The sequence below is a fragment of the Collimonas fungivorans Ter331 genome (assembly GCF_000221045.1).
Lineage (GTDB): Bacteria > Pseudomonadota > Gammaproteobacteria > Burkholderiales > Burkholderiaceae_D > Collimonas > Collimonas fungivorans_A.
On record NC_015856.1, the window covers coordinates 4526251 to 4583553 of the forward strand.

General features: G+C 59.2%; 55 protein-coding genes and 1 pseudogene (1 of these 56 only partly in view). 26 read left to right on the forward strand and 30 right to left on the reverse strand.

Features of this window, described 5'->3' with window-relative positions:
- From CFU_RS20050 to CFU_RS20080, 7 genes are all read right to left on the reverse strand, one after another.
- On the reverse strand, window positions 1-42 hold the beginning of the coding sequence (locus tag CFU_RS20050) for a chalcone isomerase family protein (RefSeq protein WP_050808668.1). 558 nt of this gene lie to the left of the window's left edge; only the first 42 of its 600 coding nucleotides appear in the window; the start codon lies at window positions 40-42; the stop codon falls past the left edge of the window.
- 221 nt (window positions 43-263) lie between these two features.
- On the reverse strand, window positions 264-1388 hold the full coding sequence (gene dnaJ / locus CFU_RS20055) for a molecular chaperone DnaJ (RefSeq protein WP_014007822.1): 1125 nt from the start codon (window positions 1386-1388) through the stop codon (window positions 264-266).
- A 125-nt stretch (window positions 1389-1513) separates the two neighbouring features.
- Window positions 1514-3448 carry a molecular chaperone DnaK gene (gene dnaK / locus CFU_RS20060; protein ID WP_014007823.1) on the reverse strand — a complete coding sequence of 645 codons (1935 nt, stop codon included), beginning with the start codon at window positions 3446-3448 and terminating at the stop codon, window positions 1514-1516.
- A gap of 105 nt (window positions 3449-3553) precedes the next feature.
- The gene (gene grpE / locus CFU_RS20065; RefSeq protein WP_014007824.1) at window positions 3554-4093 is read right to left on the reverse strand and encodes a nucleotide exchange factor GrpE; all 540 of its coding nucleotides are present in this window, start codon (window positions 4091-4093) and stop codon (window positions 3554-3556) included.
- Window positions 4094-4610: 517 nt separating this feature from the next.
- Complete coding sequence (hemH, locus tag CFU_RS20070; RefSeq protein WP_014007825.1) at window positions 4611-5711, reverse strand: ferrochelatase; 1101 nt, start codon at window positions 5709-5711, stop codon at window positions 4611-4613.
- Window positions 5712-5734: 23 nt separating this feature from the next.
- Window positions 5735-7405, reverse strand: a complete 1671-nt coding sequence (gene recN, locus CFU_RS20075) for a DNA repair protein RecN (RefSeq protein WP_041742530.1) — start codon at window positions 7403-7405, stop codon at window positions 5735-5737.
- Between the two features lie 98 nt (window positions 7406-7503).
- A complete protein-coding gene (locus CFU_RS20080) occupies window positions 7504-8442 on the reverse strand; it encodes an NAD kinase (RefSeq protein ID WP_041742531.1) in 939 nt (312 codons plus the stop codon).
- Window positions 8443-8488: 46 nt separating this feature from the next.
- Between CFU_RS20080 and CFU_RS20085 the strand changes: the two genes are divergently transcribed.
- From CFU_RS20085 to CFU_RS20095, 3 genes are all read left to right on the forward strand, one after another.
- Entirely contained in the window at window positions 8489-9238 is a 750-nt protein-coding gene (locus tag CFU_RS20085; RefSeq protein ID WP_041743722.1) for an HAD family hydrolase, read from the forward strand.
- A 67-nt stretch (window positions 9239-9305) separates the two neighbouring features.
- On the forward strand, window positions 9306-10328 hold the full coding sequence (gene hrcA, locus CFU_RS20090; protein ID WP_014007828.1) for a heat-inducible transcriptional repressor HrcA: 1023 nt from the start codon (window positions 9306-9308) through the stop codon (window positions 10326-10328).
- Between the two features lie 2 nt (window positions 10329-10330).
- A complete protein-coding gene (locus CFU_RS20095) occupies window positions 10331-10702 on the forward strand; it encodes a TfoX/Sxy family protein (protein WP_014007829.1) in 372 nt (123 codons plus the stop codon).
- 9 nt (window positions 10703-10711) lie between these two features.
- On the opposite strand, the gene fur is transcribed toward CFU_RS20095, so the two are convergent.
- Window positions 10712-11137: a ferric iron uptake transcriptional regulator gene (fur, locus tag CFU_RS20100; RefSeq protein ID WP_014007830.1), complete on the reverse strand. Its 426-nt coding sequence runs from the start codon at window positions 11135-11137 to the stop codon at window positions 10712-10714.
- Between the two features lie 74 nt (window positions 11138-11211).
- Here fur and CFU_RS20105 point away from each other — a divergent pair, with 74 nt between their 5' ends.
- From CFU_RS20105 to bfr, 17 genes are all read left to right on the forward strand, one after another.
- Window positions 11212-11790, forward strand: coding sequence for an outer membrane protein assembly factor BamE (locus tag CFU_RS20105; RefSeq protein WP_014007831.1), 579 nt, complete (start codon window positions 11212-11214; stop codon window positions 11788-11790).
- A gap of 53 nt (window positions 11791-11843) precedes the next feature.
- Window positions 11844-12650, forward strand: coding sequence for a 4-hydroxy-tetrahydrodipicolinate reductase (gene dapB / locus CFU_RS20110; protein ID WP_014007832.1), 807 nt, complete (start codon window positions 11844-11846; stop codon window positions 12648-12650).
- 308 nt (window positions 12651-12958) lie between these two features.
- Window positions 12959-14485, forward strand: a complete 1527-nt coding sequence (locus tag CFU_RS20115) for a DUF535 family protein (protein WP_014007833.1) — start codon at window positions 12959-12961, stop codon at window positions 14483-14485.
- Between the two features lie 280 nt (window positions 14486-14765).
- Window positions 14766-17411 (forward strand): leucine--tRNA ligase, encoded by a 2646-nt coding sequence (gene leuS / locus CFU_RS20120; protein ID WP_014007834.1) that lies wholly within the window; start codon window positions 14766-14768, stop codon window positions 17409-17411.
- Between the two features lie 91 nt (window positions 17412-17502).
- Window positions 17503-18063 carry an LPS assembly lipoprotein LptE gene (gene lptE, locus CFU_RS20125; protein WP_148264905.1) on the forward strand — a complete coding sequence of 187 codons (561 nt, stop codon included), beginning with the start codon at window positions 17503-17505 and terminating at the stop codon, window positions 18061-18063.
- A gap of 14 nt (window positions 18064-18077) precedes the next feature.
- Window positions 18078-19094, forward strand: coding sequence for a DNA polymerase III subunit delta (gene holA / locus CFU_RS20130; protein WP_014007836.1), 1017 nt, complete (start codon window positions 18078-18080; stop codon window positions 19092-19094).
- A gap of 8 nt (window positions 19095-19102) precedes the next feature.
- Window positions 19103-20368 carry a glutamate-5-semialdehyde dehydrogenase gene (locus CFU_RS20135; protein ID WP_041742533.1) on the forward strand — a complete coding sequence of 422 codons (1266 nt, stop codon included), beginning with the start codon at window positions 19103-19105 and terminating at the stop codon, window positions 20366-20368.
- Between the two features lie 68 nt (window positions 20369-20436).
- A complete protein-coding gene (locus CFU_RS20140) occupies window positions 20437-20859 on the forward strand; it encodes a CopD family protein (RefSeq protein WP_014007838.1) in 423 nt (140 codons plus the stop codon).
- A gap of 19 nt (window positions 20860-20878) precedes the next feature.
- The gene (locus CFU_RS20145) at window positions 20879-21481 is read left to right on the forward strand and encodes a 2-hydroxychromene-2-carboxylate isomerase (RefSeq protein WP_041742534.1); all 603 of its coding nucleotides are present in this window, start codon (window positions 20879-20881) and stop codon (window positions 21479-21481) included.
- A gap of 77 nt (window positions 21482-21558) precedes the next feature.
- A complete protein-coding gene (locus CFU_RS20150; protein ID WP_014007840.1) occupies window positions 21559-22794 on the forward strand; it encodes a THUMP domain-containing class I SAM-dependent RNA methyltransferase in 1236 nt (411 codons plus the stop codon).
- 286 nt (window positions 22795-23080) lie between these two features.
- Window positions 23081-23278 (forward strand): hemin uptake protein HemP, encoded by a 198-nt coding sequence (gene hemP, locus CFU_RS20155; RefSeq protein WP_041742536.1) that lies wholly within the window; start codon window positions 23081-23083, stop codon window positions 23276-23278.
- A gap of 79 nt (window positions 23279-23357) precedes the next feature.
- Window positions 23358-23678, forward strand: a complete 321-nt coding sequence (locus tag CFU_RS20160; RefSeq protein WP_041742538.1) for a hypothetical protein — start codon at window positions 23358-23360, stop codon at window positions 23676-23678.
- Window positions 23679-23807: 129 nt separating this feature from the next.
- Window positions 23808-24038 carry a (2Fe-2S)-binding protein gene (locus tag CFU_RS24100; protein ID WP_081466524.1) on the forward strand — a complete coding sequence of 77 codons (231 nt, stop codon included), beginning with the start codon at window positions 23808-23810 and terminating at the stop codon, window positions 24036-24038.
- A gap of 23 nt (window positions 24039-24061) precedes the next feature.
- Window positions 24062-24742, forward strand: a complete 681-nt coding sequence (locus tag CFU_RS20165) for an energy transducer TonB (RefSeq protein WP_014007844.1) — start codon at window positions 24062-24064, stop codon at window positions 24740-24742.
- Between the two features lie 79 nt (window positions 24743-24821).
- Window positions 24822-25562 carry a MotA/TolQ/ExbB proton channel family protein gene (locus tag CFU_RS20170; protein WP_014007845.1) on the forward strand — a complete coding sequence of 247 codons (741 nt, stop codon included), beginning with the start codon at window positions 24822-24824 and terminating at the stop codon, window positions 25560-25562.
- Window positions 25562-25978 (forward strand): ExbD/TolR family protein, encoded by a 417-nt coding sequence (locus CFU_RS20175; protein WP_041742540.1) that lies wholly within the window; start codon window positions 25562-25564, stop codon window positions 25976-25978. The genes CFU_RS20170 and CFU_RS20175 overlap by 1 nt, the downstream gene beginning before the upstream one ends.
- 297 nt (window positions 25979-26275) lie before the next feature.
- A complete protein-coding gene (bfr, locus tag CFU_RS20180) occupies window positions 26276-26746 on the forward strand; it encodes a bacterioferritin (protein WP_014007847.1) in 471 nt (156 codons plus the stop codon).
- Between the two features lie 77 nt (window positions 26747-26823).
- On the opposite strand, the gene CFU_RS20185 is transcribed toward bfr, so the two are convergent.
- The 11 genes and pseudogenes from CFU_RS20185 to CFU_RS20235 form a co-directional block, all read right to left on the reverse strand.
- The gene (locus tag CFU_RS20185; RefSeq protein WP_014007848.1) at window positions 26824-27144 is read right to left on the reverse strand and encodes a DUF167 domain-containing protein; all 321 of its coding nucleotides are present in this window, start codon (window positions 27142-27144) and stop codon (window positions 26824-26826) included.
- Complete coding sequence (locus CFU_RS20190; protein WP_041742541.1) at window positions 27141-27683, reverse strand: YggT family protein; 543 nt, start codon at window positions 27681-27683, stop codon at window positions 27141-27143. Before CFU_RS20190 ends, CFU_RS20185 begins: the two co-directional genes overlap by 4 nt.
- A 334-nt stretch (window positions 27684-28017) precedes the next feature.
- Window positions 28018-28719: a histone H1-like DNA-binding protein gene (locus CFU_RS24105; protein WP_014007850.1), complete on the reverse strand. Its 702-nt coding sequence runs from the start codon at window positions 28717-28719 to the stop codon at window positions 28018-28020.
- 501 nt (window positions 28720-29220) lie between these two features.
- On the reverse strand, window positions 29221-30390 hold the full coding sequence (locus CFU_RS20200) for a ribonucleotide-diphosphate reductase subunit beta (RefSeq protein ID WP_014007853.1): 1170 nt from the start codon (window positions 30388-30390) through the stop codon (window positions 29221-29223).
- Window positions 30391-30533: 143 nt separating this feature from the next.
- The gene (locus CFU_RS20205) at window positions 30534-33458 is read right to left on the reverse strand and encodes a ribonucleoside-diphosphate reductase subunit alpha (RefSeq protein ID WP_014007854.1); all 2925 of its coding nucleotides are present in this window, start codon (window positions 33456-33458) and stop codon (window positions 30534-30536) included.
- A 464-nt stretch (window positions 33459-33922) separates the two neighbouring features.
- Complete coding sequence (gene ampD / locus CFU_RS20210) at window positions 33923-34564, reverse strand: 1,6-anhydro-N-acetylmuramyl-L-alanine amidase AmpD (RefSeq protein WP_014007855.1); 642 nt, start codon at window positions 34562-34564, stop codon at window positions 33923-33925.
- A gap of 12 nt (window positions 34565-34576) precedes the next feature.
- Window positions 34577-36056: pseudogene (locus CFU_RS20215) on the reverse strand (sigma-54-dependent transcriptional regulator).
- Window positions 36057-36080: 24 nt separating this feature from the next.
- On the reverse strand, window positions 36081-37817 hold the full coding sequence (locus CFU_RS20220; protein WP_014007858.1) for a sensor histidine kinase: 1737 nt from the start codon (window positions 37815-37817) through the stop codon (window positions 36081-36083).
- 130 nt (window positions 37818-37947) lie between these two features.
- The gene (locus CFU_RS20225; protein WP_014007859.1) at window positions 37948-38217 is read right to left on the reverse strand and encodes a PP0621 family protein; all 270 of its coding nucleotides are present in this window, start codon (window positions 38215-38217) and stop codon (window positions 37948-37950) included.
- Window positions 38214-39023: a cytochrome C assembly family protein gene (locus CFU_RS20230; RefSeq protein WP_014007860.1), complete on the reverse strand. Its 810-nt coding sequence runs from the start codon at window positions 39021-39023 to the stop codon at window positions 38214-38216. Before CFU_RS20230 ends, CFU_RS20225 begins: the two co-directional genes overlap by 4 nt.
- Window positions 39024-39142: 119 nt before the next feature.
- Complete coding sequence (locus CFU_RS20235) at window positions 39143-39898, reverse strand: NYN domain-containing protein (RefSeq protein WP_014007861.1); 756 nt, start codon at window positions 39896-39898, stop codon at window positions 39143-39145.
- Between the two features lie 377 nt (window positions 39899-40275).
- On the opposite strand from CFU_RS20235, the gene ffh reads away from it, so the two are divergent.
- Together ffh and CFU_RS20245 are read left to right on the forward strand one after the other, a co-directional pair.
- Window positions 40276-41643 (forward strand): signal recognition particle protein, encoded by a 1368-nt coding sequence (ffh, locus tag CFU_RS20240; protein WP_041742543.1) that lies wholly within the window; start codon window positions 40276-40278, stop codon window positions 41641-41643.
- A gap of 313 nt (window positions 41644-41956) precedes the next feature.
- Window positions 41957-42331: an SWIB/MDM2 domain-containing protein gene (locus CFU_RS20245; RefSeq protein WP_041743727.1), complete on the forward strand. Its 375-nt coding sequence runs from the start codon at window positions 41957-41959 to the stop codon at window positions 42329-42331.
- 101 nt (window positions 42332-42432) lie between these two features.
- Here the strand turns inward: CFU_RS20245 and CFU_RS20250 are convergent, their stop codons facing one another.
- The 5 genes from CFU_RS20250 to CFU_RS20270 all read right to left on the reverse strand — a co-directional run bounded on the left by CFU_RS20250 (window position 42433) and on the right by CFU_RS20270 (window position 48814).
- Window positions 42433-43137 (reverse strand): hypothetical protein, encoded by a 705-nt coding sequence (locus CFU_RS20250; RefSeq protein WP_148264906.1) that lies wholly within the window; start codon window positions 43135-43137, stop codon window positions 42433-42435.
- Window positions 43138-43209: 72 nt separating this feature from the next.
- Entirely contained in the window at window positions 43210-44640 is a 1431-nt protein-coding gene (locus CFU_RS20255) for an alkaline phosphatase (protein WP_014007865.1), read from the reverse strand.
- 54 nt (window positions 44641-44694) lie between these two features.
- On the reverse strand, window positions 44695-46137 hold the full coding sequence (locus tag CFU_RS20260; protein WP_014007866.1) for an alkaline phosphatase: 1443 nt from the start codon (window positions 46135-46137) through the stop codon (window positions 44695-44697).
- Between the two features lie 210 nt (window positions 46138-46347).
- Window positions 46348-46953 carry a lytic transglycosylase domain-containing protein gene (locus CFU_RS20265; RefSeq protein WP_050808669.1) on the reverse strand — a complete coding sequence of 202 codons (606 nt, stop codon included), beginning with the start codon at window positions 46951-46953 and terminating at the stop codon, window positions 46348-46350.
- A 118-nt stretch (window positions 46954-47071) separates the two neighbouring features.
- On the reverse strand, window positions 47072-48814 hold the full coding sequence (locus CFU_RS20270; RefSeq protein ID WP_014007868.1) for a proline--tRNA ligase: 1743 nt from the start codon (window positions 48812-48814) through the stop codon (window positions 47072-47074).
- 285 nt (window positions 48815-49099) lie between these two features.
- Between CFU_RS20270 and CFU_RS20275 the strand changes: the two genes are divergently transcribed.
- Both CFU_RS20275 and CFU_RS20280 read left to right on the forward strand, forming a co-directional pair.
- Window positions 49100-49675: an RNA pyrophosphohydrolase gene (locus tag CFU_RS20275; RefSeq protein WP_014007869.1), complete on the forward strand. Its 576-nt coding sequence runs from the start codon at window positions 49100-49102 to the stop codon at window positions 49673-49675.
- The gene (locus CFU_RS20280; RefSeq protein ID WP_014007870.1) at window positions 49672-50295 is read left to right on the forward strand and encodes a CNP1-like family protein; all 624 of its coding nucleotides are present in this window, start codon (window positions 49672-49674) and stop codon (window positions 50293-50295) included. The genes CFU_RS20275 and CFU_RS20280 overlap by 4 nt, the downstream gene beginning before the upstream one ends.
- Window positions 50296-50375: 80 nt before the next feature.
- Here CFU_RS20280 and proB read toward each other — a convergent pair whose 3' ends face one another.
- From proB to rplU, 4 genes are all read right to left on the reverse strand, one after another.
- Window positions 50376-51494, reverse strand: a complete 1119-nt coding sequence (gene proB / locus CFU_RS20285; protein WP_014007871.1) for a glutamate 5-kinase — start codon at window positions 51492-51494, stop codon at window positions 50376-50378.
- Between the two features lie 105 nt (window positions 51495-51599).
- The gene (gene obgE, locus CFU_RS20290) at window positions 51600-52709 is read right to left on the reverse strand and encodes a GTPase ObgE (RefSeq protein WP_014007872.1); all 1110 of its coding nucleotides are present in this window, start codon (window positions 52707-52709) and stop codon (window positions 51600-51602) included.
- A 271-nt stretch (window positions 52710-52980) separates the two neighbouring features.
- Window positions 52981-53238 carry a 50S ribosomal protein L27 gene (rpmA, locus tag CFU_RS20295; protein ID WP_014007873.1) on the reverse strand — a complete coding sequence of 86 codons (258 nt, stop codon included), beginning with the start codon at window positions 53236-53238 and terminating at the stop codon, window positions 52981-52983.
- 38 nt (window positions 53239-53276) lie between these two features.
- Window positions 53277-53588 (reverse strand): 50S ribosomal protein L21, encoded by a 312-nt coding sequence (gene rplU / locus CFU_RS20300; protein ID WP_038493216.1) that lies wholly within the window; start codon window positions 53586-53588, stop codon window positions 53277-53279.
- Window positions 53589-53887: 299 nt separating this feature from the next.
- Between rplU and grxD the strand changes: the two genes are divergently transcribed.
- Complete coding sequence (gene grxD / locus CFU_RS20305) at window positions 53888-54199, forward strand: Grx4 family monothiol glutaredoxin (RefSeq protein WP_014007875.1); 312 nt, start codon at window positions 53888-53890, stop codon at window positions 54197-54199.
- Window positions 54200-54207: 8 nt separating this feature from the next.
- Window positions 54208-54819 (forward strand): UbiX family flavin prenyltransferase, encoded by a 612-nt coding sequence (locus CFU_RS20310; protein ID WP_014007876.1) that lies wholly within the window; start codon window positions 54208-54210, stop codon window positions 54817-54819.
- Between the two features lie 43 nt (window positions 54820-54862).
- Here the strand turns inward: CFU_RS20310 and CFU_RS20315 are convergent, their stop codons facing one another.
- Both CFU_RS20315 and CFU_RS20320 read right to left on the reverse strand, forming a co-directional pair.
- Window positions 54863-56710 carry a M61 family metallopeptidase gene (locus tag CFU_RS20315; RefSeq protein ID WP_014007877.1) on the reverse strand — a complete coding sequence of 616 codons (1848 nt, stop codon included), beginning with the start codon at window positions 56708-56710 and terminating at the stop codon, window positions 54863-54865.
- Window positions 56711-56712: 2 nt separating this feature from the next.
- Window positions 56713-57171, reverse strand: coding sequence for a DUF3429 domain-containing protein (locus tag CFU_RS20320; protein WP_014007878.1), 459 nt, complete (start codon window positions 57169-57171; stop codon window positions 56713-56715).
- Between the last annotated feature and the right edge of the window lie 132 nt (window positions 57172-57303).

Sequence of the window (57303 nt, forward strand, 5' to 3'; positions counted from 1 at the left end):
GGCGCAAGCCCCTGCACGCTTCAAACGAGCAACTACTTTCATGTCTCCCCCTATGTTTGTATATGGAGTTTGTATTGATCGCAAATAAAAGAACGATCGTTTTATTATTACCCTATACAGAATAGTGAGGTGGACAAAATTATGCAATAAAGAATTTGTTAACGATGATCAGGCAGTCGGCCCGCACCTGAGGCAGCCCATCATGAAAAAAGCCGCCAACCTTGTACGGTCGACGGCTTTCATGAGGCCAGGAGCAAACGGGCTTACTCGAAGAACTCTTTTACCTTGTCTTTCCACGACTTGCTCTGCGGGCTGTGCTTGGCGCCGCCTTCGCTGGTCAGCTGCTCGAACTCCTGCAGCAGTTCCTTTTGCCGATCGTTCAGCTTGACCGGAGTCTCTACCACGACATGGCAGAACAGGTCGCCGGCATAACCCGAGCGCACGCCCTTGATACCCTTGCTGCGCAGGCGGAAAGTCTTGCCGGACTGGGTGCCGTCGGGAATCGTGAAGGAAGCTTTGCCGTTCAATGTCGGCACTTCGATTTCACCGCCCAGCGCCGCTTTGGCGAACGAGATCGGCATTTCGCAATGGAGATCGTCGCCTTCGCGCTGGAACACCGCATGCGGCTTGATGTGGATTTCCACATACAGGTCGCCGGTAGGGCCGCCGTTCATGCCTGGCTCGCCGTTGCCGGAAGAGCGGATGCGCATGCCGTCGTCGATGCCGGACGGGATTTTCACTTCCAGCGTCTTGTTGCGCTTGATGCGGCCGGCGCCGGCGCAAGACGGACAAGGTTCAGGAATGATCTTGCCGCTGCCGTGGCATTTCGGGCAAGTCTGCTGGATGCTGAAGAAACCTTGCTGCATCCTGACCTGGCCGTGGCCGCCGCAGGTCGGGCAGGTAACCGGCTCGGTGCCGGGCTTGGCGCCGCTGCCGTGGCAGGGTTCGCACTCGTCCCAGCTTGGCACCCGGATCGTGGTGTCGAAACCGTGCGCGGCTTGTTCCAGCGTGATTTCGAGGTTGTAGCGCAGGTCGGCGCCGCGGTACACCTGAGGTCCGCCGCCACGGCCGCCGCGGCCACCGCCGCCGCCGAAAATATCGCCGAAGATGTCGCCGAAGGCATCGGCAAAACCGCCGCCGCCACCGCCGCCGCCCATGTTGGGATCGACGCCGGCATGGCCGTAGCGGTCATAGGCCTCGCGCTTTTGCGGATCGGCCAGCATTTCGTAGGCTTCTTTCGCCTCTTTGAATTTTTCTTCCGCACCTTTGCTGTCCGGATTGCGGTCCGGATGGTGCTTCATTGCGAGCTTGCGGTACGCCTTCTTGATTTCGTCATCAGTAGCGTTTTTCGCAACACCCAGTATTTCGTAAAAATCACGCTTCGCCATCTTTTTGCACCCTGTTGTTTAAGCGAAAACGCCGAACAGTGCTGCAATAGCATCTGCCCGGCGCATCTTCGCGCCGGTTTGCGGTTATGCATCGCATAAATCGCAAACCGGCGCTGACGAAGATCTTACTTGTCCTTCACTTCCTTGAAGTCGGCGTCGACCACGTCGTCTTCTTTCGGCTTGGCTTCCGCACCTGCAGCACCGGCTTCAGCGCCGCCGGCGGCAGCTTGCTGCGCCTGCATGTCAGCGTACATCTTTTCGCCCAGCTTTTGCGCGGCAGTGGTCAAGGCGGCGGTCTTGTTGTCGATGGCTGCCTTGTCGTTGCCCTTCAATACTTCTTCCAGTTCCTTGATGGCGGTTTCGATGCTGGCCTTTTCGCCGGCTTCCAGCTTGTCGCCGTATTCAGCCAGCGATTTCTTGGTCGAATGCACCAGCGCATCGCCCTGGTTATGGGCTTCGGCGGCTTCCTTCAGGCGTTTGTCGTCCTCGGCATTGGCTTCGGCGTCGCGCACCATCTTCTGGATCTCTTCTTCGGTCAAGCCGGAGTTGGCCTTGATGGTGATCTTGTTTTCCTTGCCGGTCGCCTTGTCCTTGGCGCCCACGTGCAGGATGCCGTTGGCGTCGATGTCGAAGGTGACTTCGATCTGCGGCGTGCCGCGCGATGCCGGCGGGATGCCTTCCAGATTGAATTCGCCCAGGCCCTTGTTGCCTGCCGCCATCTCGCGCTCGCCCTGGAATACCTTGATGGTCACGGCCGGCTGGTTGTCGTCGGCTGTCGAGAACACCTGGCTGAACTTGGTCGGGATGGTGGTGTTCTTCTGAATCATCTTGGTCATCACGCCGCCCATGGTTTCGATACCCAGCGACAGCGGGGTCACGTCCAGCAGCAGCAAGTCCTTGCGGTCGCCCGACAAGACCGAACCCTGGATCGCGGCGCCAACGGCGACAGCCTCATCCGGATTGACGTCCTTGCGTGGTTCCTTGCCGAAGAATTCCTTCACCTTTTCCTGCACCTTAGGCATGCGGGTCATGCCGCCGACCAGAATGATGTCGTCGATGTCGGAAACCTTGACGCCGGCGTCCTTGATGGCGATGCGGCACGGCTCGATGGTCTTGGCGATCAGCTCTTCCACCAGCGATTCCAGCTTGGCGCGGGTCATCTTCAGGTTCAGGTGGATCGGCGCGCCGTTCGCCATGGCGATGTACGGTTCGTTGATTTCGGTCTGTTGCGACGACGACAATTCGATCTTGGCGCGCTCGGCCGAGGCCTTGATGCGTTGCAAGGCGATCGCATCCTTCTTCAGGTCGATGCCGTTGATCTTCTTGAACTCGTCCAGGATGTAATCGATGATGCGCTGGTCGAAGTCTTCGCCGCCGAGGAAAGTATCGCCGTTGGTGGACAGCACTTCAAACTGCTTTTCGCCATCGACATCGGCGATTTCGATGATGGAGACGTCGAAAGTACCGCCGCCCAGGTCATACACGGCAATCTTGCGATCGCCCTTTTCTGCCTTGTCCAGGCCGAAAGCCAGCGCAGCCGCGGTCGGCTCGTTGATGATGCGCTTGACGTCCAGACCGGCGATGCGGCCGGCGTCCTTGGTGGCTTGACGCTGCGCGTCGTTGAAGTAAGCCGGCACCGTGATCACGGCTTCGGTAACTTCTTCGCCGAGGTAGTCTTCAGCGGTCTTCTTCATCTTGCGCAATACTTCTGCGGAAATTTGCGGCGGCGCCAGTTTCTGGTCGCGTACGCCTACCCATGCATCGCCGTTGTCGGCCTTGATGATCTGGTAAGGCATCAACGCGATGTCTTTCTGCACTTCTTTTTCGTCGAACTTGCGGCCGATCAGACGCTTGGTGGCGTACAGCGTGTTGGTCGGATTGGTCACAGCCTGGCGCTTGGCAGGTGCGCCGACCAGGATTTCGCCGTCTTCTTGATAAGCGATGATGGAAGGCGTGGTGCGCGCGCCTTCCGAGTTTTCGATCACTTTTGGCTGACCGTTTTCAATCACTGAAACGCAAGAATTGGTGGTACCCAAGTCAATGCCGATAATTTTACCCATGGTGTATGTCCTTTACTGAATAACTGATGAATGTTTGGATGGTCTGAATATAGGGAGCGAAAGCGCGCTTTCAAGCGCTAAACTGCTCGCTCCTGGCGTTTTTTTCTATTTTCCTTGCGCCACGACGACCAGGGCCGGCCGCAACAGACGATCGGCAATGGTGTAGCCTTTTTGCAACACAGTCACCACGGTATTGGCGTCCTGCTCGGCAGGCACAGTCGAGATTGCCTGGTGCTTCATCGGGTCCAGCTTCTCGCCAACTTCAGGCGAGATTTCCAGCAAACGATTTCTTTCGAAGGCCGACGACAGCTGCTTGAGCGTCATTTCCACGCCTTCCTTGAGCGATTCCAGCGAAGGCGTTTCGATCTTCAGCGCCATTTCAAGATTGTCCTTGACCGGCACCAGCGCTTCGGCAAAGCCTTCAATCGCAAACTTGTGGGCACGTGCAATGTCTTCCTGGGCCCGGCGGCGGATGTTTTCCGACTCGGCCTTGGCGCGCAGGAAAGCGTCCTGCATTTCCGCGATCTTGGCTTGTGCTTCCGACAACTGGACTTCCAGCGTCGTTTCGGGAATTACCGCTGCATCTTCGGCAACCTGGCTCTTTTCCGTTTGCGCCTGTTCGTTCTGATTTTCCATGTGTTCCATTCAAAAATCTCCAACAATCAATAACTTACTAAGTATAGGAAGCCAAATGAGGCTATGCCCTTACTTTTTCAAGGGTTAAAAAATGAGCGCCCTGATTTGGCCGCGGGCCGTGGTCCGGTTGCCGGGGGAATGCATCAAACGCGCATCAATCCCATCCATCCTGGCAACAATTTGAAACAACATTTACCAGCCAGGGTTTGCTGCAACGCGACATAGGAACTAAGCTGTAGGCGTGGACTCAAACAATTGAAAGTTGCCACATCGCAACAAACAAAAAAGGGAAATATCGTGAAACTACCGTTAATTTCCGCATTTCTGGTCGTTTATATTTTGCTTGCAGCAAGCTGGATCAGCTATTCGCAACTGATCGCATTATATTGACTTTGGCTGATCGCCTTTGCAACTTGCAAAACAAGCAATAATCGTCCATATGCACCCGGCATCGGGCGCTCATTATAGTTGCGCCTTGCCGGAGCGGCGCACCGTCACTCAAAATTTCTACACCAGATAGGCTGTTCTATTGGCTGGCGCCAAGGCGCACAGCCTGTTGCCGCGACACCTCAGCCTGCTGCTGCAACTCTTCTCGCTCGCTCTCGGTGGTAGGCCAGCCGATCATGTGCTCTTCTACCAGCGAAGCCATGCCAGCTATCCAGGCCGGCGCCTGGTTCAGGCAAGCAATGAAATGGAATTCCTTGCCGCCTGCCCTGAGGAAATCCTGTTTCGCCTCTATCGCAATTTCTTCCAAAGTCTCCAGGCAATCGCTGGTGAAACCCGGACACATCACATCGACCCGGCCGACGCCCTGCTTCGCCAGTTTTTGCAAGGTCGGCGCGGTGTACGGCTGCAGCCATTCGGCCTTGCCGAAGCGCGACTGGAAAGTCAGCTGATACTGCTCCGGCCCCAGCCCCAGCTGCTGCGCCAGCAGGCGCGCGGTTTTCTGGCACTCGCAATGATAAGGATCGCCCAGCAGCAAGGTACGCTTCGGCACCCCGTGGAAACTCATGATCAGCTTGTCCGGCGTGCCGTGCATCGCCCAGTAAGCCAGCACCGACTCCTTCAGCGCCTGGATATAGGCTTCGTGATCGTGGTAGTGCTTGATGAAACGCAGTTCCGGCACGTTGCGCACCCGCGCGTAGTGTGCAAACACCGCGTCGTAGATCGAGGCCGTGGTGGTCGCCGAATATTGCGGATACGCAGGCAAGACCAGGATCCGCTCGCAGCCGTCGGCCTTCAGCTGATCCAGTACTTCCGGTATCGAAGGCGAGCCGTAGCGCATCGCGTAAGCCACCTGCACCTGATGGCCGCGCTGTCCGAGGTAGCCGCGCAACAGGATCGCCTGCTTGCTGGTATGGACTTTCAGCGGCGAACCTTCGTTGCTCCAGATGGAAGCATATTTGTGCGCCGACTTGCTGGAGCGGAACGGCAGGATCACGCAATGCAAGATCAGCCACCAGATCGCCCGCGGTATTTCCACTACCCGCGGATCGGACAGAAATTGCTTCAGGTAGCTGCGCACCGCCTTGGTGGTCGGCGCATCCGGCGTGCCCAGGTTGACGAGCAATACCGCGCTCTTGCCGGCCTTGCCATGGGTGAACGGGGGTTCTTTACGGAATGCCATGCGGGGAGCTCCGGGAAATAAAGTTAGAGCGCCAGCAGTTCACGCGCATGCTTGCGCGTAGTTGCCGTAATCTCCAGGCCGCCCAGCATGCGAGCGATTTCTTCGATGCGGTTCTTGGCGTCCAGGCCGTCGATCGCCGATACGGTCTTGTTGCCCTGGCTCTGCTTGCTGACCTGGAAATGCTGGTTGGCCTGGCTCGCTACCTGCGGCAAATGGGTCACGCACAGTACCTGGCGATCCTGGCCCAGGCGCTTCAGCAAGCGCCCGACCACTTCCGCCACGCCGCCGCCGATGCCGCTGTCGACTTCATCGAAAATCAGGGTCGGGGTCGCGGTAGAACTGGAGGTAATCACTGAAATCGCCAGCGCTATCCGCGCCAGTTCGCCGCCGGAAGCGACTTTGGCCAAAGGCCGCGGCGCCACGCCGGCGTGCCCCGCCACCAGGAACTCCACCTGTTCGACGCCATAGCTGGCCGCTTCGCAGGGATTCAGCGCAACCGCGAAACGGCCGCCGCTCATGCTCAGGTCCTGCATCGCCGCGGTCACCGCCGCGCCCAGCGCCTGGGCGGCCTTGGTCCGTGCTTTCGACAGTTTTTGCGCCAGTCCCAGGTAAGTTGTTTTCAGCTTTTCTTCCTGCGCCTTCATGGCGTCGAGATCGCTGGCGTCCGCCAGTTGCCGCAGCTGCTGCGACAGCGTTTCCAGTTCCTGCGGCAATTCGTCCGGCGCCAGCCGGAATTTGCGGCCGGCGGAATGGATCGCTTCCATCCGGTCTTCCACCTGGTGCAGGCGCGCCGGGTCGAGCTCGACCCGGCTCAGGTAATCGTTGAGCGCGTAGACTGCTTCCTGCAGCTGGATGCGCGCCGGCTCCAGCGCTTCCAGCACCGGCTTGAGGCTGCTGTCGACATCGACCAGCTTGCCGATCTTCTGATTCAGCGCCGACAGCTGGGACAGCATCGGCGGCGTATCGTCTGCATCGTTTTCGGAAATCACGTTGAGCGCTTCCTGCGCCCCTTCGATCAGGCTGGCGGCATGCGACAGGCGGCTGTGCTCATTGGTGATCTCATCCCATTCGCCGGGCTTGACCGCCAGCTTTTCCAGTTCGCCGACCTGCCATTCCAGGCGCTCCCGTTCCAGCAATACATTCTTGGCGTTGGTTTCGAATTCCTCGCGCTGGCGCGCCAGCGAACGCCAGCTTTTGAAGGCGGCCGCCACGGCCAGCAAGTCGTCCTGCAAGCCGGCTTGCCCATCCAGCAACAATCGCTGTGCGTCGCTTTTCAGCAAAGACTGGTGCGCATGCTGGCCGTGGATATCGACCAGCATTTCGCCCAGCTCGCGCAACTGCCCGGCGGTTGCCGCCACGCCGTTGATGAACGCCTTGGAGCGGCCGGCATTGTCGATCACGCGCCGCATCAGGATCACGCCTTCCTCGCTGGCGAACTCGTTCCGTTCCAGCCAGCTGCCGACTTCACCATCGGCTGCGCCGGCCAATGCGAATTCCGCCGTCACATCCGCCTTGGCCGCGCCTTCGCGCACCACGCTGGCGTCGCCGCGGCCGCCCAGCGCCAGCGCCAAGGCGTCGATCAGGATGGATTTGCCGGCGCCGGTTTCACCGGTGAATACGGTGAAACCGGCGGCGAATTCAAGCTCGATGGCGTCGACAATGACAAAATCGCGTATGGAAAGTGTGCGCAGCATGGGAGGGCTCAAAATAGGGATAAATGCAGAGGTCTAAATACAGCACCGGCCAGGCGGCGCCAGATAATCGCAATCAGCATAGCAAAATCGGAGACGTCTTACTTCAGTTGCCCTTCCGCCGACGGATATTCGTTCCAGTGCAGCTTTTGCCGCAAGGTGTCGTAATAACTCCAGCCGGCCGGGTGCAAAAAGGTGATGGCATGTTCGGAGCGCCGTATCAGGATGCGGTCGCCGTGCTGCAGGCTGGCCAGCGACTGCATGTCGAAATTGGCGCTCATGTCGCGGCCGTTGACGATTTCAATCACGATTTCACTGCTGTCCGGAATCACGATAGGCCGGTTCGACAGCGCATGCGGCGCAATCGGCACCAGCACGATGCCGCCCAGCGACGGATGCAGCAAAGGGCCGCCGGCGGACAAGGAATAGGCGGTGGAACCGGTCGGCGTGGCCACGATCAGGCCATCGGAACGCTGGTTGTACATGAAGCGGCCGTCGACCTCGACCATCAGTTCCGCCATGCCGGAGCCGGCGCCGCGCGCCACCACTACATCGTTGAACGCCAGCGCGCTGAAAATCTGCTGGCCGTCGCGCATGACCGAACCTTGCAGCAGGCTGCGCCGCTCCGATTCGACTTTACCGTCCAGCATTTCGCCCAGCACCGGCAACATGCGTTCCAGCGAGATGTCGGTGATGAATCCGAGGCGGCCCTGGTTGATGCCGATCAGCGGCACGTCGTAAGGCGCCAGCTGGCGCGCGATGCCCAGCATGGTGCCGTCGCCCCCGACAACGATCGCGGCGTCGGCCTGCTGGCCGATCTGCGCCGGCGTCATCGCGGCGATCGGCAGCGCGACGTTCTGCGCGGTCTCGGTCTCCAGAACCACATGATGGCCGCGGCCTTGCAGGAAATCGGCGATTTCGGTCAGCGACTCGGAAATGCCGGCGGCGAAATACTTGCCGACGATGGCAATGGTTTTCGGCATGGATTCGGGCAAATTCGCTGGCAAAATCGTTTGGGAAGGTAATTTTATAGGCCACATGCTGGCGATTAGACCATAATTTAAGCTTGCAATGAAGGATACGCATATGGCTCCGACGAATAATTCAGCTATCTCCCCTGGTTTCCGGCCCGGCAAACCGCTTGCCGTCAAAGCGCTGCTGTTCGACCTCGACGATACCCTGTGGCCGATCGTGCCGGTAATCACGCGCGCCGAACAGCTGCTGTTCGACTGGCTAGGCGAAAATGCCCCGGCGGTCAGCCGCCGGTTCACGATCGAGAGCCTACGCCGGCAGCGCATGGACCTGGTTGCGAGCAACCCGGTGTTCAAGTTCGATCTGTGGAAGCTGCGCCATGCGGCGCTGACCATCGCTTTCAACAGCGTCGGCGAAGACGCCGGCAAAGTGGATGCGGCGATGGCGGTATTTTCCGAAGCGCGCCACGCCGTGACGCCGTTCGCAGATGTCCAGCCGGCGTTGGCGCGGCTCAGCCAGCGCCTGCCGCTGGGCACGGTCTCGAACGGTTTCGCCGATCTCGGCAAGATCGGCCTGGCCGGGCATTTCCAGGCATCGATCGCGGCCCACAGCTTCGGCTGCGCCAAACCCGATCCCAGCATTTTCCATGCAGCTTGCGCAGCGCTGGGTGTCGCGCCGGAACACACCGTGTACGTCGGCGACGATCCCTTGCTGGACGTGGTCGGCGCCCAGCAGGCCGGCTTGCAGGCGGTCTGGATCAACCGGTTTGACCGCTTGCTGCCGGCCGGCATCAGCGCCCAGGCCAGCTGCACCAGCCTGCATGAGCTGGAGGCCTGGCTGGAACAAACCGCGGTTCGCGGGTAAAAACAGTGTATAAGTGCATGCATAAGCTGCTGGTAAGCCAGTCCAGTGCTCGCTAAAATAGACCCATATGCAACTAGATACTCGCGCTCAAACCCTGCTCAAGGCCCTGGTCGAACGGTATATCGCCGACGGCCAGCCGGTTGGCTCGCGCGCCCTTTCCAAGATCTCCGGCCTGGAACTGTCGCCGGCGACGATACGCAACATCATGGCCGACCTCGAAGAAATGGGGTTTGTCGCCAGTCCCCACACTTCCGCCGGCCGGGTGCCGACGCCGCGCGGCTACCGCATGTTTGTCGATACCCTGCTGACGGTCGAGCCGATTGACGAGACCGCGCTGGAATCCAAGATGCAGGCGCGCCTGCAGCCGAATTCGCAACAGAAAATCATCGCCAATGCGGCCCAGGTGCTGTCATCCCTGTCGCATTTCGCCGGCGTGGTGCTGACGCCGCGGCGCGAGTCGATCTTCCAGCAGATCGAATTCCTGCGGCTTTCGGAAAAACGCATCCTGCTGGTGATCGTCAGCCCCAACGGCGACGTCCAGAACCGGCTGCTGCTGACCGATGTCGACTACAGCCCGGCCAAGCTAGTGCAGGCCGCCAACTATATCAACCAGCATTACGGCGGCCTCAGCCTGGACGATGTCCGCCTGCGCTTGCAAGGCGAACTGCGCAAGCTACGCGACGACATGACCTGGCTGATGCAGGCCGCGGTCGAAGCCGGCAGCGACGCCATGACCGACAATAGCGACGAAGTGGTGATTTCGGGCGAACGCAACCTGCTCAGCGTCACCGACCTGTCGTCGAACATGGATTCCCTGCGCAAGCTGTTCGACATGTTCGAACAGAAAACCAGCCTGATGCAATTGCTCGACATCTCCGGCAAGGCCACAGGCGTCCAGATCTTCATCGGCGGCGAATCGCAGCTGGTGCCGATGGAAGAAATGAGCGTGGTGACCGCCCCCTACGAGGTCAACGGCAAGATTGTCGGCACGCTGGGCGTGATCGGTCCGACCCGGATGGCGTATGAACGCGTGATCCCGATCGTGAATATCACCGCCAAGCTGCTGTCGAACGCCCTGAGCCACAGCTGAACGTGTCCCGCAACGACGCCATCATCGACTATATCCGCGAGCTGCTGGCGCCGCTGGGCGCAATCAGCGCGCGCAAGATGTTCGGCGGCTACGGCGTCTACCACGACAGCGTAATGATCGCCCTGGTGGCCGAAGGCATCCTCTACCTCAAGACTGACGAAGAAACCCGGCCGCAGTTCGCCGCCGCCGGATGCACGCCTTGCATCTTCGAAAGCAAAGGAAAAACCATTGAGATGAGCTACTGGTCGGCGCCCGAAGACGCGATGGATTCAGCCGCGGCGATGACGCCCTGGGCGCGCCTGGCCTATGCCGCGGCGGTGCGCAAGGCTAACGCCAAGCCGGCGCCGAAGGCGCGCAAGCGCAAGGCCGCATAAGGCCGGCTATCAGCCCTTTTTCTTGCGGCAGTCGCGGCAATGCCCGTACAGGGCCAGCGCATGGTCGGCGATTTCAAAACCGTGTTCCTTGGCGACGATTTTCTGGCGCTTTTCAATTTCTTCGTCGTAAAACTCTTCTACCAGGCCGCAATCCAGGCAAACCAGATGGTCGTGATGCGAGCCTTCGTTGAGTTCGAACACGGCCTTGCCGGTTTCAAAATGGTTGCGCTGCAACAGCCCGGCCTGCTCGAATTGGGTCAGTACGCGGTACACGGTCGCCAGGCCGACGTCGAGATTGTCGCTCAGCAGGATTTTATAAACGTCCTCGGCGCTCAGGTGGCGCACCTCGCTGTTCTGGAAGATTTCCAGGATTTTGAGGCGTGGCAAGGTGGCTTTGAGGCCGCTGGCTTTCAGTTCGGATGGATTGTTCGGCATGTTTTGGTCACAAATGGATGATCTGCTTTATCATATAGCGTTTTAGCACAGTTGCTCAATCAATTGAGATCCTTATGCGAATGTTGCTCTCCCCTGTCCGTACCTCCGCCCGCATCGTCCCTTTAGCCGCTGCAGTTCTCTTCATGGCCTCCCTGGCCGGCTGCGCGTCAAAAAATCCCCCGGCCGGCCAGTCGGTCGCCGGCGCAGATCCGGCGGCGGCTCCTGTCGCCACGGATACCAGCGGCGTGCAAACCATCAAGCACCGCCGCTTCCTGGGCATTTTTTCCCCCTACCGGATAGATATCCAGCAGGGAAATTTTGTCTCGAAAGAAATGTTGGCACAAGTTAAAGAAGGCATGACTCGCGAACAAGTGCGTTTTGCACTCGGCACGCCGCTGCTGACCGACTTGTTCCATGACGATCGCTGGGACTACGTGTTCCGCCTGCAAAAGGGCAATGGCGAAGTCACCACCAGCCGGGTCAGCGTTTTCTTCAACGGCAACCTGCTGGCGCGCGTCGACGGCGGCAACCTGCCTACCGAGAACGATTACCTGGACCGGATTTCAGGCGGCGCTTCGGAAGCCAAGAAGAGCGTCAAGAATGTGGAAATCGCACCGTCTGTGCCTAGCGCGCCTGGCCCTTCCAAGAATTGATTGATAAATTGTCCAGATTGCCGTCTGGACGACCCCGCAGAGATAAATAGATAATGACTCAGATGAAAATAGCCGTCGCCGGCGCTTCCGGGCGCATGGGGCGCATGCTGGTCGAGGCGATTCAAAATGCCGACGACGCCCTGCTGGCCGGTGCGCTGGACGTGCCGAGCGCGCCCGAACTGGGAACCGACGCTGCGGCGTTCCTGGGCAAGCCTGCCGGCGTCCTGATTGAAGCCGACCTGGCCAAGGGCTTGGCGCAGGCCGCTTACCTGATCGATTTCACTCGTCCGGAAGGCACGCTGAAACACCTCGATTATTGCGCTGCCCACGGCATCAAGATGATCATCGGCACCACCGGTTTCGACGAAGCCGGCAAGGCTGCGATCGCGGCGGCGGCAAAAAAGACCGCCATCGTGTTCGCCTCGAACATGAGCGTCGGCGTCAATGTCACGCTGAAACTGCTGGAAATGGCGGCCAAGAGCTTTTCCCACGGCTACGACATCGAAATCATCGAAGCCCATCATCGCCACAAGGTCGATGCCCCTTCCGGCACCGCGCTGATGATGGGTGAAGCCGTGGCCGGCGCGCTCGGACGCAAGCTGGACGACGTTGCGGTCTATGGCCGCGAAGGCATCACGGGAGAACGCGATCCATCCTCGATCGGTTTTGCGGCCATCCGCGGCGGCGATATCGTCGGCGACCATACGGTGCTGTTTGCCGGCATCGGCGAACGTGTCGAGATCACGCACAAGTCATCCAGCCGCGTCACTTACGCGCAGGGCAGCCTGCGCGCTGCGCGTTTCCTGCGCGACAAGAGCAGCGGCCTGTTTGACATGCAGGATGTGCTCGGCCTGCGCTGAAGCGTTGGTAAAAACCTCGCAACAAAATAATTTCCCCTGTCCGGCGGCCTCCCCGCCTTGCCGGGCCTGTCTTTTTCCTGCCATTTATCCCTCTGCCATCTCCCGCCGCTAGTCCGGCGCGCAGCTCAGGCGCCATCAATTTCCACTTGGCAATTCAATAATTTCATCAAACTGCGTCGGCTTGCAAGTTTGCATGTAACATTCTATTTTTATTTGTATCTCTATATTTCTTAAAGTAACAAAATAGATACAAACCCTGTTTACATGCATTTTTATCATTTTTTGCAAGACCTCTAATCGCCAAGCCTATGACGCTGACTTCTTACAATCACCTGTTGTGGTCGGCGGGCCCTCCTGGCTTTATCGGGATCCCATTCCTGCTGGCGCTGGCGATCGCCGAATGGGGCGTCTACCTGGTGCCGACCAGCCTGGTCGGCCTGTGGATCAGCGGCAGCAAGGCTAGCCGCCTGCTTTCCCTGAAGGCTGTCGTTACGGCTGCCGCCGCGGTACTGGCCAGCAAACTTATCCCCCTGCTGTGGGAAACCCTGGCGCCAGTCGCATTGAACGATCATCTGCACCGGGCCAAAAGCGCGCATTGCATCTCGCCCAGCGTCACGATTGCCGTCATCCTGGGCACCGGCCTGACGCTGTGGACGGCCAAGACCATCAAGATCAAATGGCTGGGCGTACTGCTGGTGGTGCTGTCGCTGGCCGTCAGCTGGGCCAAGATATTCCTGGGCGTGCATTATCCGCTGGATATTTTTGTCGCCGGCCTGGTCTCCCTGGCGATGATGCTGGCCATGAACACCAGGTACGGCAAGGTCGTCAGCCGCGGCGCCGTCCGCCTGCTCCACGGCCGCCTGCAAAATCTGTCCCTGCTATCGGAAATATCCCATCTTTTTTACCCGCGGCCAGTCCCGGCCCGGACCGGTAGCAGCAGTTCGCGCATTACCCTGCACACCTGCCTGCTGCACTCGCCGCGCGGCCTGTCGTATGTCGCCAAGCAGTTCAAGCTGAGCGTGCGCACCGTACTGCATTACCGCCAGACGCAGCGCTGGCTGGCCTACTGGAATGCAACTCCGATGCACGCCAGGCTGGCGCAAGCCACGCCCAGGCTGCTGCAAAAAATCTACCGTCCCTACCAGTCGCTGCGTTTGCATAGCCAGGACCGGATGAATATCCTGGTCAGCCACTACGATTTCATCTTGCGGCAAGGCCTCGGCCCCCTGGTTCTGCGGGCAGCGCAAGCACCGCTGCTGCTGGGCAGCTTCAGCGGCAAATCCGGAGCCGCCTATGAAATCCGGCTGTCGTCGATCGCCACCCTGGACCGCGAGGGCGAGCTGGCGCTGGAGCTGTGCAGCGACCAGCAGCGCCTGTTCTCGGTGGCTTTCACTTTTTACGGCAACGAAATGGTCCCCTGCATCGGCGTCGGCTGCCTGCAAGGCCCGCGCGGCAGCGACGCCCAGGAACGGGTGCGTAACGCTACCCGCGACATGTTCGGCCTGCGGCCGAAGAGCTTGATGCTGCGGCTGGTGCGGGAAATCGGCCGCGCCTACGGCTGCAAGAAGCTGATCCTGGTGGGCAACCGGAATCGGGTCCTGTTCCACCAGATCCGCACCGGCAAGGTGCTTGCCGATTATGATGATTTTTGGGAAGAAATAGGCGCAATCCGCCGTCCCGACGGCGAATACCAGCTCTGCTGCGAGGTCATCCCCGCCCCCAACCTCCAGGAAATCCCCTCGCACAAGCGCTCGGAAGCGCGCAAACGCATTGAACTGACCGAACGCGCGGTCCAAGCCGCGCTGGACGGCTTTGTCAGCTTCCACGGCGCCTGAAGCAACGCGGCTTTACGGCCTGCCGGCCGGTATTGCTCGACTCAACGCGCGACTCCGCGCTCCCTGACGGCCCCTTTGCGCTAAAGCGGCATCCGAACCAGTATAATCACTGGTTCGGATGCCATGAATATTGGCTCAGCACGTTCCCATTTCGATTCGCAACGACAAGATTATCGAATCCGTCCGGCCGACGCATGATTTGCTGCCGACGATTCGGCGCCTTGTCTTTTTGCAAAGCGGAATAACATTCACCTTTTAGCGCTAGTCTTTAGCTCCAGCCATGCAAGAAAAATACAGCCCTACCGACGTCGAAAAATCAGCACAAGACCACTGGCATGCTATCGACGCCTACAAGACCGTCGAACACGCCAAGGACCGGCACGGCCAAGAGAAGAAGAAATTCTATGCCTGCTCGATGCTGCCTTATCCTTCGGGCAAGCTGCACATGGGCCACGTGCGCAACTACACCATCAACGACGTGATGTACCGTTACCTGCGCATGAACGGCTACAACGTGCTGATGCCGATGGGCTGGGATGCCTTCGGCATGCCGGCGGAAAACGCTGCAATGGCCAATAACGTGCCGCCGGCGCAATGGACCTATGCCAACATCGCGCACATGAAGAAGCAGATGGAAGCGATGGGGCTGGCGATCGACTGGTCGCGCGAAATGACCGCCTGCACGCCGGAATACTACAAGTGGAACCAGTGGATGTTCCTGAAGATGCTGGAGCAAGGCATCATCTACAAAAAGACCGGCACCGTGAACTGGGACCCGGTCGACCAAACCGTGCTGGCCAACGAGCAAGTAGTCGACGGCCGCGGCTGGCGTTCGGGCGCGCTGATCGAAAAGCGCGAAATCCCGATGTACTACGCCAAGATCACCGACTACGCCGAAGAATTGCTGGAGCATGTCGAAACCAAGCTGCCGGGCTGGCCGGAACGGGTGCGCCTGATGCAGGCCAACTGGATCGGCAAGTCGACCGGCGTGCGCTTTGCCTTCCCGCACAAGATCGAAGAAGACGGCAAGCTGATCCAGGACGGCAAGCTGTGGGTCTTCACCACCCGCGCCGACACCATCAAGGGCGTGACCTTCTGCGCGGTGGCGCCGGAACATGCGCTGGCCACCTTCGCCGCCAAAAGCAATCCGGAACTGGCTGAATTCATCGCCGAATGCAAAAAGGGCAGCGTCATCGAAGCCGACATGGCGACCATGGAAAAGAAAGGCATGCCGACCGGCCTGTACGTGTCGCATCCATTGACCGGCCAGTTGATCGAAGTCTGGGTCGGCAACTATGTCCTGATCACCTACGGCGACGGCGCCGTGATGGGCGTGCCGGCGCACGACGAGCGCGACTTCGCGTTCGCCCAGAAATACGTACTGCCGATCCGTCCGGTGATTGCGCTGGCAGGCAAGACCTATTCCGAGGAAAGCTGGCACGACTGGTACGCCGACAAGGAAAACGGCGTCTGCGTCGATTCCGGCAAATACGACGGCCTGCACTACCAGGAAGCGGTCGATGCGGTCGCCGCTGACCTGGCCGCGCACGGCCTCGGCGAAAAGAAAATCACCTATCGCCTGCGCGACTGGGGCATCTCGCGCCAGCGCTACTGGGGCACGCCTATCCCCATCATCCACTGCGCCGACTGCGGCGACGTGCCGGTGCCCGAAAAAGACTTGCCGGTGATCTTGCCGGAAGACTGCGTGCCGGACGGCAGCGGCAATCCGCTCAACAAGCATGAAAAATTCCTGCACGTCGACTGCCCGCAGTGCGGCAAGCCGGCGCGGCGCGAAACCGACACCATGGACACCTTCGTCGACTCGTCCTGGTATTACATGCGCTATTGCTCGCCAAACAGCAACGACGCCATGGTCGATTCGCGCAACGATTACTGGATGCCGATGGACCAGTATATCGGCGGCATCGAACACGCCGTGCTGCATCTGCTGTACGCCCGTTTCTGGACCAAGGTCATGCGCGACTTTGGCCTGGTCAAGTTCGACGAGCCGTTCGCCAACCTGCTGACGCAAGGCATGGTGCTCAATGAAACCTATTTCCGCGAAGACGCCAGCGGCAAGAAAACCTGGCTCAACCCGGAAGACGTCGAACTGACCTTCGACGACAAAGGCCGGCCGCTGACCGCCATCCTGAAGACCGACGGCAAGCCGGTGGAAATCGGCGGCACCGAAAAGATGTCGAAATCGAAGAACAACGGCATCGATCCGCAAGCCCAGATCGACCAGTACGGCGCCGACACCGCGCGCCTGTTCACCATGTTCGCCTCGCCGCCGGAGCAGACCCTGGAATGGTCGGGCACCGGGGTGGAAGGCGCCAACCGCTTCCTGCGCCGGGTCTGGGCCTTCAGCTACGCCCGCGCCGCCAGCATCGCGCCCGCCGCCGCTGCCGATTTTTCCGGCCTGAACGATGTGCAGAAAACCTTGCGCCGCGAAGTGCACAAGATCTTGCAGCAAGCCGACCACGACTTGAAGCGGATCCAGTACAACACCGTGGTGTCGGCCTGCATGAAAATGCTGAACACGCTGGAAGCCGCCAAGCTTGACCAGTCAGCGGCCAGCAATGCGGTCCTGACCGAAGGCTTGTCGATTTTCCTGCGCGTGCTCAATCCTGTGGCGCCGCACATCACCCATGCGCTGTGGCAGGAACTCGGCTTTGCCGCCGTGCATGGCGACATCCTCGACGCCAGCTGGCCGCAGGTGGACGGCAAGGCGTTGGAACAGAGCGAAATCGAAATGATGATCCAGGTCAACGGCAAGCTGCGCGGCAGCATCACCGTCGCCAAGGACGCCGACAAGGCCAGCATCGAAGCAGCCGCGCTGGCCAACGAGAGCGTCCAGAAATACCTGGAAGGCGCGCCGAAGAAGATCATCGTGGTGCCGGGAAAACTGGTCAATATCGTCGCCTGAATATCGTCGCCTAACTGAGGGCCGGACTACCAGGTCCGGCCTGAATCTTGAAACAAGGAATGCCCGAATGTTGCATAGAACGCCTCTTAGAATGCCCGCCGCTTCCCGCACCTGGCTGCTGATACTGGCCATGACGGCAGTGCTGTCCGCCTGCGGCTTCCATCTGCGCGGCTCGGCCAATTTGCCGTTCAAGTCGCTGTACATGACCTTCGGCGCCAACTCGCCGCTGGGCATCGAGCTCAAGCGCAATATCCTGGCCAGCGGCAATACCCAGGTGCTGACTTCCGCCGAAGGCGCCGAGGCAACCCTGGAAGTGCTGGCCGAGACGCGTGAAAAAGTGGTCCTGACTACCAACAGTTCGGGCCGCGCCAGCGAATACATGCTGTATTACCGGCTGACTTTCCGCGTCACCGACGCCCAAAAGAAAGAGTTGCTGCCAGCCACCCAGATCACGCTGAAACGCGACATCAGCTACAACTCGTCGCAAGAGCTGTCCAAGGCTGCGGAAGAAGTGCTGCTGTATCGCGACATGCAAAGCGACATGGTGCAGCAGATCCTGCGCCGCCTGACTGCCATCAAGACTGCCCAGCCGACCCAGCCGGAGGCAGCGCCGGCAACCGTTCCGGCGCCAGTTCCCGTTCCCGCCAAATAACCGGGGACCTGTACATGCAACTGCGGTTTGACGCGCTCGACGGCCATTTGGCGAAAACCCTGGCGCCCTTGTACGTGATCACCAGCGACGAGCATCTGCTGGCGCTGGAGGCATCCGACAAGATACGCAAGAGCGCGCGCAGCAACGGCTGCAGCGAGCGCGACGTGCTGGTAGTCGACCGCAGCTTCAAATGGGGGGAGCTACTGGCGGCCAACCAGTCGCAATCGCTGTTCGGCGATAAAAAGCTGATCGAGCTGCGCATCCCGACCGGCAAACCGGGCAAGGATGGCGGCCAGGCTTTGCAAAACTATACGGCGACGCTCAATCCGGACAACGTCACCATCATCAGCCTGCCCAAGCTTGACTGGGCCACCCAGAAAGCGGCCTGGGTCGCAACCCTGCAGCAGAGCGCGGTGTATATTGATATTCCGCTGGTGGAACGGGCGCACCTGCCGAACTGGATCGGCGTCCGCCTGGCGGCCCAGCAGCAGAGCGCGGACCGCCAGTCGCTCGATTTCATCGCCGACCGGGTCGAGGGCAACCTGCTGGCGGCGCATCAGGAAATCCAGAAGCTGGCGCTCTTGCATCCGCCCGGCAAACTGAGCTTCGAACAGTGCCACGATGCAGTGCTCAACGTCGCACGCTATGATGTATTCAAGCTGAATGAAGCAATGCTGGTGGGCGATACCGCGCGCCTGGTGCGCATGATGGACGGACTGAAGGGCGAAGGCGAAGCGCTGCCGCTGGTGCTGTGGGCGGTTTCCGAAGAAATCCGCACCTTGCTGAAACTGAAATCCGCAGCAGCCCAAGGCCGGCCGATACCGGCGCTGTTGAAGGAATACCGCATCTGGGGGCCGCGCGAAAGGCTGATGGAACCGGCGCTGCGGCGCCTGAGCCTGGCGACGCTGGAAGCGGCTTTGAAAGATGCGGCGCAAGTCGACAAGATGGTAAAAGGCTTGCGTGCAAAAGCCTTTTCCGGCGATGCATGGGACGCATTGCTGCAGCTGGGTTTGAAAGTCGCACATACTTGATAGAGCATATGGATATCCAACAATACATGACCGAAGTCGGACAACGCGCACGCGCCGCATCACGCGCCATGGCGCGTGCCGACACCGCCGTCAAGAACCGCGCGCTGAGCCTGATCGCCGTTGCCATCCGGCGCGACGCCGACCTGCTGCGCGCTGCCAACCAGGTCGATCTCGAAACTGCACGCGCCAACGGCCTGGCGCCGGCGATGCTGGACCGCCTGACACTGTCGGAGCAGGCCATCGCCACCATGATCGCCGGGCTCGAACAGATTGTCGCCCTGCCCGATCCGATCGGCGAAATCTCGAACATGAAGTACCGTCCTACCGGCATCCAGGTCGGCCAGATGCGGGTGCCGCTGGGCGTGATCGGCATCATTTACGAAGCCCGGCCCAACGTTACGGTGGACGCCGCCGGCCTGTGCATCAAGAGCGGCAACGCCACCATCCTGCGCGGCGGCTCGGAAGCGCATCATTGCAACCAGGCGTTGGCCAGGCTGGTGCAGGAAGGCCTGGCCGGCGCCGGCCTGCCGCAGGATGCGGTGCAAGTGGTCGACACCACCGACCGTGCCGCGGTGGGCGCCCTGATCACCATGCCGCAATACGTCGACGTCATCGTGCCGCGCGGCGGCAAGGGCCTGATCGAACGCCTGATCAAGGAGGCCACGGTGCCGATGATCAAGCATCTCGACGGCATCTGCCACGTCTACATCGACGACCAGGCCGATCTCGACAAGGCCGTGAAGATTGCCTTCAATGCCAAATGCCATCGTTACGGCACTTGCAACACCATGGAAACCTTGCTGGTGGCGCGCGCGGTTGCGCCGCAGGTGTTGCCGCAGCTGGCCAAGCTGTACCAGGGCAAGGAAGTCGAACTGCGCGCCGACGATGAAGCGCGCGCCATCCTGGCCGGTTATCCCCACCTGGCTGCCGCCAGCGAGGAAGACTGGCGCACCGAGTACTTGGCGGCGATCCTGGCGGTCAAGGTGGTTGCCGACGTGGATGAAGCAATCGCCCATATCAATACCTATTCCTCGCAGCACACCGACAGCATCGTCACCGAAAACCATTCGCGCGCCATGCGCTTCCTGCGCGAAGTCGATTCCGCATCGGTCATGATCAATGCCTCGACCCGCTTTGCCGACGGTTTCGAATTCGGCCTCGGCGCCGAGATCGGCATCTCCAACGACAAGCTGCATGCGCGCGGACCGGTCGGCCTGGAAGGGCTGACTTCGCTAAAATACGTAGTGTTCGGGCACGGCGAAGTACGCGAATAAAATCCGGCAGGCAGGCCGCTGCCGCCGTCCCCATGCTCCCCTTCCCGCAATAAAAAAAAGGAAACACCATGCTTTGGATCAAATCGCTGCATATTGTCTTCATCGCATCATGGTTTGCCGGTCTGTTTTATTTGCCGCGGATCCTGGTCAACCTGGCCCAGGAAACCGATACCGCCGCCACCACAAGGTTGCTGCTGATGGCGCGCAAGCTGTATCGCTTCACCACGATGCTGGCGCTGCCGGCGATTGTCTTCGGCGCCTGGCTGTGGCTGGGTTATGGCATAGGCAAAGGCCCGGGCAACGGCTGGCTGCATGCCAAGCTGTTCCTGGTGATTCTCGTGATCGGCTACCACCATGCCTGCGGCAGCCTGCTGAAGAAATTCGAAAACGGGGTGAATACCCGCAGCCATGTCTGGCTGCGCTGGTTCAATGAAGTGCCGGTGCTGCTGCTGCTGGCCATCGTCATCCTGGTGGTTGTCAAACCGTTTTAAGCCCGTCCTAGGACCAGCCATGAGCAAACTCTGTGAATATTATTTTGCGCCGCACTCGCCGTTCGCCTACCTGGGCCACGCGCGCCTGGTGGCGCTGTCCAAGCAATACGACGTCAAGGTCGCAATAAAACCCTGCGACTTGTCCAGGGTCTTCAACACCTCCGGCGGTTTGCCGCTGGCCAAGCGCGCTCCCCAGCGCCAGGCTTACCGGCTGGAAGAACTGCGGCGCTGGAGCGAATACCTGCAGGTGCCGCTCAACCTGCAGCCGACTTTCTTCCCGGTGCAGAGCGACGACGCCGCCAAGCTGATCATCGCCAGCCAGCTGGCGCACGGCACGGAAGCCGCTTTGGCGCTGACCGGGGCTATAATGCGCGCAGTCTGGGCTGAACAGCGCAATATCGCCGACGGCGCCACCTTGAGCGCAATCGCCTCGGAGCTTGGCCACGACGGCAAGACCTTGCTGAAATCAGCCGAAACCGCCAGCGTCCAGAGCGAATTCGACCGGTTTACCGAGGAAGCCATTTCCGCCAGCATCTTTGGCGCGCCATGGTATGTAGTCGACGGCGAAGCGTTCTGGGGCCAGGACCGGCTGGATTTTGTGGAACGTGCTTTCGCCAGATAAATGAATTGTTTGTTCAAACAAGTTAGCTGCCAAGGCAGCTAAGCAAACTGTAGTACCAACGGAAAAAAGGTCCTCCCATGTCACACCTAGCAACAGATTCGCATTCCTATTTTTGTCCTTGCCCGCGCGGGCTGGAAGCCGCACTGGCTGAAGAACTGAATGAAATAGCGCAGTTCAGCGCGCCCGCGGTCACGCTCAAGGTCCATACCCAGGTGCCGGGCGGCGTCCATTGTTCCGGCTTGCTGAGCGATGCCTGGCGCATCAACCTGCATTCGCGCATCGCCAGCCGGGTGCTGCTGCGCCTGACGCATGGCGCCTACAAGAATGAAAACGATATCTACGACATGACGCTGGAGCAGGAATGGGAAAGCTGGTTTCCGGTCAGCCATACCATCCGGGTCGACGTCACCGCGGTGAAATCGCCGCTGCGCAGCCTGCAGTTCACTACGCTCAAGATCAAGGACGGCATTTGCGACCGTTTCCGCGACCTGTGCAATGAACGGCCGTCGGTCGACACCGGCACGCCGGACATGCGCATCGTCGGCTTCCTCGACGCCCACAATTTCACGCTGTACCTCGACACTTCCGGCGAAGCGCTGTTCAAGCGCGGCTGGCGCGCCGAAACCGGCGATGCGCCGCTGCGCGAGAATCTCGCCGCCGGCCTGCTGCGCACCTCCGGCTGGAAACCGGGCACAGTCCTGTTCGATCCCATGTGCGGCTCCGGCACCATCCTGGTGGAAGCGGCCCAGATCCTGGCCGGCATCCCGGCCGGCGCCCGCCGTCACTTCGCCTTTGAAAAATTCAACGATTTCGAAAGCGCGAAATGGCTGGCGATCAAGGGCAGCTTCAAGCCGAATCCGCTGCCGGCCACGCCGACCATCTTCGGCAGCGACATCTCCGGCGACATGGTGCAGATCGCGGCCAACAACCTGCGCAACGCCGGCATCCTGTTTGAAGTACCGGTCAAGCAGATCGAAGCACAGGAAGTCAAACCGCCGGCCGACGCCGAGCACGGCATCATGCTGACCAATCCGCCGTATGGCGAACGGATCGGCGTGCGCGGCGACAGCACCCTGAGCAGCGACGACCTGCTGACCGCCTTCTTCAGCGCCTTCGGCACCACGCTGAAACAGCGCTTCGCCGGCTGGAGCATCTTCCTGTTTTCCGCCGACCTCGGCTTGCCCAAGCTGCTGCGCCTGAAAGAAGCGCGCAAGACGCCTTTCTTCAACGGCGCGCTGGAATGCCGCCTGTTCCGCTTCGACATGGTGGCCGGCTTCAACCGGCGCGAAGCAGCCAAGCCGAAGGCAGAATAACCGCCTGCCGGCTCTCCCTGACAAGGTTTCAATAAAACAAGCGCAATCTTTGCGCTTGTTTTACTTCTGGCTATCCAGATCCCCTGCATTACCCCGTTTCGCCCAAAATCAGCCTCTTTCGGAAGCAACCTTGCCCATGTGCATCGCGGGTAAGGTGCGGTCGGAATTTCCTGTTTGACATCTTTTCCAGATTACCCCCGCCAGAGGCGCTAAAAACGCTTGCATTCCCTGCTCAGGTGACGAATAATACAAATACGAATTGTTCGCATTTACAGAAAGGACTATAATGAGCCAGACGATACGACGCGAAACACAAGTTGAAAAAAACCCTGTGTCCAGCATCACGAAGTCAGTTGCATCAGCAGTCACGCGAATCAAGAGCCAGGATCTGTTCAAGCAAATGCGCGAACTGGAAATTGATCACGGCGGCAGGATTTACAAGCTGCGGCTGACGCAATTGAACAAGCTGATCCTGACTGCTTAAGCAGGCAGTTTTTAATTGATCCAACACCAGCCCGCCCGCAGCAAGCGCCAGCCAGCAAGTTACTAATACAGGAGTGCTGATGGTATCGGAGAAAATCAATCCGGCTTTTGTAGAGCCGAACGGTGCACCGGCGCAGCCGGAGCTGCTGGTTTCGGCGGTGCTGCACCTGATGTCGCAGTACACCGCGAACAGCCAGGAAATCAGCGGCTGCGTCAAGCTGGCCTCGGTGATCGAGCGGCACTTGAAGGCGCTGGCGGATTTGCCAAACCTGGCGCCGGTATTGCGCGCAACCTGCCTGCAGTTGTCGGAGCAGTGGGGCACGGTAGTAGAGAGCACGATGCCGCGGCCTGAGAAGTACAGCCTGTTCAGCAGGTTCGGGACCGCCAGCCGGGTATGTTGATGAAGCATGGCGCAGTAACGGCCAACCGCCGCAAGAACATCTTTGTCGGCGGACCAGTATTTAATAATTTTCGATTTCTTAATTTTCGATTTCTTAATCTGCCTTTAAACCATGGCAGTGAGGTACAAAATGATCGTTTGTGTTTGCAATAACGTGTCGGATCGCAAAATCCGGCAGGCAGTCGATTCGGGCATGTCTTCCATGTCCGAATTGCGCGAGAACCTGGGGATTGCCACCTGCTGCGGGAAATGCCATTCCTGCGCAAAAAGCGTATTGCGCGAATGCCTGGATAACCGGGCCCCGGCTGCCCTGCGCCATGTTCAAGCATTGGTATTTCAACAAAACATACAAACCGCTTAGTACCCAGCGGGATCAGCGCAACCATGTCGTCAGCAACAATCAGCTCCCCTGCGCTTGCGTGGAAAAAGATCAAACGCATCGGCCCTTTGGGCACGATCCTGCTGCTTCACGTCGCATTTTTCTGGGCATTGAAAAGCGGCTTGATCCACCAGGCCGCACAGGCCGTCCCAAAAGAAATCTTCGCCAGTTTCATCACGCCCGAAAAAGCGCCTGAACCGACGCCGCCCAAGCCGCAGCCGGCAACACCGAAAACCGTCGCGGTCGTAAAGAAGAACATTGCTCCGCCGCGCCCGACCCCGGTCATCAACACGACCCCGTCGGAAACCGCCATTTCCGTGCCGACGCCGGCGCCGCAGCCGCCCCAGCATGAAGAGCCGGCCGCAGCTGCACCACCGGCACCGCCCGCGGCTCCGCCCCAGCCACGCACCATCACCTCTGGCGTCGAGTACATCCAGCCGCCCGATGTGAAATACCCTGCCGTCTCCAAGCGCATGGGCGAGGAAGGCAAGTCGGTCATCCGCGTCCTGATTAACGAAAAAGGCCGCGCCGAGCGCGTCGAGGTGCAAAAGTCCTCCGGCTCCAGCCGTCTCGACGACGCCGCCAAGCAAGCTGTAATGCGGGCGTTGTTCAAACCCTATATGGAAGACGGCAAGCCGCTGCCGGTGTTTGCCATCGTGCCTATCAATTTCCAGTTATCCAATTAATCAACGGCGCTCTCGGCGCTCCGCCGAAGTTGCCGCACTAGCCGCCGCACTCAATTCACAGATACAAGAGGAGTTCATCATGGAAGTAAGTCCATACGGATTGGAAGCGCTCTGGAGCCAGGGCGATTTCGTCATTAAAAGCGTCGCCGTGCTGCTGGTGGCGATGTCGATTGCATCCTGGTATGTGATCCTGACCAAAGCCCTGCAGATCCTGCGCTTCCAGCGCGCCGCGCACGCCGCCGGCCACCAGTTCTGGGACACCACCAGCCTGCCGGAAGGCATCGCCACGCTGGGCACCGAGAATCCGTTTGCCGAAGTAGCCCAGGCCGGCGTTTCCTCGATGCGCCACCACGCTGCCCACAAGGGCCATTTGCACGATCAGCTGTCGGTCAGCGACTGGGTCACCCTGTCCCTGCGCCAGGCCATCGACGAGGTCTCAGGCAAGCTGCAGACCGGCATGGCGGTATTGGCTTCAGTCGGCTCCACCGCGCCTTTTGTCGGCCTGTTCGGCACGGTCTGGGGCATTTACCACGCGCTGGTGTCGATCGGCACTTCCGGCCAGGCCAGCATCGACAAGGTCGCCGGCCCGGTCGGCGAAGCGCTGATCATGACCGCCCTCGGCCTGGCCGTGGCGATCCCGGCCACCTTCGGTTATAACGCCCTGGTGCGCGGCAACAAGACCATCATCGCCAAACTGAATAAATTCGGCTTTGACCTGCACGCCCTGTTTGTTACCGGCTCCCGCTCCAGCAGCAACGAGGCGGACCATGCCAACGGCAGCAACAATGGCGCCAAGCTGGTCGCCGTGAAAGGCGCATGATGGGCATGGGTTCCCTGTCCGATTCGGACGACGATTTCAATCCGGAGATCAACACCACGCCGCTGGTCGACGTAATGCTGGTGCTACTGATCATCTTCATCATGACAATCCCGGTGATGAACCACGCGGTCAAGATCGATTTGCCGCGCGCTACCAACCAGCCTGACCAGACCAAGCCGGAAAACATCAACCTGTCCATCGACGCCGACGGCAAGCTGTTCTGGAATGACGAAGTGGTTGACCGCAACGAACTGAATGCGCGGATCGCCGTTGCAGCGCAAAAGCAGCCGCAGCCGGAGTTGCATTTGCGCGCTGCGCGCACGGTGCAGTATGAAAAAGTGGCCCAGGTGATGGCGGCGGCGCAGTCCGGCGGCCTTGGCAAGATAGGCTTTGTCACCGATCCGGACGCCAAGTAGGGACGGCACCAGACAAGCATTCGCGACGGCCAGCCGTCGCCTCTGCCGGAGCCTGCGCATGGCGCCATGCGCAGGCTTTTTTCTTGTCCGAGGCGATTGGATCGATGCACAAATCACAATGAAAATGATTCGCGCTATCTGATGATGAAAAAGCTTATCGCATGCGCTATCATGGCTGCGATTTCGGTTGAAAGTCGTTTAGACGACGCGCCGATCAAGCGAGCAGCCGGCATATAGTCCAGAAATCCCCCGACTTTATCGCTGCGCGCTCCGCATCCCCATCATAGCGAGGTTCCCATGCAAGGCGAAAAACAAATCATCACGCTGCTCAACGCGCAGCTGACCAACGAACTGACAGCAATCAACCAGTATTTTTTGCATGCCCGCATGTACAAGCACTGGGGCCTGGAGAAGCTCGGCAAGAAGGAATACGAAGAATCGATCGGCGAAATGAAGCATGCCGACAAGCTGATCGACCGCATCCTGATGCTGAACGGCTTGCCAAACCTGCAAGCGCTGCACAAGCTGATGATCGGCGAATCGACGCCAGAGATGCTGCAATGCGACCTGAAACTGGAGCAAGGCGCGCAAAAAACCGTCAAGGACGGCATCGCTGCCTGTGAAAAGGCTGGCGATTATGTGTCGCGTGAACTGTTCAAGGAAATCCTTGAAGATACCGAAGAACATATCGACTGGCTGGAAACCCAGCTCGACCTGATCGACAAAGTCGGCCTGCAAAACTACCTGCAAAGCCAGATGGACGCTTAAACCGGCGTCTGCCCGGAGTACCGGCTCGCGGCTTCCGATTCATCATCGGAAGCCGTTTTTCTTTTCTTGGCCGCAGTTTACTGCGCCAATGCCAGCAAACTGCGCATGACGGCTTCCGCCTTCAGTGACGGACCAAGCGCTTCGACAATTTTGCGCCTGTTGGCAAGGCCGTGGGTGATGACAACCTGGCTGCGCGGCACATCCAGCAGTTCCGCCAGGTAGCGCACCAGCGCTTCATTCGCCTTGCCCTCTATAGGCTGCGCCTGCAAGCGCAGCTTGAGTACATTCTCCAGGGGCCCGACGATCTGGCTTTTCTTGGCGTTAGGCGTCACTTGCAGCGCCAGCCTGACGCCGCCGGCAATATCGGAGCACCATGCAACGCCCGCGTTTTGGTTCATGCCACCGATGTGATCAGGTAAATCACCAGCTGGTGCACCACCCGCAATAGTATCAGCGCCGCCAGCGGCGACAGGTCGATATTGCCGATCAGCGGGATGATCCTGCGCAAAGGCCGCAGCAGCGGTTCATTGAGTGCCCGTACAAAGGGCGCCAGGGGTGCGTTCGGGTTCACCCAGCTAAAGATCGCCTCGATGATCAGCAGCGCAATCAGTCCGTAGAATACCCACTGGAAAAACAGCAGCGCCGACAGGCTGAAGATCAGCGAAGCGTTCAGCGCCGACCTGACGCCCAGCTCCAGCAGGATGCAGATGACGGCCACCAGGGCCGCGCCTATCAGGCTGGCCCAGTCATAGCCGCCAACCCCTGGCAGCAAGCGCCGCAGCGGACGCACAGCCCAGTCGGACAAGGTAAAAATGAATTGCGCCAGCTGTTGCGGAGGTCGCACCCGCACCGCCTGGATCCAGAATCGAAGCAACAGGACACCGCCCAGGACGCTGGCGATGGTTTCGATAATCAAGGTGAAAATGTTCTGCAGCACGGCGTGTTTCCCTTTCCAGATGAGGCAACGATGCAGGCGAGCCGTCGTCAATCCGCGACGACCCAGCCCATTTACTGATAACTTACCCGAATTCGGGTGGAAGATGTAGAGCCTGTGGGCGAACGCCACGTTTCAAGAAAAGAACGGACTTACCAGCTGGCTATCGTAGCAGTTATTTCAGGTTCGCTGACAGGTCTGCAGGGCGGGCGCCACACGCATCGCAGCAGTCTGCTGCGCCGATACCCGTAGCCGCAAATAAAAACCCGCTGAAGGGCGCTAGGCCATTCAGCGGGCGATATACCTGAACTGAATCAGGTAAGCCGACAAACGCTAATTACGGGCGTGTGCCAGTTGGGAAAGGCCAGGCTGCCGCCGGGTTCAGCACGGTTGTTGCTGCTGGCGCCGCTGGCTTGGCTGCTGGCTTCTTGGCTGCAGGTTTCGCTGCGGCCTTTTTGACAGCTGGCTTGGCTGCAGCAGGTTTCGCTGCAGCTTTAGCTACTGGCTTTTTTGCTGCTGGCTTAGCCGCGACTTTCTTAACTGCCGGCTTTTTGGCCGCTGGTTTCGCTGCTGCCTTAGCAACCGGCTTCTTGGCTGCTACCGCTTTTTTAGCTACTGGCTTTTTGGCCGCGACAGCTTTCTTGGCAACCGGCTTCTTGGCTGCTGGTTTTGCTGCTGCTTTCTTGGCTACTGGCTTTTTGGCCGCGACAGCTTTCTTGGCAACCGGCTTCTTGGCTGCTGGTTTTGCTGCTACTGCTTTCTTAGCTACTGGCTTTTTGGCCGCGACAGCTTTCTTGGCAACCGGTTTCTTGGCTGCTGGTTTTGCTGCTGCTTTCTTAGCTACTGGCTTTTTGGCCGCGACAGCTTTCTTGGCAACCGGTTTCTTGGCTGCTGGTTTTGCTGCTGCTTTCTTAGCTACTGGCTTTTTGGCCGCGACAGCTTTCTTAGCAACTGGTTTCTTAGCTGCTGGTTTTGCTTTAGCTGCCGGCTTCTTCGCAGCGGGTTTCTTCGCTGCGGGTTTCTTTGTTGCTGTTGCCATTTTGTTTCTCCTTCACGTGATGGAAAAAATCAAGCTCCAAGTTGGAAACCCGACGAACCCATCGCGATGGGAACGGCGGATTATTCATCGGCGCAATCAACTCTGCTTGCGCTAATGAATTCGGCACCAGCTGAACTGCTCCATCCCCTCATTGATGCAGCACTTCAGCCATTATTGGTCAAGGTTCTTGTCCCGGCTTCCGGGCCGGGAGGAAGAATTCGCATCACCTGTCGGCTGCGATCCTTGGCCAAAAAAACGCCAGCGGCTATGCCGGCGTCGGAATTCTGTTACAAAACGGTTGGTTTTTCCAAAGAAAACGCCGCCAAACCCGACTGAATCGGGGTAAGCGGCGACAACAGATAAGTACGTTTCTGTCTTTGGCTATTCATTAAATTTGGAAATCACCTTTTAGTTTGCAGACTTTTTTATAGTACTAAGCGCTGCAGGTTTCCATTTACCTCGTCCATCCACTTCAATATTCTTGTCCGAGATCTGAAGCCTTTATTCCCAGTTCAGGGCACCGCCTGTTTGATATTCGATTACGCGAGTCTCAAAAAAGTTGCGTTCTTTTTTCAGATCGATCATCTCGCTCATCCAGGGGAAGGGATTTTCTTCCTGAGGGAACATCGGGTCCAGTCCGATCTGTTGCGCGCGGCGATTTGCGATGAACCGCAAATAACCTTTGAACATTGGCGCATTCAAACCGAGCACTCCACGCGGCATTGTATCCTCTGCGTAGCGATATTCCAACTCTACTGCGCTTAAAAACAACGCTTTGATCTCGTCGCGGAATTCCGGCGTCCACAAATGCGGGTTTTCCATCTTGATTGTGTTGATCAGATCGATCCCGAAATTGCAGTGCATCGACTCGTCGCGCAGGATGTATTGATACTGTTCCGCCGCGCCCATCATCTTGTTCTGGCGGCCCAGGGCAAGGATCTGCGTGAAGCCGACGTAGAAGAAAAGACCTTCCATGATGCAGGCGAAGACGATCAGCGAGCGCAGCAATTTCTGGTCGTTTTCAGTAGTGCCGGTCTTGAATTCAGGATCGGTCAGCGTATTGATGAAGGGGATCAGGAACTCGTCTTTGTCGCGGATCGATTTGACTTCATGATAGGCATTGAAGATTTCCGCCTCGTCCAAGCCGAGCGATTCCACGATGTATTGGTAGGCGTGGGTATGGATCGCTTCCTCGAAAGCCTGGCGCAGCAGGTACTGGCGGCATTCCGGCGCGGTGATGTGGCGGTAGGTGCCGAGCACGATATTGTTGGCGGCGAGCGAGTCGGCGGTGACGAAGAATCCCAGGTTGCGCTTGACCAGGCGGCGTTCGTCTTCGGTCAGGCCGTTCGGGTTCTTCCACAGCTCGATATCGCGCTGCATGTTGATTTCCTGCGGCATCCAGTGGTTGGCGCAGCCGGCCAGGTACTTGTCCCAGGCCCATTTGTACTTGAACGGCACCAGCTGGTTGACGTCGGTATGGCCGTTGATGATGCGCTTGTCCGCAGCATTGACGCGGTGCGTGACATCGACTGCAGGTGCGGCAGCCGCCTGCCCCACCAATGCCGGGTTGAGAGCGGTATCGGACATCTGCGGACGCCCCGAAGGAGCAAATGCCGGTTGCGCCGGCACGGTACGAGGGGCCGAACTTTTTTCTTCATCCCAGGAGAGCATTCTTTATTCCTTTATCTTTCGTAGGGTGGGCAACCTTGCCCACGCGTGACTTCAAAACCGTCACCACGTTTGCTTCCGTAACGCGTGGGCAGAAAAACCGCCCACCCTACTTTCTTTGCAATTGTTTCGTTATCTGACAGCTGTTACTGGCAAGCTTCGCACTCTTCGAATCCTGGATCGCCGGGACGCATGGTGCACGCCGGGCCATCCAGTTCCTGTGGCGCGGCTGCAACAGCGGCAGTGCCATATGTCGCTGCCGCACCGCCGCTGGCGCCGCCATCTACCGACACGGCGTTCAGGGCGCCGGTCTTCGATGTCGACTTCTCGGTATGCGTCGCGCCGATGGTGCGCAGGTAATAAGTGGTCTTCAGGCCACGCAGCCATGCCAGCTTGTAGGTTTCATCCAGCTTCTTGCCGGATGCGCCCGCCATGTAGATATTCAGCGACTGTGCCTGGTCTATCCATTTCTGGCGACGCGACGCCGCTTCCACCAGCCAGGACGGCTCGACTTCGAATGCGGTGGCGTAGATGTCGCGCAGGTCTTGCGGAATGCGGTCGATCTTGGCCAGGCTGCCGTCGAAGTACTTGAGGTCGGAGATCATCACTTCGTCCCACAAGCCGCGCGCTTTCAGGTCGCGCACCAGGTATTCATTGATTTCGGTGAATTCGCCCGACAGGTTCGATTTCACGTACAGGTTCTGGTAGGTCGGCTCGATGCAAGCCGATACGCCAATAATGTTCGAGATAGTCGCAGTCGGCGCAATCGCCACGCAATTCGAATTGCGCATGCCGAATTCCTTGATGCGGCCGCGCAGTTCGGTCCAGTCCAGCGAAGCGGACATGTCCGCCTCGAGATAACCGCCGCGCTCTTCCGCCAGCAGTTTCAGGGAATCCTGCGGCAGGATGCCGCGGTCCCACAGGGAACCGCGATAGCTGCTGTAGCGGCCGCGCTCTTCCGCCAGTTCGGTCGACGCCCAGTAGGCGTGGTAGCAGACCGCTTCCATCGACTTGTCGGCAAATTCAACCGCTGCTTGCGAGGCGTAAGGCACGCGCATCATGTGCAGGCAATCCTGGAAACCCATGATGCCGAGGCCAACCGGACGGTGCCGCAGGTTGGAATCGCGCGCCTTCTTCACTGCATAATAGTTAATATCGATCACATTATCCAGCATGCGCATCGCAGTATTGATGGTTTTCTGCAACTTGGCGTGGTCCAGCTGGCCGTCTTTCATGTGGGCCGGCAGGTTGACCGAGCCCAGGTTGCACACGGCGATCTCGGATTCGTTGGTGTTGAGCGTGATCTCGGTGCACAGGTTGGAGCTGTGGACCATGCCGACGTGCTGCTGCGGCGAACGGATGTTGCATGGGTCCTTGAAGGTGATCCATGGATGGCCGGTTTCAAACAGCATCGACAGCATCTTGCGCCACAGGTCCAGCGCCTGGATCTTCTTGAACAGGCGCAGGTCGCCGCGGGCGGCCCGGGCTTCGTAGCCGGTATACGCTTCCTCGAAGGCCTTGCCGACCTTGTCGTGCAGGTCCGGCGCATCGCTTGGCGAGAACAGGGTCCACTCGCCCTTTTCCATGACGCGCTTCATGAACAGGTCCGGAATCCAGTTGGCGGTGTTCATGTCGTGGGTGCGGCGGCGGTCGTCGCCGGTATTTTTGCGCAGATCGAGGAATTCCTCGATGTCCATGTGCCAGGTTTCCAGGTAGGCGCAGACCGCGCCTTTGCGCTTGCCGCCCTGGTTGACCGCGACGGCGGTATCGTTGACCACTTTCAGGAACGGCACCACGCCTTGCGACTTGCCGTTGGTGCCCTTGATATGGGCGCCCAGCGAACGCACCGGCGTCCAGTCGTTGCCCAGGCCGCCTGCATATTTGGCCAGCAAGGCGTTTTCCTTGATCGCTTCGTAGATGCCGTCGAGATCGTCGGCCACGGTGGTCAGGTAGCAGGACGACAGCTGCGAGCGTTGCGTGCCCGAGTTGAACAGGGTCGGCGTCGAGCTCATGAAATCGAAGCTGGACAGCAGGTTGTAGAACTCGATGGCGCGCGCTTCGCGGTTCACTTCATTCAGCGCCAGGCCCATCGCTACCCGCATGTAGAACGCTTGCGGCATTTCGATGCGGATCTCGCGGACATGCAGGAAATAACGATCGTACAGGGTTTGCAGGCCGAGGTAACCGAATTGCAGGTCACGCTCCGGCTTCAATGCTTCGCCCAGTGCTTTCAGGTCGAATTGCGCCAGCTTGGCATCCAGCAAGTCGGCTTCAATACCCTTTTTAATAAATTTCGGGAAATATTCAAGGTATGCCTCCGGCGCATCGGCTTGCGCCACTTCCTTGCCGAACACTTCCTTGCGGATCGTGTGCATCAGCAGGCGCGCAGTAACCGTGCTGTAGGCAGGGTCTTTTTCCATCAGCGCACGCGCCGCCAGGATCGCCGACTTGTGCAGTTCTTCGACCGGCACGCCGTCGTACAGGTTCTTGACGGTCTCGGCCAGGATGGCTTCAGCGTCGACATGTTTTTCCAGGCCGATGCACGCGGCGGTAATCAGGCTGCGCACCTGTTCCATGTCGAGCACACGCCGCTGGCCGTCTTCGGTCACGAACAATTCGGTGCCGGCTACGGTCGGCTTGGCGCCGGTCTGCTGCTGTGAACGCTCTTCCATGCGCTTGGCGCGGTACAGCACGTAGGCACGCGCCACGTCGTGCTCGCCGGAGCGCATCAGGGACAGTTCGACCTGGTCCTGGATGTCTTCAATATGGAAAGTGCCGCCATTCGGCTGGCGGCGCACCAGCGCGGCGACGACGTTCGAAGTCAGCTGTTCGACCAGCTCTCGCACCCGTGCCGATGCCGCACCCTGGCCGCCGTTGACGGCGAGGAATGCCTTGGTGACGGCGATCGAGATCTTGGACGGTTCAAAACCGACTACGGCGCCATTGCGGCGGATGATTCGGTAGTCGCCGAAACTGCTGGATACCTTGACGGGAGAGCCGCTGCCGGTGGATGGCTGAACACCAGCGATGTCGGCTGATGATTTAACGGAAATTTCTTGAGTAGATTGCACTGAGCCTCCCGAGACTGTGAAAGCAGGCGAAACAATTACGCCTGCTGTTATTAATTAGAACCTTGGAACCGTTGATGGTTCATATACTGTTATTACTGCATCAGCCAATGCTGTATCAGCTGCTGACCCAGCGACTGCCTGTCGGCAGGCGTTCGCGACCGATGCCCAAATCAAGATAAAAAGAGAAAAACCAGCGTTAAAAGAATGGTTGGCGAAGACCGCCAACAAACCCGGAGGCCGCTGAGCAGCCTGTCCGACACCTGCATTTATACTGACATGAGTACAAAAACAAAACACCACATAGGTGGACAGACCATGCAAAGCAAACCAAGGACGAAATACGAGAAAAGACACTACAAACACTACATATAGTTCTCTGGATTTGATTTTTACTAATTGTAGTACCTAGAACTCGCCGATGCAATCCAAAAGTACGATCTTTTTTATATACAAAAAGAGACTATTCAATTGACTTTTTTATCTATGGCCGGAAAGCGCAGCGCAGGTGCGCCCGGCGATTTTGGTGCATGCCCGGCTAAGGCTTGCTGGTATTGGGTCCAGTCAAAAAACGGACCTGGATCGGTCTTTCTGCCGGGGGCAATATGCTCGTGTCCGGCGACCGCGGCGAGAGGGTAACGCAACTGCAGGGCATGGGTCAATGCCGCCAGCGCTCGATATTGCAGCGCGGAAAATTGTTCGAAATCGCTGCCTTCCAGCTCGATGCCGATTGAAAAATCATTGCAGCGCTCACGGCCTTCGAAACACGATGCGCCCGCATGCCAGGCCCTGTCGTTGGCGGAGACAAACTGGACGACCCCGCCGTCGCGCAGTATCAGGAAATGGGAAGAAACCCTGAGCGGGCGCAGCTGTTCGAAATAGGGATGGGCGTCGTAATCCAGGCGGTTGCCGAACAGGTCGGCAATATAAGGGCCGCCGAACTGCCCTGGCGGCAGGCTGATGTTATGGATCACCAGCAGATCGGCGGCGCAGCCTTCCGGCCTGGCGTCGCAATTGGGGGAAGACTGGCGCACGACTTCATCGGGACGGCACCAGCCGTCTGCGCCGATTTCAAAACTTGGGGGAAGCGGTTTTTGCTGCTCCGTCATTGTTACCTGGTCCTAATCTTGCTCGTGGATCGACAATCTCTGCATCCGGTAGCGCAGCTGGCGAAAACTGATGCCCAGCAGATCGGCGGCCTTGGTGCGGTTGAAATGCGTGCGCGCCAGCGCCTGCCGGATGACGTCGCGCTCGATATCGTCAAGATAGTCCGGCAGCGACGACGGCAGTTCGCCGCCAATCAATTGCACCGCCGCGCCGGGCGCAGCCGATTCCAGGTTCGCCGCCATGGGCACGCCGGCAACCGCTGCGGCCTCGCTGTAGTGATCGGCCAAGTCCGGCATTTCCGCTGGCCGCCCCTGGCCGCCCTTCAGACCCAGATCCGCCACTTCGATGACGCCGTCGTTGGCAAACGCCAGCGCCCGCTCCAGGATATTTTCCAGTTCGCGCACATTGCCCGGAAATGCATAGGCGCACAGCGCCGACAACGCCGCCGGCGCCAGCGTCACCTGTTCCGCCTGCGGCGTAAACGTCGACAAGCGCGCCAGGATCGCGGCGACCAGCAGGCCGATGTCGTCCAGCCGCTCGCGCAGCGGCGGCAATTTTAATTCGATGACATTCAAACGATAGTACAAATCCTGGCGAAATCTACCTGATTCGACACACTCGGCCAGATTCTGGTGGGTGGCGCTGACCAGGCGGACATCTACCGCCTCCTCCACCGTCGCCCCGACCTTGCGCACGCGGCGCTCCTGGATCGCGCGCAACAGCTTGACCTGCATCGCCAGCGGCAGATCGGCGACTTCATCCAGCAGCAAGGTGCCGCCGTTGGCAGCCTGGAAAAAACCGTCGCGGTCGTCGGCGGCGCCGGTAAACGCGCCTTTGCGGTAGCCGAAGAACTCCGCTTCCATCAAGGCTTCCGGGATGGCGCCGCAGTTGACGGCGACAAACGGCTTGTCGGCGCGCGGACTGAGCGCATGGATATCGCGCGCCGCCAGCTCCTTGCCGCTGCCGGACTCGCCGGTGATCGCCACCGGCGCCCATGCTGCGCGCCAGGCGTACGATCTGGGTGCGCAATTCCTGCATGGCGGCAGACTGGCCGATCAGGCGCAGCGCCGAGCCTGAGCCGGCGCGGAGCTTGGAGTCCGCCGCCGGACGCTGGTTTTCCACCGGCTTGCCAACGCGCAGCGCCGATTGCACCATCAGGCGCAGCTGGTCCAGCGCCACCGGTTTCGACAAATAATCGAAAGCGCCCGCCTTCAGCGCCATGACGGCATTGTCGGCGCTGCCGTAGGCGGTGATCACGGCAATCGGTATGACCTTTTCGCCGGCGCTGACTTCGCGCACCAGCTCGATCCCGAGCCCGTCCGGCAGGCGCATGTCGGTCAGGACCAGTGCATAGTCGTTTTGCGCCAGATGGCTGCGCGCGGCGGCCAGGCTGTCGGCGCTGTCGACATCCAGCCCCATCTTGACCAAGGCGATTTCCAGCAGTTCGCGCAGGTGCGCTTCGTCGTCAACAACCAGGATACGGGGTGAGCTCATGGCATTCGTCTTTTTCAGTCAGTTCTAATCAGGAGACACAGGGTCATGGGCAGCAAACGCAATAACAAAACGACCACTCACATGGCTGGAATTCTGTCCTTGGACATCATGCCGGTATTCATAATCGAGCAACGCGCCGTTATTCAAGCATAACTCGCGCGCCAAAAACAAGCCCAGCCCGGTGCCCTTGCTGGAGGTGGTATAAAACGGCTCGAACAGGTGCGCCCGCACCGCCGGCGAAATCGGCTCGCCGTCGTCCTGCACATGCAGCTCCAGCCGCCCGGCGACACTGGACATCACCTGCAAGCGCATTCCGCCCGGCTGGCCGCTGGCGTAACGCACCGCGTTCGACAGCAGGTTGGTCACGACTTCGCGCAGATGCAAAGGGTCAAACCAGACGCTCTGCCGGTCCGCAGCGTCGATCTGCAAATCGATCGCGGCCGGCGCCACCGCATGGGTCTGCCTGACATCCCTGACGATATCCTGCAGCAAGGGCGCCAGCAAAATCGGTTCCAGTTGCCGCTGCGCCTTGCGCGACAGCTTCAGGATATCCTCAATCATGCGGTTCAGGCGCGCTACGTTGTCTTCGATGATGGTCAGCAGGCGCGCCTCCGCCTCGTCGGTCGCCTCTTCCGCCAGCAAGGTGGCGGCATAGGAAATCGACGCCAGCGGGTTGCGCACCTCATGCGCGATGCTGGCGGTCAGGCGCCCCATGGCCGCCAGTTTCAGCTGCTGGGCCTGGTTCTCGATTTCACTGACATCCTGCAAAAAGATGACCGCGCGGTACTCGCTCAGCTCGCGCATCCGGACCGCGGCAAAGCGTACTTTCAAATGCGCCGCCAGTTCGCGCCGGCCGCTCCAGTCGATGGCGGCAGCGTCCTGGCCAAGGTCATCGGTATGCTTGATGGTGACGAATACAGCCTCGCCCACTGCCGGCGAAACCGCATGCGGCAGGTCGCCGACCCGCGATTCCCAGGCAAACAAGGCATCGGTTATCGGCGCCAGCACCGCATAATCGCTTAGCTTGTGCTGCTGTTCTTCATCCGACAAGGACAGGCCCAGCATGCGCTCCGCCGCCGGATTCGCCATGATCAGGGTGCCAAGCGGATCGACTACCAGCAAGCCGTCGCCCATGTCCTTGATCGCGATGCGATTGATATCCATTTGCACCCGCAGGTCCCTGCCGCGCTGCGTCGCCAGCTCCTCTTGCTTGATCAGCTTGTCGGCCAGCCGGTTGATCACCAGCACGGCAAAAAAGAAAGCGCCGCCATACAAACCGGCTTGCAGGGAGGAGGCATCCGGCGCCGACTGCAGTATCTGGTAGCCGCTTTCCGCCAGCAGCACCATGGTCGCAATCGAGACAAACAGCAGCGCCACCAGCAGCGGCGCCAGGATGGCCGCGCCGGCCAGAGGGAACAGATACAGGATCGCCAGCCCGCCCTTGGCGCCGCCGGCGCCTATGTACAGGATCGACACCGCGATCATGTCCACCGTGATCGGCAGCACTATCTGCGCCATGTAATGGCGGTGGTAATACGCGGTGACCAGCGTGAAGAGGGCCGCGCACAGCAGGTAGACGCTGCAGGTCTGCGGATTGGTAAACAGCTGCGAGAACCAGGTTTCGTTTTTGCTCTGGGTGCTGAGGTAGGCTAGCATCACCATCGCCACCACGATCCGGGTCACGTTGAATGTCTGCAGCGTGCGCCAGAACGTATCCGGCTTACCGTTCAGCGCAGTGTGGCTGGGGTTGGGGCTAACCATGCGCGCCTTGTCTCATTCTTGTCTCATTCTTGTCTCATTCTTGTCTCACAATGGAACGTGCAGCCGCAAGCCGCGCGCGCTCAAGCGCCGGCTTCGACGGGAATGTGCATAACGGTTCAAGTGGGCGCGTTCAGGTCGAATGCAGGCGACGGTGTTCCGCACTGCAAAAAACCGCGCCGGAAGCATCGGCCAGGGCCTCCGATGCCGGGAAATGCAGGCCGCAATGGGCGCAAGCCACTATCGCCTCGGCCTGCGGCGAATCGCTGGCGGCGGAAGCCGCGGCGCCACTGTTGAAGGTCGGCTCGCCTGGTGCGGGACGATGCTGGGTGAGGTTCTTTTTCAGGCGCTGCAGCCAGACGATGACGGCCAGGACGACGACAATTAAAATAATCAGTTTCATACTAATACCCGATGCAACACAACTTCAAGCACGAAGCGGCTCCCTACATACGCCAATAACAAAACGGCAAACCCGGTCAAGGTAAAGCTGAGCGCAGTGCGGCCGCGCCAGCCCTGCCACCTGCGGCCGGCCAGCAGCAGCCCGAACAAGGCCCATGACAACATGGTGAAAATGGTCTTGTGATCCCATTTGAAAGCCTTGTTGAACAGCTCCTCGGAAAACACCACACCCGATAACACCGTCAGCGTCAACAGGAAAAAGCCGAAGGCAATCAGGCGGAACAGCAGTTTTTCCATGGTCAGCAAGGCTGGCAAGCGATCCAGCGCAACCCCGAACCAGCCGGCTTTCGCCACGCCCGGCCGGGTATGCAGGCGCGACTCCTGCAATACCATCAGCACTGCATGGAACGCGGCGATGGTCAGGGTGCTGTAGGCCAGGATGGAAATCACGATATGCCACAGGAACACCGGCGACTTGCCGTTCAGCGGCACCATGTTGCCCGGGAATATGGCCGGCAGAATCGCCGCCAGCGCCGCCATCGGCAGCACCAGGACCCGCAGGCCGTCCAAGGTATAGTTGCGGTTCTCCAGCCAGTAGGCCGCGACCGACACCCACAAGGTGGCCGACAGCATCATCGAAAACCCGACCCGCAGCTGCTCCGGCCCGACCACGTCGGACCACAGCACGCCGCCGTGCAGCACCCAGGCGACGGCGACAACAATGGAAATGGTCTGGCGCCGGCTCGACGGCAAAAAGGTGCAGCCTATATATAGCAGCGCCACCAGAACGAAAAGATATGTTTGCATCGTGTAAGTTTACAACATGTGGCGTTCCAACGGCATGAAGGAAACGATCTATGATCCTGCAACCTTCAGCATCCGGGCCAAGTATGGCGCCGAAGGTCCACGGCTTGTCTTCTGCTCATTCATTTTTTACGCTTGTCACGAATATAGGTAGCCGATTTATTGTTCGCCAAGGTCCGCTGCGTCACATCAAATAGTTCGGTCGCGGAGACCAGGCCACTCAGCTTGGAAAACCCATATTCGCGCACGTCAAAATCGGGGGCTTGCTTAGCTATATGACTACCCACCGGGCCAAGTTGCGCCCAGCCATCTTCGTCGGAGACGGCCTCGACGCTACTACGCAACAACCGCAACAGCCGGGTATCTTGCCGTAGCTCATTGCCGGCTTTGCTCTTTCCCGGAATTTCGGCTACGCCTTCAGCTTCTGCCATAATCAGCAGCTCGGTATAAATGAATTTGTGACAGGCCACAACAAAGGGTTGCGGCGTCTTACGCTCGCCGAAGCCATAGACCTGCAAGCCATCCTCTCGAATCCGTGACGCCAACCGAGTAAAGTCGCTATCGCTGGAAACGATGCAGAAACCGTCGAAACGGCGGGTATACAACAAATCCATGGCGTCGATAATCATCGCGCTATCAGTGGCGTTTTTGCCCTTGGTATAACCAAATTGCTGAATTGGCTGGATCGAGTTGCGTAACAGACATTCTTTCCAGCTTCCCAGCCGGTTATCGGTCCAGTCGCCATAAATGCGCTTGACGCTGGCCACGCCATACTTAGCCACTTCAGCTAGCAGCCCATCGGCAATTGCCGCACTGGCATTGTCAGCATCAATCAATACCGCCAAACGATCAGCCTCGGAAGCTAAATTCCCTGACATTCGATTTCCCTGAGTTTGCGATGCTTAAATCATACCCCGCCATCTTTCTCGACTGTACGCTTTCGATGTCAGCGCTAAATAAAAGCGCCACTTCCCCTATACGATGCAGTCCATTTGGTGACAATCATCATTTTCTTGCATCTTTCACATCATTCATTTCTATTTGAATGGAACGCAACTTTGCAAGAATGAGTCCTGACTACAAGGAGCCTGCTGGCCAACGGCATCGATTTTGGTCTGCATCAGGTAAAATGGTCAGTTACAAGCGTCATCATGTTTCATTTTTAATGCGAATTAGTGTGTTTATTTAGACGATATTCACGCACAAACTGATTCGGATTGGCCTATTGCACCTATTCTGGAAACACTGCATACCCATGCTCGACAATCTGACCCAACGCCTCGCCAAAGTCGTCAAAACCATGCGCGGCGAAGCGCGCCTTACCGAAACCAATACCGCCGACATGCTGCGCGAAGTGCGCCTGGCCTTGCTGGAAGCCGACGTCGCCTTGCCGGCGGTGCGCGAGTTCATCGCCAACGTCAAGCAAAAAGCGCTGGGCGAAGAAGTGATTGCATCGCTGACCCCGGGCCAGGCCCTGGTCGGCGTGGTGCAGCGCGAACTGGCTTCGCTGATGGGGGCCGACCTCGGCCCTGAGGCCTCGCAGCTGAATTTCGCTACCCAGCCGCCGGCGATCATCCTGATGGCGGGCTTGCAGGGTGCGGGTAAAACCACCACCGTCGGCAAGCTGGCCAAATACCTGCGCGAACAAAAGAAGAAAAAAGTGCTGACTGTTTCGGCCGACGTCTACCGCCCGGCCGCCATCGGCCAGCTGCAGACCGTGACCGCCCAGGTCGGCGCCGACTTCTTCCCCACCGCCACCACCGACAAGCCGGTCGAGATCGCTTTGGCTGCGCTCGACTACGCGAAGCGCCATTATCACGATGTCCTGATCATCGACACTGCCGGCCGGCTCGGCATCGACGAAGCGATGATGAAGGAAATCAGCGCCATCCACGCCGCCGTCAAGCCGATCGAAACCTTGTTCGTGGTCGACGCCATGCTCGGCCAGGACGCCATCAATACCGCCAAGGCCTTCAGCGACGCCCTGCCGCTGACCGGCATCGTGCTGACCAAACTGGATGGCGATGCGCGCGGCGGCGCGGCGCTGTCGGTCAGGCATATCACAGGCAAGCCGATCAAGTTCGCCGGCACCGCGGAAAAGCTGGACGGCCTGGAAGCCTTCGATCCGACCCGCATGGCCAACCGCATCCTCGGCATGGGCGACATCCTGGCGCTGGTCGAAGAAGCCCAGAAAGGCGTCGACGTCGCCGCCGCCAAGGACCTGGCGCACAAGATCAAGGGCGGCGGCAAATTCGACCTGAACGATTTCAAGGCGCAGCTCGGCCAGATGAAAAAAATGGGCGGCTTGTCCAACCTGATGGACAAATTGCCGGCGCAGTTCCAGCAGGCTGCGGGCGGCGCCAATATGGACCAGGCAGAGAAACAGGTACGCCGGATGGAGGGCATCATCAACTCGATGACGGCTCAGGAACGGGCCAAGCCGGAGCTGATCAAGGCTTCGCGCAAACGCCGCATCGCCGTCGGTGCCGGCGTCCAGGTGCAGGAAGTCAACCGCATGCTGTCGCAATTTGACCAAATGCAGTCGATGATGAAAAAACTCAAAGGCGGCGGCATGATGAAAATGATGCGCGGCATGAAAGGCATGATGCCGGGCATGCGCTAAACACCGCGCCGCCACTCTCGTCGTACCCTGAAAAGCCTTGCAAGTCATTGACTTGCAAGGCTTTTCGTCAATTTACGACGATTGCGGGAAGCTGCCGGCCGGCGGCGCCAGGCATTTGTTACCTTCCCCGGATTCCGGCAACCCGCCGCAAAAGCCCGCCAACCGGGCGTTTCCCTGCCATGCGGGACGTTCCGCTTCCGTATCAAATCCCGCACAAACCCGTAAAAAACGCTTGCATCGCCAGGAAAAGCGCAACACTATTAGCGATGCGTGCTTGACGCATTTTTTCACTATCCCTGAAGGAGGCTCAAAGATGGCCACAGCCAAAAAACCAGCAGTTGCAGCAAAGAAGCCAGCAGCGACCAAAGCAAAAGCAGCTCCGGTCAAAGCGGCAGCCAAGCCTGCAGTAAAAAAAGCCGACGCTCCGAAAGTAGCGCGCAAGCCTAACGCAGCATTCATGAAAGCATTGACGCCGTCAGCTGTCCTGGCTGCTGTCGTTGGCGCGACACCGCTGCCACGCACTGAAGTCACCAAGAAGGTTTGGGAATACATCAAGAAGCACAAGCTGCAGAACCCGGAAAACAAACGCAATATCATTGCTGATGAAAAACTGAAAGCTGTCTTTGGCGGCAAAAAAGAAGTGTCGATGTTTGAAATGACCAAACTCATTTCCGACCACTTGAAATAATGCTTAGGGCCTAGCTGGATTTTGTCCAACCCGCCGCCCTGAGTGCCAAACAAAAACGCCCGCATCACGCGGGCGTTTTTGTATCCGCAGAATCCAGGATTTTAGTCGAGCAGATCCGAGTAGTCGATTTCCGCATAACCGGCCAGTGTCTTCCACGGCAACACCGGCGGCGCGGCGATCACGCTGACCGCGGTCTGGCGGCGCGCCATCCCATGCGCGTCGAACGATTCCACCAGGCGCGGATACTGGCCCTTGACGTCCCAGCTGACCCGCACCGTCAACTCGCCGCGCTTGCTTTCGTATAGCTGGACGCCGTCCTTGGCCGGACCGACGGCGCGCATGTTTTTCAGACTCTGCGGATCGCTCAGGTAAAACGTGCTGCCCCAGTTGCCATTGAAACCGATATTGCCGTAATACTGGGGATCGACCTTGACGGTGCGGCGCTGGTGCCGCTCGATCAAACGCGCATCGAGCGAACCGTCGGCCAGGCGGCGTACCCACATCGGCGAACTGCCGGCATCCGGATGATTGTGCCCGCTGTGATCGCGCTGATCGGCGGCGTCCGCGGTTCCGGCCGCCGTTTCAGCGCCAGTCAGGCGTTCGGTCCATACCTGGTCGCTGCGCCGGTACAGGCGCTCGGTGAATGTCGTTTCGCGCTTGACGCCGTCACGTCCCAATACCATCGAATAGTGCTGCACCTGCAGGTTCTGCTCAGGCGCATTGACAGCCGCCAGCACCGCCGGCAGCGGCGACAGCAGGACCAGCGCGGCCATCAGCTTGCCGGCATTGCCTGCGATTTTTTTCAATAAAATCATTTTTCCACCAAAAGAATTGCCGCCATCATTGCGATGGCGGCATCGGTATTACTAAAAAAAGGATTACAAGCCAAGTGCGTTTTTCACTTTGCCAAACACCTTGATGTTTTCAAACGTGCCCTTGAAACTGTCGCTGCCGGCGCCTGCCGAGAACAGCATCACGTCGCCGCCGCCGTGCGTCTCCGAACCAGGCGAACCGGCAAAACGCACGCCGACCTGCTGCAGGTAGTCATCGGCTTCGGTATCGACATTGGTCAGGTCAGCGTCTTCCGGGCGGCGCGGCGCGCTGCCGTTGCCGAACGCCAGCGTGGTGTAGGGTTTGCCGTCGGCCGCCAGCGCCAGCTTGCCGTCGTAGTAGTTGGCGACCTTGCCCAGGATCGGATTGCCGCGCTTGGGATAACCATTGAAGCCGATCGCGTGGTCGTGGTCGGCGGTCACCACTATCAAGGTGTCTTTCAGGTCGACCAGCTCCAGCGCCTTCTTGATCGCGGCGTCAAAAGCTAGGGTATCTTCCAGTGCGCGCTTGGCGTTGGTGCCGTGCAAGGCATGGTCGATGCGGCCGCCTTCCACCATCAGGAAATAGCCTTTCGGATTTTTCTTGAGGACGCCGATGGCTTTTTCAGTCATCTCGGCCAGGCTCGGCTGGTTCAGGTTTTTCTTGACGCGGTCCAGTTCGTAATCCATGTCGCTGGCGCTGAACAAGCCCAGCAGTTTGCTGACGCCGGCCGGATTGACGTTCTTCAGTTCGCTGCCCGACGCGACGTAGGTGTATCCCGCCGCCTTGAACATGCCCAGCGCATCGAGCTCGTCGTTGCGCTGGCTGCCCGCCGTGCTCTTCGGCAGGAAATGCCGCAAGCCGCCGCCCAGCAAGACATCGACGCCATCCTTCAGCGCCGTGTTGTAGCGCGCCGCGCCCGGTGTCGCCTGTTCGGTGATGGTGTTGTAAGCATCGCGGTTGCAGACGTGGGAATACGTTGTGGCCGGGGTCGCATGGCTGATGCGGGTGGTGCTGACTGCACCAACCGCCTTGCCCGCGCCCTTGGCCAGCTCCAGCAAAGTCTGCACCGGCTGGCCGTTGCCGGCCACGCAAGTGGAATCCGCCTTGACTTGATACGGCTTGCCGTTGGCGTCGAAGGCATTGGTATCGGAAGACATGGAAATCACATCGTTCTTCATCTTGACGCCGGTCATGTACGCCGCCATCGATGGTGCGCTGTCGGTGGTCTGGGCATCCAGCGAGAAGGTCTTGACGCGCGCAGTGCGGGTCAAGGTCTCCATGGTCAGGCGCCCTGCTTCGCCATGGCCGTAGATGCGCGCCGCGGTGACAGTCACCGGGCCCATGCCGTCGCCCAGGAAGAAGATGACGTTTTTCGCGGCGGCAGCGTCGGCCGCCATGACGTTCGCGGTGAAGAGTAAAGACAGCGGCGTCAACGCGCATAGTGCGGCGCATTGGTAGATCCGGCGCTGGAATTGCTTGCTAGCTGGTTTAATCATGGTCTGTACCTTTGTCTATCTTTGGCAAATTCGTTCGGTAAATTCGAAGCAGCATCACAGGCCGACAGCTTTTTTCACCAGGCCGAACACTTCGGTGTTGTCGAGCACGCCGCGGATATTCTCGGCCCCCAGTCCCTGCGCACCGATAAAGACATTGGTGCCGCCGTGGGTTTCGCCGCCGGCTTCGGTCGGGATCACCGACTCTTGCATGTAGTCCTTGTCAGCCACCTGCATGTCGGACAACGCGCCGCGCGTGGCCAGGTGGTTGGGGCCGTTGCCGAAACCGATCACGGTGTAAGGGTTGTTGTTGATATCGCGTTCAGGCTGGCCGGTAGCGACATTTTTCACCAGGCCGAGCACGCCCGGCTCGCTGCTGGTGGTCTTGCCGGTGCGCTTGGCGTAGCCGTTCAGCAGGATCGAGTGGTCATGGTCGGCAGTGACCACCACCAGAGTGTTTTTCAAACCCGGATCGACTTGCTGCATCTTGTCCAGCGCGACCTTGATCGCGTCGTCGAAAGCAACGGTTTCCTGCAATGCGCGGCGCGCGTTGGTGGCGTGCAAAGCATGGTCGATGCGGCCGCCCTCCACCATCAGGAAGAAGCCAGTTTTCTTGCTGTTCAGCAGGTCTATCGACTTGCCTGTCATCTGCGCCAGGCTCGGTTCCTTGGCGGCGTCGCGGTCCAGGTCGTAAGTCATGTGGTCTTTGTGGAACAGGCCGACCACTTTCGGCGTCGCCGCGCCGATCTTGTCGAACTCGGCAAAGTTGCTAGCGTAGGTATAGCCGGCCGCCTTGAATTCCGCCACCAGGTCGCGGCTGTCGCTGCGCTTGCTGTCGGCGTCGGCTTTCGGCAGGAAATGACGGCGGCCGCCGCCGAAAATGACGTCGACGCCATCGCTCAGCTTGCTGTTGAAGCCGGCGCCCTTCGGCGTCAATTGCGCGGCGATATTGTTTTCGCCGTCGCGGTGGCAGATATGCGAATAAGTCGCCGCCGGCGTCGCATGCGTGATCCGGGTGGTGGTCACGACGCCGGTGCTGTAACCCTTGGCCTTCATGATCTCCAGTAGAGTGTCGGCTGGCGTGCCGTTGCCGGCGGGGCAGGTGCTGTCGGCGCCGTTGACATAACTTTTGCCGCCGGCGTCGCGGGCGCTGGTATTGGCCGACATGGCAATCACTTCGTTGTTCGCCTTGACGCCGGTCATGTAGGCCGCCATCGACGGTGCGCTGTCGGTCACTTGGGCATCGTTGGAATAGGTAGTGACGAAACCGCTTTCCGGCAGGGTATCGATGGTCAGGTCGCCCTCTTCGCCCACTTTGTAGATGCGGGCGGCAGTCATGGTGGTGATGCCCATGCCGTCGCCCAGGAAGAAGATGACATTCTTGCCCGGCTTGACTTCAGGCCGCTCGACCGGCGTCTCTACCAGCGGATTGCTGGAACCGCTACATCCTGCCAGCGCCATGGCTCCCGTGGCGGCGGCAATCAAAATACGTAATTTCATTCATCGCTCCGTGTTGTCAATCATAAACATGCAGTCATTTGTAATAATGTGTAACAACTGTAACCAGAAGTTATTACATGCTGATGACGAAAGAGCATGGATCCTCAGAAAAGGCGCGACGGAAGATTGACCCGTGCAATGCCGGGTCAATCAAAGGGAGGAAGGAGGAGCTGTGAGCTTGCTGCGCGGCGGCCGTTGGCCAAGGAAGTGTTACTTGCGTGCGGATACCGTATGGATCGGCAGGTCGTCCTTGTATTCCCAGCGTTTCCACGCTGCCAGCACGGCGTTGGGATATTCGGGACGGCCGCGGCTGCCATTGTAGCGGCCGAGCGCGAGGTACAGGTTGCCCTTTTCCATGTCGATATACATGCGCAGGATCGAACAGCCGTAACGCAGGTTGGTCTGCATGTTGAACAGCTTGCTGCGGTCGGCATCGCCGATCACGCGGGTCCAGAATGGCATCACCTGCATGTAGCCATGGGCGCTGACGCTGGACAGCGCGTACTTGCGGAATGCCGATTCGACCTGGATCAGGCCCAGCACCATGCCGGGATCAAGGCCGGCGCGCTTGGCTTCATACCAGGCGGTTTCCAGGAATTCGATGCGCACCTGCGCATCCGGCAGCTTCTTCTTCAGGCGTTCCGACATCTCGCCCAGCCAGTACAGGTACTGGATGCGCTGGTCGATTTCGGAGAACTGGGCTTTTGGGGGGCGGGCGTCGTTGATGGCGCGCGACAAAGCCAGGCGTACCGAATCCGCCAGCTCTTCTTCTTTTTGATTTCCGGCCTGCGCCATGCTGCAGAGCAGCAACAACATGGGCAACAAGCCAAGCCAACGAGACCAGCGCAATCGATACTCCCCAAAATACACTTTTATTTTGGGGAGAGTATACAAAGAAAACGGCGCAAAAAACCAATCCGCCGCAAATCTGTTGTTATTGGGAAACCAGGCGAGCCTTGATGAAGCCTGCCACCTCCGCCAGCGGCACCGTAGTTGCCTCGGTATCGCGCCGTCCCTGGTACTCCAGCTGGCCATCCTTGAGGCCGCGGTCGCCGATCACCACCCGGTGCGGCACGCCGATCAGCTCCCAGTCGGCGAACATCGCGCCCGGGCGCTCGCCGCGGTCGTCCAGGATGACGTCGACGCCGGCAGCCAGCAAGGTGTCGTACAGCTTGTCGGTCTCGGCCTTGACCGCTTCGCTGCGGTCATAGCCCATAGGGCACAGGACTACTTCGAACGGGGCGATGGAGGTCGGCCAGATGATGCCCTTGTCGTCGAAATTCTGTTCAATCGCGGCGCCCAGGATGCGTGTGATGCCAATTCCATAACATCCCATCTGCAGCATCTGCGGCTTGCCGTTCTCGTCCAGGAAAGTCGCTTTCATCGATTCCGAATAGGCGGTGCCCAGCTGGAACACGTGGCCGACTTCGATCCCGCGCAAGATCGCCAGGGCGCCCTTGCCGTCCGGCGAAGGGTCGCCTTCCACCACATTGCGGATATCGAACACCATCGGCTCGGGTAGGTCGCGGCCCCAGTTGACGCCGGTGTAGTGGAAATCCACTTCGTTGGCGCCGCTGACGAAGTCATGCATGTTGGCGACAGTGACATCCGCTACAACGGTAACCGGCTTCTTGGTATTGACCGGCCCCAGATAGCCTGGCGGCGTGCCGAAGTACTCGACAATCTCCTGTTCGGTAGCAAAACGATAACCGGCCAGGCCGGGAATCTTGTTGGCCTTGATTTCGTTGAGTTCATGGTCGCCGCGCAGCATCAGCAGCCAGACCACCTTGCTTACCGGCTCTTTGTCGGTTGCTTCTTTTTCAACAGTCAGGACGATCGACTTGATGGTTTGCGTCAAAGGCAGCTGCAGCAGCTCGGCTACCGCTTCGCATTTGGCCTTGCCCGGCGTCGCCGTTTTGGTCAGCGCCTGGGTCGCCGCGCCGCGGGCCGGATACAAAGGCAGGGACTCGGCCGCTTCCATATTGGCGGCGTAATCCGAGTTCGGGCAATACACGATGGCGTCTTCGCCGGTAGCGGCGATGACGTGGAATTCATGCGAACCGGTGCCGCCGATGGCGCCGTTGTCGGCCGCCACCGCCCGGAATTGCAGGCCAAAGCGGTTGAAAATCCGGACGTAGGCGTCGTACATGATCTGGTAGGACTGTTTCAGGCCATCCAGGTCGCGATCGAAGGAATAGGCGTCTTTCATCGTGAATTCGCGTCCGCGCATCAAGCCGAAGCGTGGCCGGCGTTCATCGCGGAACTTGGTCTGGATATGGTAAAAATTCACCGGCAGCTTGCGGTAAGAGCGTAATTCAGTGCGAGCGATGTCAGTAATCACTTCTTCCGAAGTCGGCTGGATGATGAAGTCTCGGCCGTGACGGTCCTTGACGCGCATCAGTTCGGCGCCGTATTTCTGCCAGCGGCCGGTTTCCTGCCACAGTTCGGCCGGCTGCACCACCGGCATCAGCAATTCCACCGCCCCGGAACGGTTCATCTCTTCGCGCACGATGCTCTCCACCTTGCGGATCACGCGCAAACCCATCGGCATATAGGTGTAAATGCCGGAACTGATGCGCTTGATCATGCCGGCGCGCATCATCAGTTTGTGGCTGACGATTTCTGCGTCGGATGGAGCTTCTTTGAGCGTGGAGATAAAAAAACGGGAGGCGCGCATAACGATGAATTCTTTTTAAAAAGAGAGGGTTATAATCAACTCAATTTTAAAGGATTAGCTGGCTGATGCGCCTACTCTTTGCACAATTGATTGATGTTCTGGCCATTGTTGTTACTGGCAAGGACAGATTGCGCGCCTGACCGGGCGAGGACAGAGCTTTACGCCTAACCACGGCGGCTGCATGGACCTGTCCCGCAATGTTGACGGCAAGCAAGGAATCTAGCAGAACATCTAGCAAAATGCGCAGTAGAGCCGCCTGGCCGCAGAAAGTTTTGAGGTAACAACATGCTTGACCGTGAAGGCTTTCGCCCGAACGTCGGCATTATCTTGCTCAACACCCAGAACGAAGTCTGGTGGGGCAAGCGCGTGCGTGAACATTCGTGGCAGTTTCCACAAGGCGGTATCAAATACGGTGAAACCCCGGAGCAGGCAATGTTTCGCGAACTCGAGGAAGAAATCGGGCTGAAGGCGGAACACGTCAAGATCATCGGCCGCACCCGCGACTGGCTGCGCTACGAGGTACCCGACCATTTCATCAAGCGCGACGTGCGCGGCCATTATCGCGGCCAGAAACAGATCTGGTTCCTGCTGCGCATGGTGGGACGCGACTGCGACGTCAACCTGCGCCTCACCGAACACCCCGAATTCGACGCCTGGCGCTGGCATGATTACTGGGTGCCGCTGGACGTCGTGATCGAATTCAAACGGGATGTCTACCAGCGCGCCTTGCAAGAATTATCACGTTTCCTGACGCGCCCGCTGCAAAACGCGCCGCATCACGCCCGTCACCTGCGCACCGGCCACGGGCCGCGCGCAGCGACGCAATCCCCTCCGGCCTGTGCCGAACCCGAAAAGAAGTGAGTACCTCTATGGCTGTTGCCTTGCGCGCCTTGCGTTTCCCCCCCGCCACAAACAAGATGCTGCAGCTGCTGGCTGCCAGCCTGTTGCTGCTGGCCGCCGCCCACGTGCACGCCGCCGGCGACCCGTTCAATCCCGGCGCCGGCGCGAATTCGAGTAATTCAGGCATGTCCGACGATGACGATTACGACGACGGCAAATCCTGGCAAGAAGCCAAGACCGAAATCCCGCCGCAGCCGCAAGCCGCCAACCTGGTGTCGTTCTATGTCAGCCCGACCGCCACCATGAATTTTTTCATCGATGTCAATTCGATATCGGCCGGCAGCGACGGCGTGGTGCGCTACACGCTGGTCAGCAAAAGCCAGGGCGGCGCTGAAAACGTCAGCTACGAAGGCATCCGCTGCCAGACCTATGAGAGCAAGTCATATGCGTTTGGCCAGAAAGACGGCAGCTGGTCGCGCGCGCGCCTGAGCGGCTGGAAGCAGATCAGCGAATCGTCGGGAAACCGCCAGCATGCAGCCTTGGCCAAGGACTTTCTTTGCCAGGATGGCATGATAGCCGGCAAGGTGGAGGACATCCGCAGCAGGCTGCGCAGCAACCGCCCGATCAAACCGGGCAGCTGACCCGCCCCGCTCGCATGTAAAAACGGCTCCTGCAATTTGCGGAGCCGTTTTTTATTGTCCGGAGCTGCCGGTCTTACCGCCTAGAGCAAGACCATGTTGTCCCGGTGGATCAATTCCGATTCTTCGACAAAACCCAGGATAGACTGGATCTCCGCCGAAGGATGGCGCATGATGCGGCGCGCTTCCGAACTGGTGTAATTGCTGATGCCGCGCGCAATGGCGTGGCCGTCGCCATCGGTGCAGGTAATGACGTCGCCACGGCCGAACTCGCCGGATACGGCGGTTACGCCGATCGGCAACAAGGATTTGCCTTCGTTGCGCAGCTTTTGCACCGCGCCGGCATCCAGCACTACCTTGCCGGCGGTTTTCAGGTGATCGGCCATCCATTGCTTGCGGGCGGTGAGCTGCGCGGTCTGCGCATTCAATTGTGTGCCGATGGCTTCGCCGCTGGCGAGCCTGGTCAGCACCGCATCTTCGCGGCCCCAGGCAATCACCGTATGGGCGCCCGAGGTGGCGGCGCGCTTGGCGGCCAGGATCTTGGTGATCATGCCGCCGCGGCCGATGCTGGTGCCGGCGTCGCCCGCCATCACTTCCAGCGCCGGATCGCCGGCCTTGGCTTCATGCACAAACTCGGCATTCGGGTCCTTGCGCGGATCGGCCGTGTACAAACCCTTCTGGTCGGTCAGGATGATCAGGGCGTCGCCTTCGATCAGGTTGGCGACCAGCGCACCCAGGGTATCGTTGTCGCCGAACTTGATTTCATCGGTGACCACGGTGTCGTTCTCGTTGATGATCGCCACCACGCCGAAGCGCAGCAAGGTGAACAGGGTCGAGCGGGCGTTCAGGTAGCGTTCGCGGTCGGCCAGGTCGGCGTGCGTCAGCAAGACCTGGGCGGTGCGTATGTTGTGGGCGCGGAAGCTGGTTTCATAGATCTGCGCCAGGCCCATCTGGCCGACCGCGGCGCAAGCCTGCAGTTCGTCGATGCTGGTCGGGCGCTTGTCGAAACCGAGCCGCTGCATGCCTTCGGCCACGGCGCCGGAACTGACCAGCACCACTTCCTTGCCCATCGCCCGCAACTCGGCGATCTGGGTCGCCCATTTTTCGATGGCGCCGGCGTCCAGGCCCTTGCCGTCATTGGTTACCAGGGAAGATCCGACCTTGATGATGATGCGCTTGGCTTTTTGAATGACGGAATTCATATTTTTATCTATCGTGCCTCGGCGACTGGCGAGGGTGGCGGGAAAAAAATAGACCGATGGCGAGAGAGATTGATTTCTCCGCAGCCACCGGTGCCGGATGCTGGCTTAGTCGAGTATCTTGAAGCGAGGATCGTCCGGATCGATAGACAGGATGGCTTGCGCTTCGACCACCATGTGCGTCTCTTCCGAGCGGGTTTCCTGCTGGCGTTTCTCTGCCAGGTAACCGTAGATTTCCGTCACCAGTTCAGGACAGCCGTCGCGGTTCAGCGCGGAAATTTCAAATACCGGGCCTTTCCAGCCGAAACGCTTGATGAAGTCCTTGACGCGTTTGACGCGCTCGCCTTCCGGGATCACGTCGATCTTGTTGAGGACCAGCCAGCGCGGCTTGTCGAACAGCGACTGGTCGTATTTCTTCAGTTCCTTGACGATCGCCTTGGCTTCCTTGACCGGATCGACCGTGTCTTCGAACGGCGCCAGGTCGACGATGTGCAGCAGCAAGCCGGTGCGCTGCAAATGCTTCAGGAACTGTATGCCGAGCCCGGCGCCTTCAGCCGCGCCCTCGATCAGGCCCGGGATATCGGCGATCACGAAGCTCTTTTCATGGCTGACGCGGACTACGCCCAGGTTCGGATGCAGCGTGGTAAACGGGTAATCGGCGATTTTCGGGCGCGCATTCGACACCGCGGTGATGAAAGTCGATTTACCGGCGTTCGGCTGCCCCAGCAGGCCGACATCGGCCAGCACCTTGAGCTCCAGCCGCAGTTCGCGGCGTTCGCCTTCCTTGCCATCGCTTTTCTGGCGCGGCGCGCGGTTGGTCGAGGATTTGAAATGGATATTGCCCCAGCCGCCTTCGCCGCCCTTGGCCAGCAAGACTTCCTGGCCATGGTCGGTCAGGTCGGCGATCGCTTCGCCGGTGTTGACGTCGACGATCAGCGTGCCGACCGGCATGCGCAGCTTGATATCGTCGGCGCCCTTGCCGTAGCAATCCGAACCGCGGCCGTTTTCGCCACGGCCGGCCCGGTGCATCTTGGAGAAACGGTAATCGACCAGGGTGTTGATGTTACGGTCGGCCACGGCCCAGATACTGCCGCCTACGCCGCCATCGCCGCCGTCAGGGCCGCCGAACGGGCGGAATTTTTCACGGCAAAAACTCGCAACCCCATTGCCGCCATCGCCGGCAATGACTTCGATTTTTGCTTCATCTATAAACTTCATTCGAAGGTCCTAATGAGGTTGGAGGTTAAATTCTTATTGAAAGCCACAGGTAACTTTACCGATTTTTGGCAATCGTTGCAGCCTAGGCCGCAGCTTGTATTGCAATAATGCCATTGCTTCACGCATAACTCGCCGCCAGCGGAATAGGCACGCTGCGTGTTCCGGTTAGCTTGGGCAGTGTTTTACGACCAGAAACTAAAAAGGCTCCACCAGCTGGCAGAGCCTTTCGCAGCAAGGCTGACGCCTTGCCTGTGTCGACGCGCTTAAAAAATTAAGCTGCTACGACAGTAACGTAGTTACGCTGGGTAGCGCCCTTGGTTACGAATTGTACTTTGCCGTCGATCAGCGCGAACAGGGTGTGATCCTTGCCCATGCCGACGTTTTCGCCTGGATGCGTCTTGGTGCCGCGTTGACGAATGATGATGCCGCCGGCGTTGATCGCCTGGCCACCGTAGACCTTGACGCCAAGTCGCTTTGACTCTGAGTCACGGCCGTTGCGCGTAGTGCCGCCGCCTTTTTTATGTGCCATTTAGAACTCCTGGTATCTGGTTAAGCCGACCCACGCAATTAAGCGTTGATCGAAACGATTTGAATTTCGGTGTAATTTTGACGATGGCCTTGATGCTTCTGATAATGCTTACGACGACGCATTTTGAAGATCTTGACTTTATCGTGGCGACCTTGCGCCAATACCTTAACCGACACCGTAGCACCTTCGACCAGCGGTGCACCAAACTTAATGGTGTCACCAGCGCCAACTGCGAGCACTTGATCAATAGTGAGTTCGGTGCCAATGTCTGCAGGTATCTGTTCTATTTTGAGTTTTTCGCCGGCAACAATCTTATATTGTTTGCCACCGGTTTTTATGACCGCGTACATATGAAACCTCATCGAAATGATTGAAGACTATTAAAAAAATTTCTTTCCTAAAACACCATATTCAGCGATGGAAAAGCACGAAATCACTGGGCGGAATCGGGAGAACCTGAGATTGTACATGGACTTGGCGCTTTCGTCAAAATCTCTTGACAAGTGCGGAATTCACCACAGTTCTGCGCTTCCGCCGGGCAACCCCGGTCAAATCTTGCCGCACGGCCACTCGCCGCCGCAGTCTCACCAGCAGCACAGCGGCCTTTTTCATATAATGGCGGTATTCTGAAACTTTTTAAGGTATTGCCATGAGCGATGTACAAGCGTGGATCAAGGAAACCGTGACCAGCAACCCGGTGGTGCTGTTCATGAAAGGAACCGCGCAGTTCCCCCAATGCGGATTTTCCGGCCGCGCCATCCAGCTGTTAAAGGCTAACGGCGCCGAAAACATCGTCACCGTCAACGTCCTGGAAGACCCGACCGTACGCCAAGGCATCAAGGATTATTCCAACTGGCCGACCATTCCGCAGCTCTACGTGAACGGCGAATTCGTCGGCGGCTCCGACATCATGAACGAGATGTCTGACTCCGGCGAACTGAAAACCTTGCTGACCGCCTGAGACCCTACGTGGTCTCATCCAGCCGCCCAGCTGCAGACACCCGGCCGCCGCGCCGCCTGATTGTCGGCATTACCGGCGCCACCGGCGTGATTTACGGCGTGCGGCTGCTGCAACTGCTGCGCGACATGCCCGGCGTCGAAACCCACCTGATGATTTCCGACGCCGGCGTGCTGAACCTGCACCAGGAACTGGAGATGCGGCGCAAGCAAGTCGAGGCGCTGGCGCATGTGGTGCACAATGTGCGCGATATCGGCGCGGCCATCGCCAGCGGCTCGTTCCAGTCGGACGGCATGATCATTGCGCCTTGTTCGATGAAAACCCTGGCTTCGGTCGCCAACGGCCTGTCCGACAACCTGATCACGCGCGCCGCCGATGTTGTCCTCAAGGAGCGCCGGCGGCTGGTCCTGATGGTGCGCGAAACGCCGTTCAACCTGGCGCACCTGCGCAACATGACCAGCGTCACCGAAATGGGCGGCGTCATCTTCCCGCCGCTGCCGGGGTTTTACCACCGGCCGCAAAGCATCGCGGAAATGGTCGACCATACCCTGGGACGGGTGCTCGATCTGTTCGCCATCCAGCATACGCTGACGCCACGCTGGAATGGCTTGAAAGCCGATTAAAAAAAGCCGGACAACTGCTCCGGCTTTTTTCCAATTCCCCCGCTTAACGTCCGCTGCGCCCGGCCAGCCATGCAGTGCGCAGCGCCGGCACCAGCTTTACTTCCGCCTTCAAGCCGATTTGTGGCGCGCTATCCGCCAGCAGCCTGACACGGAAAGTCATCAATTCGTCACGCCGGAAAGCATGGACGACCACGCTGTCGCCAACCCGGTAACGCGCCAGCAACGCATCCAGGCTGTTAGGCACACGGATGCCGTCGACCGCCACCAGCACGTCGCCCGCCGACAGACCGGCGCGATGGGCAGCGCCGCCTTCGTACACGTTGGCCAGCTTGCAGTCGCCGCCATTGCGCGCGGTGCGCACGCCAAGCGAAGGTTTGCCCGGCTTGCGGCTATCGTTGAGCACGATGCCGGTCGGCGCCAGCAATTTCGCCAGCGGCAAATCGTCGGTTGCGCGCACATAACGATCGAAGAAACGTTTCAGCTTGAGGCCGGTGATTTCATCGAACAGCGCTTCGACCGCAGCCTCGCTGACGCCGCGCCCGCTGAAGGCATTGCCGGCATAAAAATCGCGGCCGTATCTTTGCCACAAGGCGCGCATCACGTCGTCCAGCGACCTGCGGCCCTTGGTCTCGCTGCGGATTGTCAGGTCCAGCGCCAGCGCCACCAGCGAGCCCTTGGTGTAATAGCTGACGATCGCGTTCGGCGCGTTTTCATCCTGGCGATAGTATTTGACCCAGGCGTCGAAGCTGGATTCGGCGACGCTCTGTTTGTGCCGGCCGCTGCCGAGCAGCACGCCGTTGATGGTCTTTTCAATCAGCTTGAAATAGGCAGGCTGGTCAATCAGGCCGCTGCGCAGCAGCATCAGGTCGTCGTAGTAGCTGGTGAAACCTTCGAACAGCCACAACAGCGGCGTGTAATTTTCGACCTGCAAGTCATACGGCGCGAACGCCGCCGGCTTGATGCGCTTGACGTTCCAGGTATGGAAATATTCATGGCTGCACAGGCCGAGGAAGGTGCGGTAGCCGTCGCTCATGTCCGCCTGCCCCTTGACCGGCAAATCGGCGCGCGCACAAATCAGCGCGGTGGAAGCGCGATGCTCAAGGCCGCCGTAACCGTCGCCCACCGCCAGCGTCAGGAATACGTAGCGCTGCATCGGAGCGCGCTTGGCAAACTTGCTGCCGGCCGGTTCGAAGAAGCTGATCTGGGTTTCGCAGATCTTTTTCAGGTCGGCGCTCAAGCGCGCCAGGTCCAGGTTCGGCACATTGCCGGTGATTGCAATTTCGTGAGGCACGCCGTGCGCCTTGAAAGTCGCCAGCTGGAAGCTGCCCATTTCGACCGGATGGTCGATCAGCTCGTCGTAGTCGGCGGCGACATAGCTGCCGAACAAGCCGCGCTTGGCTTTCAGCGTCGGCAGCGCGGTGGCGATGCGCCAGGCTTCATATGCTTCGCCTTGCGGACGCTGGATATCCACGACGTGCGGTACATTTTCCTGGCCGACCGCGCGCAGGAATACGCTGGTGCCGTTGAAAAAACCGTGGGTCTGGTCCAGATGCGCGGTGCGTACCGACAGGTCCCATGCGTACACCAGATAATGCAAGGTCAGCGGCCCGTCGCATGGCGCCGCCTGCCAGGAGTGCTTGTCGAGTTTCTTGAGGACGATCTTGCGGCCGTTCGACTCGGCGCGGATCTGTACGATATTGCGTGCAAATTCGCGGATCATGTAGCTGCCCGGGATCCAGGCCGGCAAGGCGACGATCTGCCCCACCGCAGCCGGCTCGGCAATGCTCAGGGTAACGGCAAACAGATGGGCGGCAGGATCGGCTGCGATGATGCTGTAGCTTAGAGCGCCGCGGGCCGACTTGGCGCCTGATTTTGCAGTACTTTTTTTCATCTCTATCCTCGAACGTTACCGGCAATCACGGTCAGCATCAGCGCCGCCACCGCCACACATGTCAATCTGAAACGCAATTCAATGAACCAGGTCGGCAAGCCGTACCATGGGAACAGGCGCTTGTCGGCCTGGTAAGCCGCGATAAATCCGGCAATCAGCAAGGCGAATCCGAAACCGCCGGCCATGGTCGAGAACCAGGCGATGCTGGTCGGCGCCACGCCCCAGATCAAGGCCTTTTTTGTATGGTCAGCCGAGAGGTCGGCCCGCAACACCACCGCGCCCCAGTGTATGCCGCCGAGAAAAGACAGCGCGGCGATGCCATAGGCCAGCTGGCCACGGATAAAATCGCGCAGCCAGTCAGTATTGACCAGCCAGCACGCCAGCGTCAGCAGCACGAACGGAATCAATCCGGCATAACCAAGTAAATGAATAATACGTTTGTTCAGGAAATGTGGATTCATCTGGAGGCTTCGTCAGGGAGAACAGCTAGTGTAGTGTTTCGTAGGTAATGGAGCTTAAGAAATGGGGGATTTTCGTGTCAGGCTAGGCGCAAACCGGAGCGATAGCGGGACTATCGCGAGGATTTGCAACGA

Excerpts from the sequence above, each read along its gene's own strand:
- dnaJ (WP_014007822.1), bottom strand. The coding sequence starts at position 1,388 with ATGGCGAAGCGTGATTTTTACGAAATACTGGGTGTTGCGAAAAACGCT.
- dnaK (WP_014007823.1), bottom strand. The coding sequence starts at position 3,448 with ATGGGTAAAATTATCGGCATTGACTTGGGTACCACCAATTCTTGCGTT.
- grpE (WP_014007824.1), bottom strand. The coding sequence starts at position 4,093 with ATGGAACACATGGAAAATCAGAACGAACAGGCGCAAACGGAAAAGAGC.
- hemH (WP_014007825.1), bottom strand. The coding sequence starts at position 5,711 with ATGGCATTCCGTAAAGAACCCCCGTTCACCCATGGCAAGGCCGGCAAG.
- recN (WP_041742530.1), bottom strand. The coding sequence starts at position 7,405 with ATGCTGCGCACACTTTCCATACGCGATTTTGTCATTGTCGACGCCATC.
- CFU_RS20080 (WP_041742531.1), bottom strand. The coding sequence starts at position 8,442 with ATGTGGCCTATAAAATTACCTTCCCAAACGATTTTGCCAGCGAATTTG.
- CFU_RS20085 (WP_041743722.1), top strand. The coding sequence starts at position 8,489 with ATGGCTCCGACGAATAATTCAGCTATCTCCCCTGGTTTCCGGCCCGGC.
- hrcA (WP_014007828.1), top strand. The coding sequence starts at position 9,306 with ATGCAACTAGATACTCGCGCTCAAACCCTGCTCAAGGCCCTGGTCGAA.
- fur (WP_014007830.1), bottom strand. The coding sequence starts at position 11,137 with ATGCCGAACAATCCATCCGAACTGAAAGCCAGCGGCCTCAAAGCCACC.
- CFU_RS20105 (WP_014007831.1), top strand. The coding sequence starts at position 11,212 with ATGCGAATGTTGCTCTCCCCTGTCCGTACCTCCGCCCGCATCGTCCCT.
- dapB (WP_014007832.1), top strand. The coding sequence starts at position 11,844 with ATGACTCAGATGAAAATAGCCGTCGCCGGCGCTTCCGGGCGCATGGGG.
- CFU_RS20115 (WP_014007833.1), top strand. The coding sequence starts at position 12,959 with ATGACGCTGACTTCTTACAATCACCTGTTGTGGTCGGCGGGCCCTCCT.
- leuS (WP_014007834.1), top strand. The coding sequence starts at position 14,766 with ATGCAAGAAAAATACAGCCCTACCGACGTCGAAAAATCAGCACAAGAC.
- lptE (WP_148264905.1), top strand. The coding sequence starts at position 17,503 with ATGCCCGCCGCTTCCCGCACCTGGCTGCTGATACTGGCCATGACGGCA.
- holA (WP_014007836.1), top strand. The coding sequence starts at position 18,078 with ATGCAACTGCGGTTTGACGCGCTCGACGGCCATTTGGCGAAAACCCTG.
- CFU_RS20135 (WP_041742533.1), top strand. The coding sequence starts at position 19,103 with ATGGATATCCAACAATACATGACCGAAGTCGGACAACGCGCACGCGCC.
- CFU_RS20140 (WP_014007838.1), top strand. The coding sequence starts at position 20,437 with ATGCTTTGGATCAAATCGCTGCATATTGTCTTCATCGCATCATGGTTT.
- CFU_RS20145 (WP_041742534.1), top strand. The coding sequence starts at position 20,879 with ATGAGCAAACTCTGTGAATATTATTTTGCGCCGCACTCGCCGTTCGCC.
- CFU_RS20150 (WP_014007840.1), top strand. The coding sequence starts at position 21,559 with ATGTCACACCTAGCAACAGATTCGCATTCCTATTTTTGTCCTTGCCCG.
- hemP (WP_041742536.1), top strand. The coding sequence starts at position 23,081 with ATGAGCCAGACGATACGACGCGAAACACAAGTTGAAAAAAACCCTGTG.
- CFU_RS20160 (WP_041742538.1), top strand. The coding sequence starts at position 23,358 with ATGGTATCGGAGAAAATCAATCCGGCTTTTGTAGAGCCGAACGGTGCA.
- CFU_RS24100 (WP_081466524.1), top strand. The coding sequence starts at position 23,808 with ATGATCGTTTGTGTTTGCAATAACGTGTCGGATCGCAAAATCCGGCAG.
- CFU_RS20165 (WP_014007844.1), top strand. The coding sequence starts at position 24,062 with ATGTCGTCAGCAACAATCAGCTCCCCTGCGCTTGCGTGGAAAAAGATC.
- CFU_RS20170 (WP_014007845.1), top strand. The coding sequence starts at position 24,822 with ATGGAAGTAAGTCCATACGGATTGGAAGCGCTCTGGAGCCAGGGCGAT.
- CFU_RS20175 (WP_041742540.1), top strand. The coding sequence starts at position 25,562 with ATGGGCATGGGTTCCCTGTCCGATTCGGACGACGATTTCAATCCGGAG.
- bfr (WP_014007847.1), top strand. The coding sequence starts at position 26,276 with ATGCAAGGCGAAAAACAAATCATCACGCTGCTCAACGCGCAGCTGACC.
- CFU_RS20185 (WP_014007848.1), bottom strand. The coding sequence starts at position 27,144 with ATGAACCAAAACGCGGGCGTTGCATGGTGCTCCGATATTGCCGGCGGC.
- CFU_RS24105 (WP_014007850.1), bottom strand. The coding sequence starts at position 28,719 with ATGGCAACAGCAACAAAGAAACCCGCAGCGAAGAAACCCGCTGCGAAG.
- CFU_RS20200 (WP_014007853.1), bottom strand. The coding sequence starts at position 30,390 with ATGCTCTCCTGGGATGAAGAAAAAAGTTCGGCCCCTCGTACCGTGCCG.
- ampD (WP_014007855.1), bottom strand. The coding sequence starts at position 34,564 with ATGACGGAGCAGCAAAAACCGCTTCCCCCAAGTTTTGAAATCGGCGCA.
- CFU_RS20220 (WP_014007858.1), bottom strand. The coding sequence starts at position 37,817 with ATGGTTAGCCCCAACCCCAGCCACACTGCGCTGAACGGTAAGCCGGAT.
- CFU_RS20225 (WP_014007859.1), bottom strand. The coding sequence starts at position 38,217 with ATGAAACTGATTATTTTAATTGTCGTCGTCCTGGCCGTCATCGTCTGG.
- CFU_RS20230 (WP_014007860.1), bottom strand. The coding sequence starts at position 39,023 with ATGCAAACATATCTTTTCGTTCTGGTGGCGCTGCTATATATAGGCTGC.
- CFU_RS20235 (WP_014007861.1), bottom strand. The coding sequence starts at position 39,898 with ATGTCAGGGAATTTAGCTTCCGAGGCTGATCGTTTGGCGGTATTGATT.
- ffh (WP_041742543.1), top strand. The coding sequence starts at position 40,276 with ATGCTCGACAATCTGACCCAACGCCTCGCCAAAGTCGTCAAAACCATG.
- CFU_RS20245 (WP_041743727.1), top strand. The coding sequence starts at position 41,957 with ATGGCCACAGCCAAAAAACCAGCAGTTGCAGCAAAGAAGCCAGCAGCG.
- CFU_RS20255 (WP_014007865.1), bottom strand. The coding sequence starts at position 44,640 with ATGATTAAACCAGCTAGCAAGCAATTCCAGCGCCGGATCTACCAATGC.
- CFU_RS20260 (WP_014007866.1), bottom strand. The coding sequence starts at position 46,137 with ATGAAATTACGTATTTTGATTGCCGCCGCCACGGGAGCCATGGCGCTG.
- CFU_RS20265 (WP_050808669.1), bottom strand. The coding sequence starts at position 46,953 with ATGTTGTTGCTGCTCTGCAGCATGGCGCAGGCCGGAAATCAAAAAGAA.
- CFU_RS20270 (WP_014007868.1), bottom strand. The coding sequence starts at position 48,814 with ATGCGCGCCTCCCGTTTTTTTATCTCCACGCTCAAAGAAGCTCCATCC.
- CFU_RS20275 (WP_014007869.1), top strand. The coding sequence starts at position 49,100 with ATGCTTGACCGTGAAGGCTTTCGCCCGAACGTCGGCATTATCTTGCTC.
- proB (WP_014007871.1), bottom strand. The coding sequence starts at position 51,494 with ATGAATTCCGTCATTCAAAAAGCCAAGCGCATCATCATCAAGGTCGGA.
- obgE (WP_014007872.1), bottom strand. The coding sequence starts at position 52,709 with ATGAAGTTTATAGATGAAGCAAAAATCGAAGTCATTGCCGGCGATGGC.
- rpmA (WP_014007873.1), bottom strand. The coding sequence starts at position 53,238 with ATGGCACATAAAAAAGGCGGCGGCACTACGCGCAACGGCCGTGACTCA.
- rplU (WP_038493216.1), bottom strand. The coding sequence starts at position 53,588 with ATGTACGCGGTCATAAAAACCGGTGGCAAACAATATAAGATTGTTGCC.
- grxD (WP_014007875.1), top strand. The coding sequence starts at position 53,888 with ATGAGCGATGTACAAGCGTGGATCAAGGAAACCGTGACCAGCAACCCG.
- CFU_RS20315 (WP_014007877.1), bottom strand. The coding sequence starts at position 56,710 with ATGAAAAAAAGTACTGCAAAATCAGGCGCCAAGTCGGCCCGCGGCGCT.
- CFU_RS20320 (WP_014007878.1), bottom strand. The coding sequence starts at position 57,171 with ATGAATCCACATTTCCTGAACAAACGTATTATTCATTTACTTGGTTAT.